The organism is Novosphingobium sp. PP1Y (assembly GCF_000253255.1).
GTDB lineage: Bacteria > Pseudomonadota > Alphaproteobacteria > Sphingomonadales > Sphingomonadaceae > Novosphingobium.
The window spans coordinates 888202-941620 of the sequence record NC_015580.1 but is presented as its reverse complement, the minus strand read 5'-3'; the positions used below and the strand labels follow the sequence as shown (position 1 = coordinate 941620).

Below are 53419 nucleotides of genomic sequence, written 5' to 3'. Positions count from 1 at the left end.
TCCACAGGAACACCACCTTGGATGGCCCGATGGCGGAGTGGTGACGCAGCGGACTGCAAATCCGTATACGCCGGTTCGATTCCGGCTCGGGCCTCCAACCTTTTCATTTTTCTTCTTAATTTCAAATATTTGCGAAGAAAAATGTCTAACTTGATGTCTAACTCCCTCCAAGGTTAGACATTTTCCACGCCGATAGAGCCGATTTTGCGGCCTCTGCGAGCGCATCTTCCTTTTCTGTTTCAGGCAATTTTTCCCAGTCGGAGACTCGGGCGATAGCGGCTGCGGCAAGACGTCTCTGCTCAGCGCCACGGACATAGATTGCCACCTCTTCATCGCGGCTGTGACCTGATACCGACTTGAGGCCTTGCTGGCTCGTCTCAACGTCCGCCAAGCGCCGCATCATCGCCTTTCGCAGGCCGTGTGCAGTGCACTTATGCAATCCGGCCTCGTCGCATCGATCTCGAAACCAATTCCCAAATCCGGCATTGGTGAACGGGCGGCCCAGTTCGTTCAGAAGGAAACATTCCGCACCCTCCGGTAATGGAGGCATGGCGACAATTGCTTCGAGAAGCTGAGGTGCGACGGGTAAACCCAGGACCTTCCCCCCCTTGGATTGGCTGAGTTCAATACGCCCGGTCGCTACGTGCCTGGGACCAAGGTGGATTGCATCAATCCGACGCTGCCCAGTCCACAACATCAATTCCATCGCAAGCCGAGCGCGAGATCCCAGAGGATGGCATTCGCGATACTGGTCTATGTCGCTCTCAGTCCAACTGTAATAGCCTTTGGAACGTTCGCCCGGAGCGATCTTGATACGGTCGGCCAAAGCTGCGGGATTGCGATCTATCATCCGGGATTTGACGGCGAAATCGAACAGGCGGACCAATTCCTTTCGGAGCTTGCGAGCGGCCTCAACGCCGCCTTCGATTCGCGAGCCGACCTTCCGCCGTTCCATTTTGCGCTGCAAGATGGCCTCAACATGTTCAAATTCCAGATCCGCAACAGTGCGATGCCCATGCACCTTTCTGAATTTCTCTAGGATGCCGCGAATTTTTCGCTGGGTCATTTCAGTCGGACCTAGCCGTGACGGCAAAGAGCAATATCGTGCCACGAGGTCATCAATAGTCCCCGGAGCGCTGCGCTTGACCTTCACTGGTGCGGCAACTTCCCGACCATCCAGGCATGCCCGATATTCCTGACGGAACGCCTCGGTTCCCAGCTCGGATTTGAAATAGTGGCTTTCGAATCCGGTGCGCCGAAAGCGCAAACGCTCCTTGCCGTGGCGGTCGATAAACGCCGTTACGTATTTGGGCAAAAATCGGCGTCTCATCGCAATAGATCGTCCCAGCTTGTAGCGCGACAAACTGGATGAGGATTGCGCGTCAATCAGGATGAGAATGTGATTGTCGCGGCGCGTCGATCAGTGCCTGTTTTGATTGTCGCTGGCAAGGTCGTCGTTCTCATCCTGATTGTCGCGGATGGTCTCGAGGACCTTTGGCGTGGTGTAGGCGGCGGGGCGCCCGGCACCGGTGCGCCTGGCCTGTGCGGTGCGCCGCCGGTAACTTTCGACGTTCATCTCGAAGATGGTGGCATGGTGCACGAGCCTGTCCACGGCGGCGAGCGTCATCGCGGGATCGGGGAAGACCCTGTTCCATTCGCCGAAGGGCTGGTTGGCGGTGATCAGCAACGACCGTCGCTCGTAGCGTGCGCTGATCAGCTCGAAGAGCACCGACGTCTCGGCCTGATCGCGCGAGACGTAGGCGAAGTCGTCGAGAATGAGCAGGTGGTATTTGTCGAGCCTGGCCATGGCGGATTCAAGTGCGAGTTCGCGCCGCGCGACCTGCAGGCGTTGCACGAGGTCGGAAGTTCGGGTGAACAGAACCCTCCAGCCCCGTTCCACCAGTGCGAGGCCGATTGCCGCGGCAAGATGGGTTTTGCCGCCGCCGGGCGGACCGAACAGGATGAGGTTGGCGCCTTGCTCGAGCCAGCCATCGCCGGCGCACAGGGCCATGACCTGAGCCTTGGAGATCATCGGCACGGCATCGAAGGCGAAGCAGTCCAGGGTCTTGCCCGCGGGCAGATGGGCCTCTGCCAGATGACGCTCGATCCGGCGGCGATCTCGTTCGGCGAGTTCGTGTTCGGCGAGCGCGGCGAGGAACCTGCTGGCCGGCCACCCTTCCTTGTCCGCCTGGGCGGCAAAGTCCCCCCAGATGTGCTTGATGGTGGGCAGGCGCAGCTCGTTGAGCATGAGGCTGAGGCGCTGTGCATCGATCATGGGAGCTGCGTTCATGCGGCTTCTCCCTGTTCGATCAGTCCGTCGTAGATCGAGAGCGGCACCAGTTGGACCACGACTTCGGGCAGATCGGCAGGGTCCGGACTAAACCGGGCCCGCAAGGTTGTCAGGCACGGTGTTCGGCGCGCGGTCAGATCCTCGGTCAGGAGCGCGGCGAGCTCGGCCTCGCAGGCGCGTTCGTGGGCCATGGCCAGAAGTGCGACGGTAGTGCGGCATGCCTCCCGCTCGCCTTGAACTTCCAGCAAGTGGTCGAACATCAGGCGATAGGCATCTCGCGGGAACAGGCTGTCGCGATAGACCAGGCCCAGCAGCGCCATGGGTTTGCGGCGCAGGGAATGGATCACGTGGCGGTAATCGACGACGTGGCCGTGCTTCCCGTTCATGCCCGCGCGGCCGCGCGGCAGGGTCATGAGCCTCGTGCCGCCGATGAAGACGTCGAGGCGGTCATCATACAGGCGGACCCGCAAACGGTGCCCGATCAGGCGGGATGGGACCGTGTAGAACACCTTGCGCAGCGTGAAGCCGCCCGAGGACGTGACCGTCACGAGGATCTCCTCGTAGTCGGTGGTGCGCACGTCCGGCAGCGGCTGCAGGAACTTGCGTTCGGCATCGATCCCGGGGCCGTGCCGCCGGTTGCGCGCATTTACGACCTCGTCGATGAAGCGGCGATAGTCGGCAAGGTCGGCGAAGTCGCCGCTACCGCGCAGCAGCAGCGCATCCTTCACGGCAGCCTTGATATGGCCATGGGCACTCTCGATCGCGCCGTTCTCATGGGCAATGCCCCGGTTGTTCCTCGTGGGCTCCATTCCATAATGGGCACAGAGCGCGTCATAGCGCCTGGTCAGGTCGATCTTGGCATCGGCGTCCAGATTGCGGAAGGCGGCTGACAGGCTATCGGTGCGATGAAGCTTCGGCGCACCGCCTGCGGACCAGAGCGCGTTCTGCAGCCCTTCGGCCAAGGCAACGAAACTCTCGCCGCCCAGGATGACGTGTCCGTGCTCGAAGCCGCCGCAAGGCAGCCGGAAGTGATAGAGCAGGTGGTCCAGCGGCTGTCCGGCGATCGAAACTGCCAGATCGTCCATGCACGTAAAATCGGACAGGCCGAGCCGCCCCGCCTCGTGCACTTGCCGGAAAATGACTTCGCGATCTTGCCCGTTCATGGCGCGCCAGTCGCGAATGCGCCGCTCCAGGGTTCGCCGGGAGCCGAACACGGTCTCGGGATATCGGCGCCGCAGTTCCTCGAAGATCGCTATGGGCCGAAGGCCGGGAGCAGCCTCCAGCATCGGCACCACCACTTCATCGAAGATACCGGCAAGGGGATCGGGCCGGCGCCGGCTGCGCGGTGTTTGCCGCTGTGATGGCAACCGGGCGTCCTGCAAAACCCGATAGCCCGTCGCCGGGCTGAACCCGGCCTTCGCCGCCGCCAGAGCGACGGGGTTATTACGTCTGTTGGTCATGAAAAGTCTCACCTGATGATCGTTGATGTGTCGGCCGGCCACACGCCAGGTCCTCCTCCCCGGAAAACCCGATGCATAGCGGCCACCACGACCATCACAGGCACCCCGCAAAGAGCGCCTCCGGTGTGTCGGGACCGGCTACGGGCTACGCCCTCCGCCGATCCCGACACACCGGATTCTCATCTTGATTGTCGCGCTTTCTCACCCTGATCGTCGCGCGACATCCCAGCTGCTCTCACGCCGAGGCATCGCCGTTCCGGAGGCCGTAACTGCATGGAGAACGATACGCCCGTTGGGATCAATTTCGATCCGGCCGACGTGCATGCCAGCGGCCTCGACCGCCTTGATGGCGCGAGTAAGGTCTGACTGTTTGAAACGGGATGGCTGCGTCATCGCCGAACCAGTCTCAGTTCCGCGATTGGCACTTTCCGTCCGCTCAGACCTCTGAGACTCCCTCCCCTTCCTCCCTCGTCCTTTTGCACGACATAGAACCAAGTGCTTTGCGTGAGGTTGATGTGCGACAAGCGGAAGCGTCCGGCAAAACGCGCCCGGCATTTCGCCAATGTCGCGCCTACCAAGCGGGCCAATGCCGACAAACTTAATGTTACGACTGCTCGTTTAAAGGGAAATGGATCGGCTTGTACCGGAGCGATCCCTACACTTCGCAGCGCGTAGCAGCACGGCCAACGATCACGTCTGCGGCTGCACAGGCCAGAAATCTCTAGAGAATGGATGACATCCAAGTTGCGGGTTCCTCACGGATTGCCCGACACGGTGTCATGAAGCACCCTAATGCTATACGAATTACGATAGCGATGGAATGAGGAATGAGTATTCTCTACCATTTTGGATGGCTTCGATCCAAACTTTGAGGACAAAGGGCAATTATGGAGAATGCGAATTTAACGATTCCCCTTTAGTCTCTTTTTCCGCCTCGTAGCCGCAGTATTTTGCCCACGCCTCCATCAGCTTTCTACGCTTATTGAAGAGATCGCCTCGCCGGTAGGCAGCCTCGGCTTTGCCTGGAATTGTATGGGCAAGAGCCATCTCGCACACTTCACTCGGAAAATTGGTTGTCTCCGATGCCCAGTCTCGAAACGTGGAGCGAAATCCGTGCACAGTCTCTACGATGTTCATCCGGCGCAATAGCATCGGCATCGCCATAATGCTGAGCGGAACGCCTTTGCTGTTGCGCTCAAAGATCAAACCGGTCCGAAACTTTGGGGGTGTCGCCTTCAAGATAGCAATTGCCGGCTCGGTCAGAGGTACCCGATGCTCGCGCTCAGCCTTCATCCGATCAGCTGGAATAATCCAGATACGTTGGCGAAGATCAATCTCTTCCCAATCCGCATTGAGAACCTCTCCAGTGCGCGCGGCGGTGAGAATCAGGAATTCAAGTGCCCGCGCAGCAACAGCGGGACGGTTCCTGAGCGCCCGGATGAACCGCTTGATGCGGTTGAAGGGCAGCGCTGCATGATGGCTCTGCGAGGACTTGCGCCTACGCGGGAGGAGTTGGTCAAGGTGACCACGCCATCGCGCAGGGTTCTCACCTTCCCGAAGTCCGTTTGCTTTGGCAGCATCCAACACATTCTCGATTCGACCGCGAAGCCGATCGGCAGTCTCGGGAACCCGGCTCCAATGTGGTCGCAGCACTTGTAGGACATCATCAGTTTCAATCTCATGCAACAACAGTGGGCGGATCGGTGCGGCATAGACTGTCAGCGTCATCTTCCACTGAGCGATGTGCTTCGCGTTTTTCCACGATGGCGACATAGTCTCGACAAAGCTGTCCGCGTACTCGCCGAAAGTGACGGATCGGTTTGCCTTAGCTCGTTCAACCTTAGGATTTTTGCCTTCGCTAAGCATGGCGCGATACTCTGCTGCCTTCTCCCGAGCCTTGGCCAAGGAGAGGGACCGGGCACTGCCGAGGCCAAGCTCTTTCTTGGCACCGCGCCAGGTGTATCGGAACAGCCAGCGACGGCGAGTGGCGTCGACAAACAGGAACAGGCCGCCACCGTCCGCGTAGCGGCCTGGTTCTTTGATACCGGCAACGCGAGTGGCGGTGAGGCGGTTAAGGGCATGACTGGTCACGATCTCGAACTCCTGTTCAAGACCCCTTCCCGCCATGGGTCAAAGGTTGCTGTGGTATGTCGGCCCCGGATCGGGACCCTCTTTGGGACCCTCTTTTGCGGCGCGCTCAAAGGATCCGGCGCAAGATTACCTGAGACGCCGAAATCTCGCAACCAACAGATTTTAAATGATTTTATGGACGTCTTGAGACGTTGTGAGCCTGCTTGAAAAAGCGTGGCTGGCGGAGCGGGAGGGATTCGAACCCTCGATACGGGGTTACCGTATACACACTTTCCAGGCGTGCGCCTTCGACCACTCGGCCACCGCTCCGCATCGCTGGTGAGCGGGCGCCCTAGCGTGGGATCGCGGGTTTCGCAAGACATCTGGTGATGGCATGAGACACTTCATGTGCAAATACTTGCTGGCCGGCATCGCGGCCCTCGTCCTGCCCGCTTCCGCATTCGGCCAAGATGCCGAAGTTCCGGCCACGCCCAATGGGATCGTCGATGCGGCGCCCGCCGCGGAGTGGCTTCCGATCGAGCAGCGCGATCTGCTGGTAATGGACCTTGCGCCCGGCCCGTCAGGCAAGGTCCGGCGGGTCGTGATCCAGCTCATTGCGGCGCCTTACGTGCAAGGATGGGTGAGCAATATCCGGACGCTTGCGGCGCGGCACTGGTACGACGGCCTCGCCATCGTCCGCACCCAGGACAACTACGTCGTGCAATGGGGCGATCCCGATGGGGAGGACCCGAAGAAGGCAAAGCCCTTGCCCGAGGGGCTGCGAATCATGACCGAGGACGACTATGTAGTGCCAGCTGCCGGCATGGACATCGGCGCCAGCACGAAGCTGCTCCGCGATGCCTATGCCAGCCTGGCCGGCTTCGATCATGGTTGGCCGGTCGCGACCGACGGCAAGAGCGTGTGGCCGGTGCATTGCTATGGCTCGGTCGGCGTCGGGCGCGGCCTTTCGCCCGATACCGGCACCGGCGGCGAGCTCTACGCCGTCATCGGACAGGCCCCGCGCCAGCTCGACCGCAACATCGCCGTCGTCGGCCGGGTGATCGAGGGGATGGAGAACCTTTCCGCCCTGCCCCGCGGCACCGGGCCCATCGGCTTTTATGCCACGCCGCAGGAGCGCACGCCCATCGTCTCCTTGCGCACCGGCGAATCGCTTACCGACCTGCCGCGCTACGAATATCTTTCCACTTCCAGCGCCAGCTTTGCCGCCTATCTCGACAAACGCGCCAATCGCAGCGACGCCTTCTACATCCACCCGGCCGGCGGCGTGGACGTCTGCAACGTGCCCGTCCCCGTAAGACGCGCAGCACAATGAAGGAACGAAGCGTCAACCCGATCGTCGAAACCCTGACCCATACCGGGCCGCTCTGGCGCTGGACCGGCGCATCGGGTAGCGGCACCTGGCACTTCCTGACAATCGACGGCGAGGCCGGCGAAGCGCTTTCCGGCACTGCCGTCATGCGCAAGCTGGAAGGGACGGCGCGCGGGTTCGGCTCCCTCAAGGTCAAGGCCCGGATCGGCGCAAGCGCGTTTGCGACCTCGGTCTTTCCATCCAGAAGCGACAACGGCTGGCTGCTGCCGATCAAGGCCGCCGTGCGCAAGGCAGAGGGCCTTGCCGAAGGTGACTGGGTCGAAGTGGTACTGGAGTTCTAGGCGCAGGACCGCATCTTTGGCGGCGCTCTAGATGCGCTCTGCTTCGGCGACCGCCTGACTGGCGCGCAATGTACCCAAGATGCGGGTCAGGTGCGCAAGGTCGGCCACTTCCAGATCGACCTCGTAAGTGCCGAAAGGCTCATCGCGATGGATCACCTGGATATTGACGACGTTGGCGCGGTTGGTGGCGAAGGTCTGGGTCACATCGGCCAGCGTGCCCGGCCGGTTGTACAGCACGAGCCGCAGGCGGCCGACAGCGCCGGTGGTTCGCGATCCCCACGAGAGGTCGAGCCAGTCCGCATCGACGCCGTTGGCGAGCGTGAGGCAATCGATGGTGTGGACTTCGACCTTGTGGTCGGGACGGCGCAGGCCGACGATGCGGTCCCCGGGAACCGGGTGACAGCAGTCGGCCAGTTCGAAGCCCATGCCCGGCGTCAGGCCCTTGATCGAGATGGAGACCTCGCTGCGGGTCCAATCCGGATCGTCGGGCAGTTCGGCAGTGCTGCCGGGCACGAGCGCTTCCATGACCTCGCGGTCGGACAGGCGCGCCGAGCCGATCGCGAACATCAGGTCTTCCTCGTCGCGCAGCTCCAGCCGCCGCACGGCCGCCTCGATGGCCTTCTTGCCGATGCGCGTAGGTAGTTGCCCGGCAATCGCATCGAACAGCTTGGAGCCGATCGTGGCGATTTCCTGGTGTTCCTTTGCACGCACCGCACGGCGAATCGCGGCCCGGGCCTTGCCGGTGACGACGAAGCCCAGCCAGGACAGCTGCGGTTCGGACGAGGTGCTCTTGATCACTTCGACAACATCGCCATTGGCCAGCTGCGTGCGCAGCGGCACATGGCGGCCGTTGATCTTGGCGCCGACCGCGGCATTGCCGAGATCGGTATGGACGGCATAGGCGAAGTCGACCGCGGTCGATCCCTTGGGCAGCTGGTGCAGTCGTCCCTTGGGGGTAAAGGCGAAGATGCGGTCCTGATAGATCGCCAGCTTGGTATGCTCGAGCAGTTCCTCGGCATCGTGGCTGGCATCGACGATTTCGATCAGGTCGCGCAGCCAGCCGACCTGCCCGTCCGGCCGCGTGCCGCCCTGCTTGTAGGCCCAGTGCGCGGCCAGGCCGAACTCGTTGAGGCGGTGCATCTCGCGGGTGCGGATCTGCACTTCCATGCGCATCGAGTTTTCATAGATCAGCGCGGTGTGCAGCGACTGGTAGCCGTTCGACTTGGGCGTCGAGATGTAGTCCTTGAAGCGACCCGGGATCATCTGCCAGTGCTGATGCAGCACGCCGAGCGCGCGGTAGCAGTCGTCCGGCGTCTCGGTCAGGACGCGGAAGGCCATGATGTCGGTGATCTGCTCGAAGGTGACGTGACGCTCGGCCATCTTGCGCCAGATCGAGTAGGGATGCTTTTCGCGGCCGGTTACTTCGACCTGGATGTCCGCTTCGGCAAGCGCCTGCTTGATGGCCAGGGCGATGGCGTCGACCTGCCCGCCTTCCTGGCTGCGGATCTGCGCGAGGCGTCCGGTGATCGTGGCATAGCCTTCGGGCTCGAGCTGCTCGAAGGCCAGCAGCTGCATCTCGCGCATGTACTCGTACATGCCCACGCGCTCGGCGAGCGGGGCATAGATGTCCATCGTCTCGCGGGCGATGCGCTTGCGCTTGTCCGGGTTCTTGATGAAGTGGAGCGTGCGCATGTTGTGCAGCCGATCGGCCAGCTTGACGAGCAGGACGCGCAAGTCCTCGCTCATCGCCAGCAGGAACTTGCGCAGGTTCTCGGCCGCGCGCTCGTTCTCGGTCATCACCTCGATCTTGGAGAGCTTGGTGACGCCATCGACCAGTCGGGCGATGTCCGCTCCGAACAGCTTCTCGATCTCTTCGATCGTGGCCAGCGTGTCCTCTACCGTGTCGTGCAGGAGCGCGGTGATGATTGCCTGCTGGTCGAGCTTGAGCTCGGTCATCAGGCCCGCGACTTCGACCGGGTGGCTGAAATAGGGATCGCCGCTCGCGCGCTTCTGCGTGCCGTGCTTCTGCACGGTATAGACATAGGCGCGGTTGAGCAGGGCCTCGTCGGCCTCCGGTGCGTATTCCTTTACGCGTTCAACGAGTTCATACTGACGCAACATGCTGGGAGATCCTTGTCAGGATTTTGTGTGCTGCGGCAAGAGCCTCGTTAAATTCATGCAATCTTTGCAAGTGATAACCGCGCGTAAACCATGGCAGACCCGCCGCTCCGTCATGCCGCGCACGGCGATTGCCCGGCCATCGCCTGCAGATGCCAGGCGCCGTGGCCTGATGTAGCGGTCATTAATTCAAATAAACGTTCATAACCAGAGGATTAGAGTATGCCCTGTGCGCATTGGGGAAGGGCCCCGCGCGCACGATCCAGCCAATAATCCACGCCCGATGCAGGCCCGATGCAAGGAGTGGAATTCAATCGATTGGATGTGGCTACCCACGGGCCGCACGTTAAGATCTCGGAAACTTCGCCACCGCACAATCCCTGATACCGTACCTCGGCCTACCGGGAGGCGACTTTCGATGAGCATGCATACCCCCCTGCACGGCGCGGAATTTGCGCCTCGCTCGCAAACAGAACGCGAACCGCGCCTGCGCACACTGATAGGTGCCAGCATGGACTGCGCCGGCCTGCCCGATCAGGATGTCTTCGTGCGCAATGTCTCCGAACATGGCATGGGCCTCATATCCCACGCGATGACCCCCCGCTGCGGCGAAGTGGTGCACCTCAGGCTGCGCGGCAGTCATGTCTTGCGCGCGCAAGTGCGCTGGGCCCGGGGCGACGACTTCGGCGTCCTTCTGGCCGATCCGCTCGACATGGCCACGCTGGGGCTGTCCGGAGAACCTCAGTAGGCCGCCGCGCAGAGGCTCTCTAGCCCTGCAGCCTGCGGTCGATGGGGCCCACGTCCAGCAAGGGCGCGGCGTCGATGTCCGCTGCGTCCAGCAGAAGGCAGAGCCGCTCAAGTCCTGCGAGGATCATCGCCTGTTCCCAGGTCGGCAACTGCGAGTAGCGGTCGCGGAAGCGTTCCTGCAGCATATCGGGCGCACGCGACAGGACGAGGCGCCCATCATCGGTGATCCGCAGGAGCACCTGACGCTTGTCGCGATCGCTGCGCTGGCGCGTCACGAGACCCAGCACGACAAGGCGGTCGACCAGCGTCGTGATCGTCGCCTGGCTGAATTGCAGGGCGCTGGCAACGGCACTGGGGATCGCTTCGCCGCGCCGCTCGATCTCCTGGAGGACGAGCAACTGCGACGTCGTCAGGCCGGTCGCGGCGGCAAGCTGCCTGCCGCCCTGTTCGGTAGCGCGTTGAAGGCGCCGCAGCGCACGCAGGGTTGGATGCAAGAAATCGGTGTCCACGGCCATTTCCTACTTTTTGATGACGGCCGCGACAATGGATTTTCGCTTCGCATATCGAAGTATATCACCGACCGCGTCTGACGGGCTGCGCTGCCGAATAGTGCCCTTCGGGTTGATAAACCGGCGATAATGCGCAAGTACCCTGCGCTCAAACTCTGGCGCGCCCGCAAGTCCGGCGGAAACTTTCCTTTGGGAGGCGAATTATTTCCAATCAGGCGACCGAAGCGATCTTCCGGGCGCAACCGCAAACCCCGGCAGTCTGCCCGCAGCGCTGCGCGGCAGCCTGACGACAAGGCTGGAGAAGCGTCATGCTAACCGCGATCCTTCCGGTCCGCAGCCTGTTGGCCGCCATCTTCGTCCTGATGGCCGGAAGCGGGTTCCTGTCCACCCTAATCAGCATCCGGCTGGAACGCGCCGGGGAAAGCACATTGCTGATCGGCCTCGTCGCCACCGCCTATTTCGCGGGGCTGGCGATCGGTGCGCTGCGTGCGGGTCCGCTGGTGCGCCGCGTTGGCCACATCCGCGCCTTCGCAGCCTTCGTGTCGGTCTTTTCCGCCAGCACGCTGGCCTATGCCTTCTGGCAACAACCGCTGTTCTGGGCCTTCCTGCGCCTTGCCGACGGCTTCTGCGTCGCGGGCGTCTATGTCTGCATCGAAAGCTGGCTCAACGAACGGGCCGAACCGCAGACGCGCGGCAGCGTCCTGGCCGGGTACATGATCTGCCTCTACCTCGGGCAGGCCGCCGGGCAGTACCTGCTCAACCTCGACGATACCCGCCCCTCGATCCCGTTCCTGGCATCCTCGGTGCTGGTCTCGCTGGCCTCGATACCGGTCCTGCTGACCCATATCTCCGCACCCGAATCAGGCGATGCCCCGCCCTTCTCGCTTCGCCGCCTCTACGACACGTCGCCGCTGGGCGTGATCGGCTCGATCCTGACCGGCATGATGCTGGGCGCGTTCTACGGCCTTGCCGCGGTGAGCGTGCGGCGCATCGGGCTCGACATGGGCGCAACCGCGATGTTCATGTCCGCCGTCATCCTGGGCGGCGTGGCGCTGCAATGGCCGCTTGGCCAGCTATCCGACCGTTATGACCGGCGCCGCGTGATCGTCCTGACGTTTGCCGGGGCAACGCTGGTCTGTGCCGGACTGACCGTCACCCAGCACAACGGCATCCAGCTCCTCGGCCTGGGCGCCCTGTTCGGCGGCTTGACCTTCGCGCTCTATCCGCTGTGCGTGGCCCATACCAACGACCGCCTGGAAGCCGACGAGCGCGTCGGCGCGACCGGCGGACTGGTGCTGCTCTATTCGGCAGGCGCCGCGCTCGGCCCGATCCTCGGCTCGGCGGCCATGACCCTGCCCTTCGAAAGCGGCCTCTTTGCCTACATCACGCTTTGCGCCGCCAGTGCGCTCGCCTTCGGCCTGTGGCGCCAGACCGCGACCCCGCCCGTTCCTTCAGATACGCAGCACGCCTACCAGATCCTGCCACGCACCACGCCTGTGGCCGCGATGCTCGATCCGCTTGGCCCCGATGACATTCCAGCCACGGAAGATTCCTGATGCAGACAGATCCCGCCACCCTGCGCCGGGCGATTGCCGCCTCGGCGATCGGCAATGCCACCGAATGGTTCGACTACGGAATCTATTCCTACGGCGTCACTTATATCTCCGCCGCCCTGTTCCCCGGCAACACCGAGGAAGCCGTGCTCTTCGCGCTGGCGACTTTCGCCATCTCGTTCCTCGTGCGTCCCTTGGGCGGCATCTTCTGGGGGCCGCTGGGAGACCGGCTGGGCCGCAAGTCGGTGCTGGCGATCACCATCGTCGTCATGTCGGGGGCGACCTTCTGCGTCGGCCTGCTGCCATCCTATGCCAGCGTCGGCTTCTGGGCGCCGCTGCTGCTGATCGTGCTGCGCATGATCCAGGGCTTCTCGACCGGCGGCGAATATGGCGGCGCGGCGACTTTCATGGCCGAGTACGCGCCGGACGAGAAGCGCGGCTTTTGCGGCAGCTTTCTCGAATTCGGCACGCTGGCCGGCTTTTCGCTGGGCGCGCTGCTGATGCTGGGCTTCTCGCTGCTGCTGGGAGAGGCGGCGATGCACGACTGGGGCTGGCGCATTCCCTTCCTCGTCGCCGGGCCGCTCGGCGCCGTGGGCGTCTATCTGCGCTCCCACATGGAGGACACCCCGGTCTTTCGCGAAGAACACGAAAAGGCCGAGCGCGTCTCGCACGGCCTGCCCTATCTCATGGCCAATTACTGGCGCCCGATGCTGGTGATGGGCGGCATGGTGATCGCGCTCAACGTCGTGAACTACACGCTGCTCAGCTACATGCCCACTTACCTGCAGCGCCGCCTCGGCCTGACTGCGGACGAGGCGCTGGTCGTGCCGATCCTGGGCATGCTGTTCATGATGCTGCTGCTGCCGATGACCGGCGCGCTGTCCGACCGGATCGGCCGCAAGCCGCTCTGGTGGTTTTCGCTGATCGGGCTCTTCATCGGCGTGGTGCCGCTCTACATGCTGATGGGCATGGGCCTTTCGGGAGCCGTCATCGGCTTCATGGTCCTCGGCCTGCTCTACGTCCCCCAGCTGGCGACGATTTCCGCCACCTTCCCGGCCCTGTTCCCGACCCCGGTGCGCTTCGCCGGCTTCGCGATCTCCTACAACGTGGCGACCTCGATCTTCGGCGGCACGGCTCCTGCCATCGGCAGCGGACTGATCTCGGCCACCGGCGATCCGCTGATGCCCGCCTACTACATGATGGCCGCCTGCGCAGTGGGCGCAGTGGCGCTGCACTTCATGAAGGAAACCGCCGGCAAACCCCTGTCCGACGCCCCGCCGATCAAGGGCGCAAAGCCGATAGAGGAAGACTACGTCATCTGACGCACCGGAAAGCCCGGCCGCACGGCGGCCGACCTGACTGCCCACCACTTCGCCATTCCCGCGCAAGCGGGAATGGACAAGCGAAGGCAAGGCAGCCTTTCAGGTTTTTAATCTGAAAGCTGACTTTACGGACGCGCCAACATTGCAGACGTCGAACGGTTGTACAAGAACGGCATGAGGAGAAAGCCATGCCGAAAGTTGAAGTTTACGAGAAGGACGAGATGAAGCCCTTTTTTGAAGGAGAGTTCACGTTCTTACCGCGCGTCGGCGAGACCGTTTCCAAGGAAATGGGAGGATATTTCAACTACTACAGCGTAGTCGAGATTTGGCATCGCGAGGAAGGCGACACGGGCATCTTTCAAGCCTGCATGCGTCTAGAAATTGACGACTAGCAATGTCCATTTGCCCCAACTTTGCCGCCATCCAGCCAAGCTGGGCCGTCGCCAGGAGTGGTCGGTCGTTCACTCAAACGGCAGCATTTCAACATTTTAACCTGAAACCGGTCTAACCGGACCCGTCGACTTTGCGGACATTGCTGACATTGACTGGTGAGAGGCGACTGGGCAACCTTATCGAATGAAGGTACCTCCGTCAGCGCGGGTAATCACTTTGCTCTTGTTAGGCGCAGTTGGTGGCTGGCAAGCTCACAATCTTTGGGCAACTGACCGTTGCTTGGACGCCGGTGGTGCTTGGAACGATGCTCTCGGCGTCTGCAATTTGCGAAACGCTTCCAACACGCAAGTGCTTGCGAAAATTCCCTTTGTTCATGACGCAATGAGGCGTTGGGCAGCCAAAAGCGACACCTCAGTTGAAAAAGCGATGACCGGCCGGACCATCAAGCTTTCTATGTTCCCCGAGAAAGAATGCGTGAAGTTCGTGGTAGATACACCCGGCTTGGGAGAGGCCCCGACATACTGTTATCAGCATCGTTCCGTTGAGCTTGTCGAGGAACATAGCAACATGGAATGATGACCGCTTCCCCCAACTTTCCAGTCACTGCCCCCGCCCGAGCACTGCCTCGATAGCAGTCGATCTTGCAGGCGGGGATCAGCTCCAGGTCGCCTCGGGCGGCAGGCTCATCAGGATCGCGTCGATGTTGCCGCCGGTCTTGAGGCCGAACAGCGTGCCGCGGTCATAGACGAGGTTGAATTCGGCATAGCGGCCGCGCCATTCGAGTTGCTGCGCCTTGTCGGCGGGCGTGAATTCCATGCCCATGCGACGGCGCACGAGGCGCGGAAACACGGCCAGGAACGCCTCGCCCACGGCCATGGTGTAGGCGAAGTTCGCTTCCCACGCAGCCTCGTCCGCGCACTCCAGGTGGTCGTAGAAGATCCCGCCGACACCGCGGTGGACATTGCGGTGGGGGATGAAGAAGTACTCGTCCGCCCAGGCCTTGTAGCGCTCGTAATAGTCAGCGCCGTGGGCATCGCAGGCGGCCTTGAGTTCCGCATGGAATTCCGCGGTATCCTCGTCGTAGGGCAGCGGGGGATTGAGGTCCGCGCCGCCGCCGAACCATGCCTTGGTCGTCGTGAGGAAGCGGGTGTTCATGTGCACGGCCGGCACGTGCGGGTTGGCCATGTGCGCGACGAGGCTGATGCCGGTCGCGGAAAAGGCGTTCTGTTCGGCCGAGGCTCCGTTGATGGTGGCCGCGAAATCCCTGGACAGCGAACCGACCACGGTCGAGACGTTCACGCCGACCTTCTCGAAGACCTTGCCTTTCATCAGGCCGCGCGTGCCGCCGCCCGTCTCGCCCTCGGCCCCGCCTTCGACTGCCGAGCGTTTCCACGGGGTATAGTCGAAGGCAGCCGCTGAACCGGCCTCTCGCTCGATCGCCTCGAATTCGGCGCAGATCCTGTCGCGCAGCGTCTCGAACCAGGTGCGGGCGCGCAGGGTGTAAGGGGTCCAGTCGGTCATGCCTAATCCTTGTTTGCCCGCCGCTTGCCAAATCGGGCCGCCTGCGGCAAGGAAAAGCCATGGTTCCCTTTTCGTTCCAGTCAGAGGAAATGCACCTTGTCGGCGCTGCCGGATCGCGGGGCTGCGCGATCTACTGGCCGCGCGAACAGGCCCTGCTGGTGGCCGACCTCCACCTCGAGAAAGCCAGCTACTACGCGAAGGGCGGGCAGATGCTCCCGCCCTACGACAGCCGCGAGACGCTGGAACGGCTGGCGCATGCGGTGCGGCAGACAGGGGCGCGGCGCGTCTTCGCGCTGGGCGACAATTTCCACGACAGCGAGGGCACCGGACGGCTCGATCCCCATGCCCGCGGCATGCTCGATGCGCTGACTCGCGCGCTGGACTGGGTGTGGATCATCGGGAATCACGATCCGGACCTTGGCGCAGAGGCCGGGGGCACGCGGGTTGCGCAAATCGTAGTGGCAGGCCTCGTCCTGCGTCACAAGGCGGAGAAAGCGACCGGACTTCCCGAGCTTTCCGGGCACTATCATCCCCGCCTGATCGTTTCCGCCCGGGGCCGCAGGATCGCCCGCCCTTGCGCGGTGCGCAGCGACAACCGCTTGATTCTGCCTGCTTTCGGTGCGCTGACCGGCGGCATGGACGCGGCCGATCCGGCGATACTTTCGGCAATGCAACCGGCCTGCGCGATCGACGCGCTGGTACCGGCAACGGGACGCCTGATTGCCTATCCCCTCTGGCGCGCGGACGCCTGAAGGCCCATATAGACGTGCATAAGCCGTGCATTCGGCTGGGGCTCTATGGTAATCTTGCGAATTCCCGCTTTGCTTGGCGGATGAAATCGCACTATTGAGCGCCCATTCGCACGTAAATCGAAGACGACTCAGGAGAACGCTTATAGCACCCCCACCCCGGCGCATGATGACGCCACCGGTCAAGAGCGGACCGCGCTACAACAATTTCATCCAAGCCGACAAGGTCCGCGTGATCGACGAGAACGGCGAGAACATTGGCGTCATGTACACCCGTGAGGCTATCGAACAGGCGGCCGACGTCGGCCTGGACCTGGTAGAAGTCTCGCCCAACGCAGACCCGCCGGTGTGCAAGTTCCTCGACGTCGGCAAGTATCGCTACGAGGCCCAGAAGAAGGCCAACGCAGCGCGCAAGACGCAGAAGACGCAGGAGATCAAGGAGATCAAGATGCGTCCGAACATCGACGATCACGACTACGACGTGAAGATGCGCAACGTTCAGCGCTTCATCGGCGATGGCGACAAGGTGAAGGTCACCCTGCGTTTCCGCGGGCGCGAGCTTTCGCACCAGCAGCTGGGCATGGACCTGCTGCGCCGCGTGCAGGCCGACGTGGAAGAGATCGCGAAGATCGAGGCCTATCCGCGCATGGAAGGCCGCCAGATGCTGATGGTGCTGGCGCCCAAATAAGCGCCGCCCGGCATTGCCGAAGAAAAAGGGCGTACCCGCCGGGTGCGCCCTTTTTCTATGGCGGGAGAGCCGAAGAGGACCTGCGGCAACGATCCAAGGGAAATGCGCCAGCATCTCGGCCAGCTAGTGGGCGCCCTGCTTCTCCCCCCTCGCATCATCCTGAGATTTGTGGCTTAAGTCCCTCAAAGGGAAATGGGGGATGACATCGGCATGAATGCCAAGCGGATCGGATTCATCGCGGGTCTTGTGCTGTTCGGGGCGACGCTGGTCCTGCCCGAACCGGCGGGCATGCCGCCGCAGGCATGGACCGTCGCGGGGCTGGTCGCCCTGATGGCCTGCTGGTGGATGACCGAGGCCCTGCCGCTGACCGCGACCGCGCTGGCCCCTTTCCTCGTCCTGCCCTTCGCCGGCGTGATGACGGCGGGCGAGACGGCTTCCAGCTATTATTCCCCCACCCTGTTCCTGATCCTGGGCGGCGCCTTCATTGCCCTGGCCATCGAGCGCACCGGGCTGCACCGGCGACTGGCGCTCGCCCTGCTCGACGGGCTCGGCTCCAGGGGCGGCGCAGGGCGGTTGCTGTTCGCCTTCATGATGGCTGCCGCGATCCTGTCGATGGCGATTTCCAATACCTCGACATCGCTGATCATGATGCCCATGGCCCTTGCCGTGATCGAGGCAGGCGGCATCGCCGACGATGAACGCCAGGGGCTTGCCGGCGCCCTGCCCATGGGCATTGCCTTCGCTGCCTCGATCGGCGGCCTGGGCACGATCGTCGGATCGCCGACCAATGCGATCGCCGTTGCCCTGCTCGATTCGATGATCGGCCTGCACATCAGTTTCGCGCACTGGAGCCTGATCGGCATTCCCGTGGTGCTGGTAGGCATCCCGCTCGCCGCCTTCATCATCGCACGCATGCAGGCGGTCGCGACTCACCCCTTCGACGTTGGCGGGGCGCGGCGGGCCATCGCCGTGCATCACACCTGGACCGAGCCGGAACGCCGCCTCGTGCCGCTGGTCGCGGTGGCTTTCGCGCTATGGATGCTGACACCGCTGATCGCCCCGGTCCTGCCCAAGGGATCGCTGACCGACGGGACGATCGCGGTTGGCGTGGGCCTGCTGCTTTTCGTGGTGCCGGACGGAACCGGGCGCCCCCTGCTCAACTGGGACGAGGCCAATCGCGCGCCCTGGGGCGTCATCATGATGTTCGGCGGCGGCCTCGCGCTGGCAGAGGGCATGGGCGCCTCGGGGCTCGCCGACTGGCTGGGCCGTTCGCTGCTGCCGCTCTCCGCGGTTCCCCTGCCCCTCGTCGCCCTTGCCATCACCGCCATGGTCATCGTCATCACCGAATTTGCCAGCAACGTGGCAACGGCCAGCGGCATCATGCCGGTCGTTGCGAGCCTGGCGGTCGCGCTGGGGGCAGATCCGATCCTGCTGGCGATGCCTGCCGCACTTGCCGCAAGCTGGGGCTTCATGCTCCCGGCCGGAACCGGACCCAACGCCATCGCCTGGGCAACCGGGCGCATCGAACTGCCGCGAATGATCAAGTCGGGCCTGCTGCTCGACCTTGCCGGCGCGCCGCTGATCGTCGGCATGGTCTGGCTGGTTTCGCTGCTGATCGGGACGTAATTCACCGCAGGAGGGCATTCGCCCTGCGGCAGTTCCACTACGTCGTCATCCCCGCGCAGGCGGGGATCCCGCTCTCTATCCGCAATTCCGCACGGAAATGCTCAGCCGTGCCATTCGCGCCGTTCTTCGGCCGCGCGCAGGACTTCATAGGCGAGCTGGTAAGTCTGGAAGGCCTTGGCCGCTTCGGCATCGCCGGGCCGGACGTCCGGGTGGACTTCCTTGGCTTTCGTGCGCCATGCCTTGCGCACCGCGTCGAAGTCCGCATCGGGTTCGAGGCCCAATGCTTCGAGCGCGCGCAGTTCATCGCCGCTGCGGCTGCCGTCACCCGAACCGGCCCAGCCATAGTGAGAGGATTCCTGGTAGCCCTCGTGGGTCTGGCGTTCCTTCTTTTCGCGCGCTGCGGCCTCTTCCTTGGTGAGACCGGCGAAATAGTCCCAGCCGGCATTGTACTCGGCCGCGTGCTTCTGACAGAAGTACCAGCGATCCGGGCTGCTGGGGCTCTTCGGCGCGGGGCAATCGCCCGGCTCCGAGCAGCCGTGGCGATCGCACAGGCGGATCTGCGCGGCCTCGCGCGCGGACTCGTAGCCGCGCCAGCGCGGGAATCCCCAGTCCATGGATCTGCGTGCGCGGCTCATCCCCTGAGCGATACGCTGCGACTCGATGGCGATGCAAGTCTTGTAAATCGCAGGAAACCGCCTACTGCTCCCGCCCTTGCTGCATTGCAGACGTCGCTCGGAATAAGTATACTAACCTGGCTTAGTATTATGAGGCACCCATGAGCAAACGGCTGGCCATATCCGCATTCTTTTCCATCCTGATGATGGCGATCTATGTGCTGTTCGGCGAAAATGTCGCGCGTGAGCCCTTGGGCCCGGTCCAGTTCATGACCGGTCAAAAGATCGGTGCCAGCGTGAAAACGCCCGAGCTGCTGGACAGCCCGGGCGATCTACTCAATCTTGGAAAGTAAGCCGATCAGTCGATCGTGACAGTGACCGCGCGGCGGTTCTGCGCCCACGCCTGCTCGTTCGAACCGAGCGCGACCGGGCGTTCCTTGCCATAGCTGATGGTCGAAAGACGCGCGGCATCCACGCCCAGGCTGACGAGGTAGTTCATCGCGGCATTGGCGCGGCGTTCGCCCAGGGCCAGGTTGTACTCGCGCGTGCCGCGCTCGTCACAGTGCCCTTCGATGGTCGCACGCTTGTTGGGATACTGCAGCAGCCACTGCGCCTGCCTGGCGAGCGCTTCCTGGTCCATCGCGTCGATGTCGTACTTGTCGGTGTCGAAGTAGATCGTGTCCGAACCGCTCATCTTGGCGAGGAAGTCGGCCTGGCTGCCCGGAGTCGGGCCGAGATCGGCGGGCGGAGCCTGCGTCGTGGTGGCCGGGCCGGGCTCGGGCGGAAGTTCCTTGGGCGCCTTGGAAGCGCAAGCCGAAATGGCCAATGCCCCGGCAAAGAGAAGCATCGTCGAAGCGGGCTTCGAGAAGCGAGACGTCTGTTGGGTAGAAGACATGGGGCAATCTCCTGTGCTGCACAGCCAAATGAAATGGCTGGCATCGGCTAAAGTTCCGTTCACTATTTAACAAAGGTTTCCTGAATGCGCACCCGTATAAGTACAGAGCGCGCTCAGGGACGAACCGGACCCCATGCGGGGTCCGACGCGCCCACCGGAGTGGGCAGCTTACGTTCGTTCCGGCCGGTCAGGTCGACTTGCCAGATCGAGGTAATTCCGGAGTTCTTCTCGGTACGGAAGAACTGGACGATGCGCCCGTTGGGAGACCAGGTCGGCGCCTCGTCCTGCCACGAATTGGTCAGGTAGCGCATCCCCCGCCCGTCCGGACTCATCACGGCTATACGCAGGTTGCCGGCAATGTGGGTGAAGGCGATCTGGTCGCCGCGCGGGCTCCATTCCGGCGTTGCCGCACGGCCGCCGAAGAAGCTGATGCGGTGCTGGTTGGAACCGTCGGCATTCATCACGTAGATCTGCTGGCTGCCCGAACGGTCGCTTTCGAACACGATCCGGCTGCCGTCGGGCGAGTAGCTGCCACCGATGTTGATGCCGGGGCCATTGGTCAGGCGCTGCGGCGTGCCGCCCCCTGCCGAGGAAATGCGGTAGATGTCGGTGCGGCCACCCATCGACATCGAATAGAGCACCCACTTGCCGTCGGGCGACCAGCGCGGCGCCATCGTGGGATTGCCGGTGCGCACGATCAGCTTCTGGCTGTTGGACGCCAGGTCGTAGGAATAGATGCTCGGCTGTCCGTTGAGGTAGGACAGATAGAGGATCCTGGAATAGTCGGGCGAATAGCGCGGGGTCAGCGCCGTTGCCTGCCCGCTGGTCAGGTAGCGGTGGTTGGCGCCGTCCGAATCCATCACCGCCAGCCGCTTGATGCGGTGGTCCTTGGGGCCGGTCTCGGCGATGTAGGCGATCTTCGAGTCGAAGAACGGGCTTTCGCCGGAAAGGCGCGAATAGACCATGTCGGCGCACTTGTGCGCAGCGCGGCGCCAGTCGGCCGGGCCGACCTGCCAGCCGCCCTTGGCCAGTTGCTGCTTGAGCGCGACGTCGTAGAGATAGCAGCCCACGGTAAGTTGCCCGTTCGCGGCGGCGCGGACATAGCCCTGCACCAGCATGTCGGTGCTACGGACCGACCAGATCGGGAAGTTGGGCGTCTGGACTTCCGAGAAGGCCGGCTGCGGCAGGCCGGCCGGGCCCGAGGGCTTGAACAAGCCGTTGTTCTTGAGGTCGGCGGCAACTACCTGCGACAGGGCACGGCCAAGCGCCGATGTAGAGCCCGCGTTGGTCTGCGTGGGCACGTCAGCGTCAGTCGCGAACGTGGTGATCGCAATGCCCAGGTCCTGCCAGTCGCTTTCGTCGGAGACCGAACCGGTCAGGCCGCCATCGTCCGAGACGAGCCCACCCCCCGCATCCGGGGCAGGCGCGGTGTCCTGCGCGGCGAGAGGGGCTGCCGCGCAAAGCGCAAGAACCGAGACGAGCGAAAGTATCCGGGGGGTCATTGCGATAGCCTCTTGTCGAACTTGAACGACGATACGCGTTTCCACGCATCGTAGTATTCCGCGGGAAGATTGAAAGGCGCAGCAAGCTGGACCGCCCTGATCGCCTGTTCGGCGTGGCGCGGAGCCTGGTTGCGGTTGACGTCGGTAATGCCGGTCTGGCGCACCACACTGGGCCGTCCGTCGAGCGTGCCGTCCTTGTTGAGGTTGAAGGCGAGATAAGTCACGAGATCCTCGGCCTCCGGTCCCTGCGGCGCCTGCCAGTGGGGCTTGAGCTGGCGTGTGATCGCTGCGGACAGCGCGGAACGCACCGCCGGACCGATCTCGGCCGCTGGCGCGCCCTTGCCCTGCGTCGCTTGCGCGCCGCTCACGCCTTCGAGGAAGTCCGAACCGACGCGGCTGCCGCCGGTCTTCTTCGTCGTGGTCGCGCTGGACTTCGACGAGGAACTGCTCGGACTGGAAACGATCTTGTCGATCGCGCTGCTCTTGCGGCTGGGCGGGGACTTGGTTTCGGTTTTCTTCTTTTCCGGTGCCTTCTTGGTCTCGACCGGCTTGGCCTTGGGTTCAGGCGGCAGCGGCGATGGCGAAGGCTTTATGTCCGGAACCGGCGCAGGAGCTGGCGCGGGAGCCGCCTCGCCGATGGTCGGCGCGACGTCGGCGCCAGCCTCGCTGTTGGGATCGGGCGAGGTCGAAGTCAGGCCATAATCGTCGCTGATGTTGACTTCGATCCGCTCGGGCGGATGGACGACCCGGTCGGTGTGCGGGTCGAGAAACATCGCGCCCAGAACCGCGGCATGAAGCGCGATTGCCAGTGCAAGTCCGTATTTCTCATCCCTGCGCAGCCCGAGGATTGCCATGATGCGAACCCTAGCTCAGCCGCCTGAACGGCTGCTGACGCCGGTCACCAGCGAGATCGAGGTGAAACCGGCATGGTTGAGTTCGCCCATCACGCCCATGACGGTGCCGTAATCCAGTGCCTTGTCGGCCCGCAGCGTCACGAGCGGCTTCTTGCCGTCGGGCCCCGGCGTCACGGCGGCAAGCCGTTCGGCCAGCTCTCCGGCAGCGAGCGCCTCTTCCTCGAAGTAGATCACGCCGTCACGCTTGATGCTCAGCGTGATCTGCGCGGCTTCCTCCGACATCGCCTTGGCCCGGCTGTCGGGCAGCTCGATCGGTACGGCGGCCTTGAGCAAGGGCGCCGTCACCATGAAGATGATAAGCAGGACGAGCATGACGTCGACCAGCGGGGTGACGTTGATCTCCGCCATCGGCGCGCGGGTCCCACGTCCCCGGCGCCGTCCGCGTCCTGCACCTCCTGACAGTCCCATTGCCATGGCCGGGCTCCGTCAGCGCTGTTCGAGCTGGCGCGTGAGCGCCGCGTGGAGCTGGTCGGCAAAGCGCTGCATGCGCGCTTCGAACGAGTTCACCCGGTGCGAGAAGCGATTGTAGGCGATAACTGCCGGGATCGCCGCGAACAGGCCGATGGCGGTGGCGAACAGCGCTTCGGAAATGCCGGGCGCGACGACCGCCAGCGAGGAGTTCTGCTGCTGGCCGATCTGGAAGAAGCTGTTCATGATGCCCCAGACGGTGCCGAACAAACCGACGAAGGGTGCGACCGAACCCACGGTGGCAAGGAAGTTGAGGCGGTCCGACAGCGCATCCGCTTCTTCACCCAGCGACGAGGTCATGGCCAGGGCGATGCGCTGGCGTGCGCCTTCGTGATCGACGGTGCGGGACTGGGCGTTGCGGCGCCATTCGGCCAGTCCGGCCCCGGCCACCTTGCCGAGCGGCACGTTGCGGCGCGCGCGCTCCTTCTGGAACGATTCGAAGTTCTCGGCCTCCCAGAAGCCGTCCTCGTACTCGTCGCAGCGGCGCTGGACCCCGCCCATGCGCATCGTGAAGGTGATGATGATCATCCAGACCCAGATGCTCGCCAGCAGCAGGCCGAACATGATGGCCTGAACGACGATGTCCGCGTCAAGGAACAGCTTGATCGGGTTCAGCCGATCGGTTTCGCCGCTGATCGCTACGGCAGAAGCAAGCAGGTCGAGAGTCATTCTAGTCCTTCCGGGCCGGATTCAAGGCCAGAAACAGGGCCTGTGGCGGGAGATTGAGAGAGCATGCGTCCGTCGACGAGCGAATCGAATGCATGTTGCCAAGCGGCAGGTTGTTTGCGCGGTCGTCCATCAGGACCGATGAACCCGACCTTGACGACGGCTTCGCACAGCCGCGTTTCGCCGCGCCAGGCCACCTGCCTCAGCGTGCAGGCGACGCGGCCGACCGTCTCGGGAAAGGTCTCGATGACGACGGTATCGCCAAGGCGCGCCGGGGCGCGGTAGCGCAGCGTGGCCTCGGCAACGGTATAGAGCCCCTCGCCCGCTTCCAGCGCAGCACGCTGGTCGATGCCGAGCAAGTCGAGCAGGTCGGAACGGGCGCGCTCGAACCAGCGCAGGTAATTGGCATGATAGACGACCCCGCCCGCGTCGGTGTCTTCATAGTACACGCGCAGGGCATAGCGATGGACACCGAGGTCGATCGTGCCGCAACTGGGTTCTGGAATGGCCATCATGCAGCGCGGATGTGTAGCGGGGCCTTCCCTCACTGCAAAGGGACAGGCGGCAGCTTACCGCCTGTCAGCAACGCCACATCGGCCCTATGGGTGTGGATATCTCTCCGACCGGCGCCGGTTTACTCGCAGATCATCTGAAAGAACTGCCGGCCGCCGAAAATGTGGACATGCAGGTGCGGCACTTCCTGGTGGCCGTTGGTGCCCATGTTGACCATCAGGCGATACCCCGGCCCGTCCAGCTCGAGCTGGCGCGTGACATTGCCGACCGCACGCATGAAGGCGGCGATCTCGGCGTCGTCGGCCTTGGCGGTGAAGTCGTCCCAGGAGACGTAGGCGCCCTTGGGGATCACCAGAACATGGACCGGCGCCTGCGGACGGATGTCGTTGAAGGCGAGCGCGTGGTCATCCTCGTAGACTTTCGTGCAGGGCAGCTCGCCGCGCAGGATCTTCGCGAAGATGTTGTTCTCGTCGTAGGGCTGCTTGGGGTCGATGGGCATTCTCAGGGCTCCCGCGTAAGGCGTTGATCGTCTTGAGGGAAAATTCAGTCCTTGGGGCGCGATGCCTTTTCGGCAATGCCCGAGACGCCTTCGCGGCGGTCAAGCTCTGCCAGGACATCGGCAAGGGGCACGCCCCTGGCGCCGAGCAGGACCATGAGGTGGAACAGCAGGTCCGCGGCTTCGCCGATCAGTTCCCTGGGGCCCTGCGCCAGCGCGGCGATGATCGTTTCGGTCGCCTCTTCGCCCAGCTTCTGGGACATCTTGCCCAGGCCACTGGCGTTGAGCTTGGCGACATAGCTGGTTTCGGGATCGGCCGCGCGGCGCGCCGCGATCGTGGCTTCGAGGCGGGACAGGGTGTCCCCGCTCTGGGATTGCGGACTCATCATGATGCGCCAAGCCATGCGGCGAGGCGCCTTCGCGGTCAAGCCGCTGCGAAAGTCCCGGGCGAATTCAGTCCTTGGACCGGCGCGACGACAGCCGCCGCCCCAGGGCCAGACCGGCCAGGCCGATGCCCAGCAGGGCAAGTCCGCTCGGCTCGGGCAACGGCACGCTGGCCGCGGCGAAGGCGGGGACCGGCAGGGCGATCAATGTGGCAAGCGAAATGCAGTGACCGGTGTAACGCACGGGGGGAAGAGCCTCACGGAGTCGAAGTGTCCTGCGCCCATCCGATCATCCGGAGGGGGCAGCAAGCACCTATCGGCGCCTGTCCCGATGTGGATCACTGCCGGCGCGAAAGCTCAACGCGCGAAGGCCGGTGTCAGGCCCGTGCCGGAAGTCCCGCAGAGCGCAGGGCAGCGTGCGCCTCGGCGATCGAATGCTTGCCGAAGTGGAAGATCGAGGCGGCCAGGACCGCGCTTGCATGACCGCGCGTCACGCCCTGAACAAGGTGATCGAGCGTGCCCACGCCGCCGCTGGCAATGACCGGGACCGAAACCGAATCGGCAATCGTGCGCGTCAGTTCGAGGTCATAGCCGCTCTGGGTTCCGTCCCCGTCCATCGAGGTGACCAGCAGTTCGCCCGAACCCAGCTCGGCCAGCTTCAGGGCGTGCTCCAGCGCATCGATGCCGGTCGGACGGCGGCCGCCATGGGTGAAGATCTCCCAGCGCCCCTCGCCCACCTTGCGCGCATCGACAGAGGCGACGATGCATTGCGAGCCGAACTTGTGGGCGATGTCGGCGACCACCTCGGGGCGCGAAACGGCGGCGGAGTTGACCGCGACCTTGTCAGCCCCCGCCAGCAACAGCGCCCGCGCGTCCTCGGCAGTGCGTACGCCGCCGCCCACGGTCAGCGGCATGAAGCAGACTTCCGCGGTGCGCTGGACGATGTCGAGCAGCGTTCCGCGCCCTTCGTGGCTGGCCGAAATGTCGAGGAAACACAGCTCGTCCGCACCGGCCGCGTCATAGGCGCGCGCCTGCTCGACCGGATCGCCCGCGTCCTTCAGGTCGACGAAGTTGACGCCCTTGACCACGCGGCCGTCGGCAACGTCGAGGCAGGGAATGACACGGACGCGGACAGTCATGGCTTCAGCCCCTCTGCGCCATCTGGATGGCGGTCGCGAGGTCGAGGCGGCCGTCGTAAAGCGCGCGTCCGGTAATGACGCCCTCGATGCCGTCGTTCTCGTGCAGGGTCAGCATGCGGATGTCGTCGAGGCCTTTCACGCCGCCCGAAGCGATTACCGGCAGGTCGGTCTGGCGGGCCAGATCGACGGTCGCCTGCACATTGCAGCCCTTGAGCAGGCCGTCGCGGCCAATGTCGGTGAACAGCAGCGAGGCGACGCCCGCATCCTCGAAGCGGCGGGCCATGTCGACGATCGAAACGTCGGACACTTCGGCCCAGCCCTCGGTCGCGACCATGCCGTCGCGCGCGTCGACGGCGACGACGATGCCGCCCGGGTATTCCTGCGCCATGTCCTTGACGAACTGCGGGTCCTTGAGCGCGGCCGTGCCCATGACGACGCGGCTGACGCCCAGCTCGAACCAGCCCGCGACCGCCTCAGGCGTGCGGATGCCGCCGCCGAGCTGCACATGGCCGGGGAACACCTCGAGGATCGCCTCGACCGCTTCGCGGTTCTCGGCCTTGCCCGCAAAGGACCCGTCGAGATCGACGACATGAAGGAACTGCGAGCCTGCATCGGCAAAGAGCATCGCCTGCGCGGCCGGGTTGTCGCCGTAAACGGTGGCGCGCGCCATGTCGCCTTCGGCGAGGCGGACGACCTGACCCTGCTTGAGGTCGATGGCGGGAAATACGATCATTTCAAGGCTTCCAATCGAGGAAACGGGAAAGCAGCGCGAGGCCGAAGGCCTGGCTCTTTTCGGGGTGGAACTGCACGCCAACGACATTGTCGCGGGCCACGGCAGCGACAAGTCCGCCGCCATGGTCGGTCATCGCCGCAATGTCATGCCCCTCTTCGGGCACGAAATGATAGGAGTGCAGGAAATAGGCCTCGCCCGCCTCGACCAGCCCGTGCGCCGGGTCCTTGCGGCCGAGCGAAACGTCGTTCCAGCCCATGTGCGGGATCTTGATCGCCGGATCGGTACGCTCGATCAGGCGCACTTCACCCGGAATCCAGCCAAGGCCCATGGTGGAGCCATGTTCCAGGCCCCGGGTGGCAAGAAGCTGCATGCCCACGCAGATGCCCAGAAACGGCGCACCGCCCACGTGGACCCGCTCGGTCATTGCATCGACCATGCCGGGGATCGCCCAGAGCCCCTTGGCGCAGGCCTTGAACGAGCCGACGCCGGGCAGAACGATACGGTCCGCCGCGCGAACGACGGCGGGATCGGCGGTAACCTTGACGTCCTGCGCCCCCGCCGCGCGCAGGGCATTGGCTACAGAGTGGAGATTGCCCGCACCGTAATCGATCAGGGCCAGCGTCATTCGGCGAGCCCTTCGATCCCGGTCGACAGGAACGTGGGCGCCCATTCGATCACGTCGACTTCGGCGACCCCGCCCTTGACGAACGGATCGTTCCCGGCGAGCGCGGCGACGGCTTCGCGGCTCTCGCCCCTGGCAAAGACGATGCCGCCCTCGCGCGGGACCTTGCGGCCCCAGCCGATGAGGTGGCCGGCTTCATGCCCCGCCTTGAGCCAGTCGACATGCTCGGCCAGCAGCGCATCCACGGCTTCGATTGGGGCGATGTAGCGCAGCGAGAGAATGAAGCTCGCCATCACAGCGTGTCCTGTCCGAGGATCCCCTTGGTCGACGGAATCGCCCCGCCCTTGCGCGGGTCGAGTTCCACCGCCGTGCGCATGGCCCGGGCGAAGCCCTTGAACAGCCCCTCGCAGATGTGGTGGTTGTTGGTGCCGTAGAGCAGTTCCATGTGCAGGGTGATGCCCACCGCCTGGGAGATCGAGTGGAACCAGTGTTCGACCAGCTCGGTATCGAACTCACCCAGCTTTTCCTGCGTGAAGGCGGCCTTCCACACGAAATAGGGCCGCCCGGATATGTCGAGCGAAACGCGGCACAGTGCCTCGTCCATCGGCGAGTGAACGTCGCCGTAGCGGCCGATCCCGGCCTTGTCGCCCATCGCCTTGGCGATCGCCTGGCCGATCGCGATGGCGCTGTCCTCGGTGGTGTGGTGCTGATCGACGTGCAGATCGCCTGCGATCCTGCAGGTAATATCGATCAGCGAATGGCGCGAGAACTGCTCGATCATGTGATCGAGAAAGCCAATCCCGGTCGAAACGTCATAGGAGCCCGTACCGTCGAGGTTCACTTCGACGGCGATGTCGGTCTCGTGGGTCTTGCGATTGATCGAAGCTGTGCGCATGCCGTGCGCCTATAGACCTGTATCTGCGGGAATCAATCACGCGCGAACGCTCAGGGGCGAGTACGCGGCATTTCCCTGTATCACGGACGGTTTACCTTGGAATAAGTGCGCGGAACAGTTAAAAAGGCGTGTCAACAAGCTTGACCGCAACATGAACGATGCGCACGTAGGGCGCGATGAACGATACGCCACCAGACAGCATGATCCCATACGACGAGATCGTACAGGAAGCCCTGCGCGCCGTAGTCGGACGCGTTCTTGGCCAAGTGGAAGCCGCCAACGGCATCCTGCCGGGCAGCCATCATTTCTACATCACGTTCAAGACGACGGCCCCCGGCGTCAGCATTCCCGACGATCTGCGTGCCCGTTTCCCCGACGAGATGACGATCGTCCTCCAGAACAAGTTCTGGGACCTTGGCGTGCGCGAAGACGGTTTCACGGTGAGCCTGAGCTTCAACCAGCTTCCCGCGAAACTGGACATCCCCTTCTCGGCGATCACCGCCTTCGTCGACCCGGCGGTCGATTTCGGCCTGCAGTTCCAGGCCATGGCCGAGGACGATGAAGAGGACATGCCCGGCATGGCCGGGAACGACGGTTCGGAACGCGATGTCGCCTCGCGCATTACTCCCAGCGAGGATGGATCGAACGTCGTTTCGGTCGATTTCGGCAAGAAGAAGTAGGCGGGGCCAGCGGCCCCGGGAAGGCAGTCTCGATGGCCACGATGACAGGGCAGGACGAAAGCGACGCGGCTGTTGAAGCCGCGACCGCTGCCGAAACCCCGGCAATGGTTCAGACCGACTCTACCTCCGAAACCGTGGCACCGGGCAAATCCAGCAGGAAGAGCAAGCGCAAGCCGCGGCCCTCCCCGCGCGAACTCGTCGGCCCCAGCCCCAACGACCACACCAACCTGGCGATTGCCGACATCGCCCTTCGCGGCGGCTCCTTCCTTGCGCGCCGCGCGGTGGAAAAGGCCCTGCTCGGCAAGAAGTTCACCCCCAGCAAGGCCAGTGCGATCCTCAAGGGCCGCACGATGGGCGAGACGATGCTTCACCGCACCCTCGCAAGGGTTGCCATGACCTCGATCCCCGGCGCCATCGTCGTGGGCGGCGGGCTGATCGCCAAGACGCTTTACGACCGCAGCAAGGCGCGCACTGCGCAGGCCGCAGGCGAAGAAAAGCTCGCCGACATGGCCGAGGACGGCGAAGAGTCCTGACAGCGCCTAAGTCGCTACCGGCGTGAGCAACCGCACCGCGATTGCGCAGCCCTCTTGATTTGCAGCGTCCCGCCCGCCATCGGGGGGCATGGACAGCGCATCCCACCCCATCCAAGACGCAGCCGCCGGCGGCTCGCTGGCCCGGCGCGGCCTCATGTTCATCATGTCCTCGCCCTCGGGCGCCGGCAAGACGACGATTTCGCGCATGCTGCTCGAACGTGACGAGCACATCTGCATGTCGGTTTCGTGCACCACCCGCCCGCCGCGCCCGGGCGAAGTCGATGGCAAGGACTACCATTTCGTCAGTCAGGCAGAGTTCGACCGCATGGTCGCCGACGAGGAATTCCTCGAATGGGCCACGGTGTTCGGCAACAGCTACGGCACCCCCAAGGCACAAGTGAAGGCGGGGCTGAAGGAAGGACAGGACTACCTGTTCGACATCGACTGGCAAGGCACGCAGCAGCTTTACCAGAAGCTGGAGCGCGACGTCGTGCGCGTATTCCTGCTGCCGCCCAGCATCGACGAACTGCGCCGTCGACTGACCGGGCGCGGCACCGACAGCGAGGACGTGATCGCCGCGCGCATGGAACGCGCCCGTTCCGAGATCAGCCACTGGGACGGCTACGACTACGTCGTCGTCAACGACGATATCGACGCCTGCTTCGACAAGGTGCGCGAGATCCTGGCCGCCGAACGGATGCGCCGCGCCCGCCAGACCGGCCTGATCGGCTTCGTTCGCGAACTGATGACGCCCTGAGCGTTCGGGCCGGAACCCTCAATCGACTTGTCCTGCGCGCGCCCACGCTCTAGGCGCGCCACGAACGTACCCTTGCCGGAGAATACCAAGATGTCCGAACTCGAAACCGCGATCGAAGCCGCCTGGGAAGCGCGCGACACCGTCACCCCCAAGAGCGACGACGTTCGCAAGATCGTCGACGAAGCGCTCGGCCTTATCGAATCGGGCGCCGCGCGCGTGGCCGAACCCGACGGCCAGGGTGGCTGGAAGGTAAACCAGTGGCTGAAGAAGGCCGTTCTCCTGAGCTTCCGCCTCAATGACAATGCCCCGGTCCCCGGCGCCGCGGGCGGCTCGCCCGCGTTCGACAAGGTACCGGTGAAGTTCGACGGCTGGGATGAGGCGAAGTTCCGCGAAGCCGGCTTCCGCGTCGTACCCGGCGCCGTCGCCCGCCGCGGCACCTTCATCTCGAAGAACGTCGTGCTCATGCCCAGCTTCGTCAACATCGGCGCCTACGTCGGTGAAGGCACGATGGTCGACACCTGGGCGACCGTCGGCTCGTGCGCCCAGATCGGCAAGAACGTCCACATCTCGGGCGGCGTCGGCATCGGCGGCGTGCTCGAACCGCTGCAGGCCGGCCCGGTCATCATCGAGGACAATGCCTTCATCGGCGCGCGTTCGGAAGTGGCCGAAGGCGTCATCGTCGGCGAAGGCGCGGTGATCTCGATGGGCGTGTTCCTGGGCGCATCGACCAAGATCATCGACCGTGCGACCGGCGAAGTTCACATCGGCAAGGTTCCGCCCTACGCGGTTGTCGTCCCCGGCTCGCTGCCCGGCAAGCCGCTGCCCGACGGCACCCCCGGACCGTCGCTTTACTGCGCCGTGATCGTCAAGACGGTCGATGCCCAGACCCGCTCGAAGACCGGAATCAACGAGTTGCTGCGCGACTGATCCACTTTCCCGGCGCGGGCAATCGCGCCGGAACGGTGTTCGCCATGGTGCGTTGCCTAGGGAAAGGGCCACGAGAAAGGTCCCGACCCGATAAAGGAGACGCACCATGGAAACCCGTGGCGAAGAAATACATATCGACAAGGACGAAGCCCGCGCCGGCAACACGCCGAATATCGTGCGCTACGTCCTTGTCATCAGCCTGGCGCTGGCGATCGTCGCACTCTCGGCGATCTGGATCACCGGCGCGCTGACCGACGACAATCCCGAAGGCAGCAACAGCGCGACTGCAGCAGCTTCCGTGCAGGGCGACAGCATGAGCTGACATCGCCCGCGACAGCTCGGCTGCGAATCACTATCATCCTTCCCGGCTCCCGCACCCTTTGCAAGAGGCGGGGCCATGATGGGGAGGTTCGCGTGGCCGATCTTGAACGCTTCGTCGATGCTCAGCGGGCGTTTTATGCCCAGGCGCTCAGCGAACTGCAGGACGGCGCCAAGATGAGCCACTGGATGTGGTTCATCTTTCCCCAGATCGACGGCCTTGGCACCAGCCAGACCGCCCGCCTTTACGCCATATCCGGCCTTACCGAAGCCCGGGAATATCTGGCGCACGAGGTACTCGCCCCGCGGCTCACCGCCTGCACCGAAGCGATGCTGATCTGGGCCGGGAAACGCAGTGCGACTTCAATTCTCGGCGAAGTCGACGCGATGAAATTCTGCAGTTGCATGACCCTGTTCGAAGCGGCCGGCGGCGGCGAATGCTTCGCCCATGCTCTCGACGCCTTCTGCCAAGGGCGCCGCGACGAACGCACGCTGGAACTGCTCAACCTGCGCTAGGCGCCCCGCCTCTGAGGCCACCCGATTCGCGCCTTGCGGGAACCGGTCAGCGGGCTTACATTCCAAGGGTAGGCCCGATTTTCAAAAGCGGCGCCAGACAGTCGCCGGGCCTGCGGGAGAGAGCGACTATGCAACGCATTGGCGAAGAAGTTCATCTGGACACCGAGGAAGCGCGGGGCGGTTCCACGCCCCATATCGTGCGCTACATCCTGATCGGCAGTCTGGCCCTGGCGATCCTGGCCATGTCGGCGATCTGGATCACCCGCGCCGTATCCGAACGCCCCGCACAGGGCTGGCCGGTCACGGCAGAACAGCACGCGCTGGGCGGATAAGACCCGGCTCGTGTCCGGCGGACGAGACTTCGGCCGCCGGATTGCAGGCGCAGTCAGAACGTCGTCGGCGATTCGATGGCCGGATCACCGCGGTGGGCTGACGCGTAGGCTTCGGCCGCTTTCATTACCCGCATCATGTTGCCGCTGGCAATTTTCTCCAGATCCGCTTTCACCATGCCCCGGCGCGCCAGTTCGGTGAACAGCGCGGGATAAGTCGACACGTCTTCCATCCCCGCAACCGTGACATCGACGCCGTCGAAATCGCCGCCCAGCCCGACATGGTCGATCCCGGCGACCCTGACGACATGTTCGATGTGGTCGGCGACGTCGCTTATCGAGCCGCGCGGCATCGGGTTGGCCTTTTCCCAGGCCTTCAGGGCCGCCTCCGCGCCCTCGGGATCGCCCGGATGCAGGGATGCCTGCCGCGCCTTTTCCCCGGCCTGCGCCGCCAGCCACTGGCGGGTCGGCTCGACCACGTAAGTCGGGAAAACATTGACCATGACGATCCCTCCGTTCTTCGCCAGCAGTTCAAGAACGTCGTCGGGGACATTGCGCGTATGGCCGTTGATCGCCCGCGCGTTGGAATGGCTGAACATCACCGGCGCGCGCGCGACCTCCAACGCATCGCGCATGGTCGCCGCGCTTACATGGCTGAGATCCACGAGCATTCCCATGCGCTGCATCTCGCGCACAACATCGCGGCCGAACTCGGTGAGCCCGTCATGCTCGGGCGTGTCGGTGGCGCTGTCGGCCCAGGCAGTGTTCCTGAAATGCGTGAGCGTCATGTAGCGCGCGCCGAGCGCATACATCTGCCGCAGTACGCCCAGCGATCCGCCGATCGAATGGCCGCCCTCCATCCCCAGCAGCGGAGCCACCTTGCCCGCCTTCATGGCCCGCGCCACATCGGCGCTGCTTGTCGCGAACATCAGGTCCTTGGGATAGGCGGCGATCAGGCGCTTTGCGACGTCGATCTGCTCCAGCGTCGCCTGCACGGCATGCTGGTCGTCCAGCTTGGCCGAAACATAGACCGACCAGAACTGTGCGCCCACATGCCCCTTGCGCAGGCGCGCAATGTCCGTCTGCATCGCCTGCAGATCGTGCCCCGGATCGGCGGTTCCGCTCGTGTCGGTAAAGTCGAAGCCTGCAAGGATGTCCTTGCGCCTTTCGCGCAGCTGCTCGGGCACATCGTTGTGTCCGTCCCACACGGGGGCTTCGCGCAGGGCCGACAAGGCGACCTGCTGCGGATCGGGCGCGGCGATGGCAACAGCGGGGGACGCGGCCAGGGCAAGGAGCAGGCTTGTGCGCAAGGCTTTGTATCGCATGGCTTCCCTCATTCGACCGAAGAATGCCGCGAACAGACGCGATCGCGCCGCAAAGCACAAGCCCCGGCAAATATTGGAGTCTGTTCGATTGAAGCCTACAGGGGAAGAAGCCGCCGGCGGAGGCGGATGCCGAACGCGATCTCAGCGATCGCGATCCCCCCGGACCGAAGCTTTACCCCCCGACAAAGCTTCGTCCCCGAGCGCCAGCGGCTTCTGTCAAAAATGGCGACATGGCCGCCATCCCCCTGCACGCCGAAGGATTAGGTACAATCCCTTGCAGAAGTGTTAACAGGAACGGAAGCAGCTGGAATACGCAAGGTTTGCGCTTAACATCACCTGCATACTGTTAGCTTTCCGTCACCGTAAAGAAATCCGACAATACCGGAACGGCCAAGATCGCCCGGATCGCAGCCAGCTACACACTTTGCCGGTAGATCGCAGCGGTCGAACAGCTTAACTGCGAGGCCATGGGAGAGTTCGACTACATCATCGTCGGTGGCGGCAGCGCCGGTTGCGTGCTTGCCAATCGCCTGAGTACGGACCCGGGAAACCGCGTCCTCCTGCTCGAAGCAGGCGGCAAGGACGACTACATCTGGATCCGCGTCCCGGTGGGCTACCTCTATTGCATCGGCAACCCGCGAACCGACTGGTGCATGTCGACGCAAGCCGAGGCGGGCCTCAACGGACGCATGCTGAAGTATCCGCGCGGGCGCGTCCTAGGCGGCTGCTCCTCGATCAATGGCATGATCTACATGCGCGGACAGGCAGCCGACTATGACGGTTGGCGGCAGGCCGGCAACTCCGGCTGGGGGTGGGACGAGGTACTGCCCTACTTCAAGCAGGCCGAGGACCACTTCGAAGGGCCCAGCGCATACCACGGCAGCGGCGGGGAACTCCGCGTGGAGAAGCAACGCCTGCGCTGGAAGATCCTCGAGGCGTTCCAACAGGCGTGCAGCGAATACGGGATCGCCGCCGTGGACGACTTCAATCGCGGCGACAATGAAGGCGCGGGCTTCTTCCAGGTTACCCAGCGCAAGGGCTGGCGCTGGAGCGCTGCCGACGCCTTCCTGCGTCCGGTACGCTCACGCGCGAACCTCAAGATCGAGACCGGTGCCCTCGTCGACAAGGTGATCGTCGAGGACGGACGCGCGGTCGGTATCGCCTATTGCGTCGGCGGCGAGCAGCGCACGGCCAGGGCGCGCGGCGAAGTCGTGCTGGCGGCAGGCGCAATCGGCTCACCCGCGATACTCGAGCGCAGCGGCATCGGCGATGCAGCCCACCTGTCTGCGCTGGGCATCGCCCCGCTCGTCGACCGCCCGGAAGTCGGCGGCAACCTGCAGGACCACCTGCAACTGCGCTGCGCCTGGAAAGTCTCGGGCGTGGCCACGCTCAACCAGCGCGCCGCCAATCTGTTCGGCAAGGCGCTGATCGGGCTGGAATATGTCCTGCGCCGCACCGGCCCCATGGCGATGGCTCCCAGCCAGTTGGGCGCCTTCGCGAAAAGCGACGCGCGCTACGCCACGGCCAACCTGGAATATCACGTCCAGCCGCTCAGCCTCGAAGCCTTCGGCGGCGCGCTGGACCCCTTCCCCGCCTTCACCGCCAGCGTATGCAACCTGCGCCCCGAGAGCCGCGGAACAACCCGGATCGCCAGCGCCGATCCGGCCGAGGCGCCGGGTATCCGCCCCAACTACCTGTCAACCGAGGAAGACCGCCGCGTCGCAGCCCAGGCCATCCGCGTGACCCGCGGCATCGTCGCGCAGCCCGCCCTTGCCCGCTACAACCCCGAGGAAGTGCGCCCCGGCGCCGCCTACCAGAGCGAGGAAGACCTGCAGCGCGCGGCAGGCGACATCGGCACGACCATCTTCCACCCGGTCGGTACCGCGGCGATGGGCTCGGTCGTCGATGCCGAGCTGCGCGTTATCGGACTTGATCGCCTGCGGGTCATCGATGCATCGGTCATGCCCACGATCACGTCTGGCAACACCAATGCGCCCACGATGATGATCGCCGAAAAGGGCGCCGCGATGATCCTCGCCGCCGCGCGGGCCTGAAGAAGGGGAAGCACGACAGATGAGCGACGCCGATACGACCGCTGGGCAGATCGTCGCGCGCCTCGGCCTTGAACCGCACCCGGAGGGCGGCTGGTACCGCGAGACCTGGCGCGCCGACGCCCCGCCTGGAACGCGCGCTGGTGCCACGGCCATCCATTTCCTGCTCGAGGCAGGCCAGCGCTCCCACTGGCACCGCGTCGATGCCGCCGAACTGTGGCTGTGGCATGCCGGACATCCGCTCACGCTGGAGATGGCGCCCGATGAAGCCGGCCCTGTCAGCCGGACCGTGCTGGGCGGCAATGTCCTGTCGGGCGAGGCGCCTCAGGTCCTCGTGCCGCCGGGCCTCTGGCAGGCGGCGGCGCCGATCGGCGGCTGGACGCTGGCAAGCTGCGTGGTCGCGCCCGGATTCGAGTTCTCGGGCTTCGAACTGGCCCCGCCCGACTGGTCGCCACGCAGCTGACGGACGCTGGACAAGTCCGGCCCGCTCGCGCAGTCTCCTTGTCGGGGAATTTCGGGGGTCCGGCCGCATGGCAGGCGAGTATGACAGCATAGACGTGGCCGCCCGCCGCGTACTCGGTTCGCCGCTGCAGAACCTCGTGCGCGCGGCGATCTTCGTCCTCGCCGTCTTCGTGCTCGCCACCGCAGGCTTCGTCGCATCCGGCTGGAGTTTCGGCGACGCCGCCTACATGGTCATCCTCACGATCTTCTCGGTGGGTTACGGCGAAGTCCACCCGATCGACACCGCCTGGCTGCGCACGCTCGACATCGCGACGATCGTGCTGGGCTGCACCGGCATGATCGTGCTGACCGGTGCCCTCGTCCAGGTCTTCGCGCATTACCAGATACGCAACATTCTCGGGATCGACCGCATGCAAAGCCAGATCGACCGCCTCACCAACCACGCCATCGTCTGCGGCTACGGCCGCATCGGCAAGCAGCTTGCCATAGAGCTGCAACGCGCACGAACCCCGTTCATCATCGTCGACCGCAACCCGGCCAAGATAGCCGAGGCCGAAGCGGCAGGACACCTGACGCTCAAGGCCGATGCCACCGATGAAGCCTCGCTCAAGTCAGCGGGGATCGAACGCGCCCGGGTCCTGGCGACAGTCTTGCCCGACGATGCGCTCAATGTTTTCATCACTCTCTCGGCCCGCAACCTCAATCCGCGGATGGAAATCATCGCCCGCGGCGAATATCCCACGACCGAAGGCAAGCTGATCCACGCCGGGGCCGACAAGGTGGTGCTGCCCACCCATATCGGGGCCGAACGGATCGCCGAGATGATCGTCTATCCCACGACGTCGCGATTCCTGGGCGAAGCCCCGCAAGTGCGCGATCTCAAGCGCGGCCTGCACGAATTCGGGCTGGAGATCGAGGCGGTGACGGTTCCGGAAAAGTCGGCGCTGGCAGGGGCAACGGTCGGGGAAGCCGAGCGCCGGGCCTGCGGCGCGTTCTTCCTCGTCCAGATCGACCGGCCCAATGGCCAGAGCTACGTCCACCCTGCCGAGGATACGCGCATCGAGGCGGGCGATACGGTCGTGCTCGTCCTGCGCGGCACGCGGATGACGGCGGGCTCGATCTTCACCGAACCACGCCAGCCTTTCAAGATGGGGCGCGGTTACGTCTGACCGGAAGCCGCGCGGCTAGGCGTGGTGCAATTCGCAGGTGAGCGTGCCGCGTTCCAACCTGCCGCGACAGACCCCGAAGCCAAGATGCGGACATTTGCGCTGCGCGTCGAAGCGACTGCCCCGCGACTTCGCCACGGCCAGGCCAAGGCCCTGCACTCCCATGGCTGCAACAACCGGGCGGCCCTGCCGAGTCGCATTTTCCAACATCGTCACGAATGCCATTGCCATCCCCTGATGGGCTACCGACCGATGCGTCCGGCCCGGCCCGATGAAAGCAACATAAAGGCATCGGCGCAGGAAAACTTTGCGCCAGCGCAACAAGGCGCGGCAGTTTCCTGCCACGCCTTGCGCTTCTCCCCGTTCCCTCGGCCTACGGCGCGACCCGAATGGCTCTGCGGGTTTTCGATCGAACCAGCGTTACCTGCTTGTATCCGACCTATGCATCTGGACTCACGGTATTCCGACGCCATGCACGCGCCGGAACTTCCCGATAGACGATCTGCCCTGCACCCGGCACAAGCGCCAACCGCTGCCCGCCGGTCTGCAATCCGGCCGGTGCGCACAGTGGCAATGCCGAGAGCAGGACCAGATCGTCTGCTCGGGGAACCGATATGTCGCTGGTAGAAATGGTGCCTGTCATCGCTGCAGGCTCACGGGCCCGGTGATCCAGCCGGACACGATAGCCCGAGCGCCAACACCAGGAGCGAAGCCTTGTCTTTGGTCTGCCATGAATTGCTTCAAGACGACATCCTCTTCCCTGGCAATTCCGTCTTAGCAGACTGCCTTATTGGTAAAGGTGAACATAACATTGCCATAAGCAATGCAAAAGTCCCCAATGGGATTATCGCCGATCCGATCCCTTTTTGCATCGCAAAAACAACGGGACAGAACTCTTGCGCACGTTTTCGCGCGAGGCGCAGGGCCTTTCGGTCGCAGTTGTAGCGAGGTCCCGCACATGCGATTCCCGGATATGCGGGGCTTGCGGCAACGGCCATACTTGCACTCGCTCACTGGGCCCGCTCCGCTGCCGCTGAGGATCGAAACCGCCACCGTCTTGCGGATGCTGCATTGCGCAATGGATTGCAGCGCCCCATTTTGCGGTTTTACACGGGAACATCCACAGGTTTGTCTACGTTACGTGCCCGTACTGTCCACTCGGCAAGAAAGGCCCGGCCATGACCACCAATTCCGCTTCCGCGCGCTACGAAGGCTTCGGCAAGAACGGCAAGGGCGCGATCAGCACCCGCTCCGGCGTCCTGAGCGACCAGCCTTACGGTTTCGGAACGCGATTCGAAGGCCAGCCGGGGACAAATCCCGAGGAACTCATCGCCGCAGCCCATGCCGCCTGCTTCACAATGGCAACCAGCTTTGCGCTCGCATCGGCGGGCCACGATGGCGGCACACTTGAGACGAATTGCGTGGTGACGCTCGACAAGGACGGTGCGGGCTTCAAGGTGACAAAGTCCGAACTCTCGCTAAGCGCCACGATCCCCGGCATCAGCCAGGAGGACTTCGCGAGCATCGCCGACGATGCCAAGGCCAACTGCCCGATCTCCAAGCTGCTCAATTGCGAAGTCACGCTGGAGAAGTCGCTGGCCGGCTGAGCCCGCAGGCCAGTGGCCGGAACGCTCCGGCCACTGGCGCGTTACCGATTTTCGAGGGGGGCAACCGGAGACGGCGAGTTGCCTGGTACGACACAGATCCTTGGCGCCCTGCTCGGCGCCGTCACCTTGGGAACGCTGGCAGGCGCGACGATCCCCACGGCGATGAAGCCGGCCTTCGGGCCCGACTGGCGCGATCGCTACGGCGTGCGCTTCAATCCTTCCGCAGCGACGTACTACGTCGAGGCTGGACCCGAGGACCTCAGCCCCCCGTCCGACACGACGCCGCGCTGGGCCGTTTCCTATTACCCGCCAATCCGCCAGTCGATGGATGAAGATCGCGACTGGCTGGAAGGCGCCAGCGCCGATGCCATGCAATATACCGCATACACCCGCGATCCGGACGCAGATTACCGCGATGCCGTGTCGTACGATGACAAAGCGACGACGCAGGGCGAGCCGGCCCTGACTGGCATCGCCGGGCACCGCGTCATCGAGCCGGTGCGCGCCGCCATGCGCGAAGTCAAGGTGGACACCAGGGCTGAAGCCGCCGTCGCTGCTGCCGCGCGTACCGCAAGCGCCGCGGCAATCTCGATACCGCGCCTGAGCGAGGGGCTCTAACCCCGCTCCCCACCCGTCCTGGGATTGTTCCTGGTCCATGCGCAACCCTGACGGACCTCATCGCCAATGCGCAAGGTTACGCCAAAAGGATAGTCTGCGCTGGACATACCGTCGCTGCATTCGCCCGGCGTGATTGCCAGCGTCATTTCGCCGCCCGAGAGGCTACCGCTGAGAGAGAGCCCCCCGCGACCGGCAAAGCGTGCAACGGCGATCGTTTCACCTTCCGGATTTTCCGGTGTCGTATAGGTCAGGCTCGTTCCTTCGGCCTTCCCGCCCCAGAACGGTTCCGTACCGATGAAGTGGACGACCTCATCCTTGGCTATTCCATTCCATGGCCGGTGATCGTTGCTGTCACCCGGAACGTCGGATGCGCCCGGCTGGCAAGCGGCGAGCGTCAGCGATGCGGCAAGCAGGCCCCGGCGGGCAACGAACAGGGCTCGTGATCCGATCATGACCGGGGCCTACGCTGCCGCACGCGGTCTAGCAAGCATCTGCAGCACGAGGGATTCGCAACGGGCATCTCGCCCATGCAGCATATCCTTGTTCACCTGCCGAACATCGAATTCCGCCGCAGAGAGGCAAAAATCGGCGAAGATCTGCGAAAAATCACGTTTATCAGGTCATTGTGCAGATAGTTGCAAATACTGCAACAATGGCTGCAGCAATCGAATTTGCCAATCGCTGCTCAGCTCGACATGCTGCAATGCAACAAGACACAAGGGTGCCCGAGGCAAACTCCTGCACTCCGACGAAAGGACTTTGCCATGTTCAAGACCGTTCTCACCGCCGCTGCCGTCCTCGTTGCCGTTCCGGCTGCCGCTCAGGCCGAAGATGCCCGCAACTTCTCGCACGAAGGCGTCGACTACGCCTACACCACCGAGCAGAAGGGCGACGTTACCGTGATCAAGGGAACCGCTTCGGGCGGCGTGCCGTTCCGCCTCTATGTTTCGGGCGAACGCGTGACCGGCACCTACAACTACCGCACCGTGAACTTCAAGGTCACCGATGCCGACCAGGCTCTCGCCAAGCTCAAGTAAGCCTTCACGGCTGGCCGCAAGGCCCGCACGGCAAGCATGAAAAGGGCGCCATCCCCCGGGATTGGCGCCCTTTCTATTGGTATATGCACATGCGCGTCGCGGTATCGGGCCCCGCGGGGTCAGTGCAGCCGGCGCGTACCGCCCTGCCCTTGCACCAGGCGCACTTCGATCGCGCCCGCAGCGTCCTCGACCCCATGCTTCTCGCAGATGTTTGCCAAGAGCTCCGCGACATCCTCGTCGCTGGCCTCGCGGTCGATGGGATAACGGGCAATTACCATGTCATCGATCACGTCCACGACGCTGAAGTGCCGGTTGCGGCCGGCCTCGGCGAGGGCATCGAGGTCGAAACCCTCGGCAAGATCCCAGATCTTACCCCCGCGCGACTTGATCGGGCGCTGGCAATAGCGGCAGGTGCAGTGCAGCACCCCGTCGTCCTCGCGGTGCCTGCGGCCCGCCGGCACATGTTTGCGCAAGTACCAGCACTGGGCGAGTGGGACCGAAGCGTTCATCTTGCTGAGCATTGCCGTACCTGTTTTCGCGATCTTCAACCTGACGGCCCGGCCCTGCAGAGCCGCCGTCCTGAAGATGAAAACGGTCGTTAGCTGTCGAAGTTAAGCGACTGCGCCCGCCGATTCACGCGAGGGTGACGTAGATCTCCGCCACGATGACCCACTCGCCCAGCACTTCGCGCCATTTCGCGGTGTAGTTACCGCTGCCCAGCGACTTGCCCGAACGGTCCTCCAGGCCTTGCCAGCGCCCATACTCCAGCGCGATCGGCTCGACTGCGGAAACGACCACCCGGTCCGGCGTGCGCGTGTAGATCGCCCGGGCCGGGCTCGCGAACTCGCGCTTCCAGACCTTGAGCTGGGCGTTGCGGCCCGAAATCACGGCACTGTCCGATCCAGTCACCATCACGCAGTCGCGCCCGAGGATGGGCGCAATGGCAGCCAGGTCGCCATTTTCGATCGCATGATTGAAGGCAGCACGTCGTGTGCGCACGGCAAGTTCGGCGGCGGAATTGGCAAACTGGTTCATGACATCCCTTTGCGGCCCGCTGCGATGCATAACGCTTTACGCGCCGCGCGCAATTTGCCGGGCGCTGCCTATCCGCGCCTTTTTGCGAAGGGATTGCGGGTAGCTCCAGGCTTTCACCGGCCTGCGGCCGGGTCCGCCGACAGCCCTAGTCTTCGCGCTCGAGCAGATCGTCGGTGACCTCCATCAGCAACAGCGGCTCCTCCGCCCAATCACCGATGGCATCGACGAACGCGGCGCGGGTATCCGGCTCGTCATAGACCATCCGCGCATCGAAGGCCCGCTGCCAGGTCTCGCGGTCGGGCCACTCGGCAACGCCGATAAAGCGGCCCGTTTCGGCTTCGTAGTGGAGGCGCGAACCGAGCGAGCCGTACTTTTCGCGGATGAGCGCCGTTCCGCGGCGCCAGGCTGCCCGGAACTGCTCTTCCTTGCCGGGATGGACTTTCCACCAGTAGGCGGCGACGAACATGGCGGGCTCCTCTCTTCCTGCTGCCGCGCGGCACATTCATCAAGGCAACGCAGGCAGGCCCGCATGGGTTGCCAGCCCTACATGAACTGCGAAAGGTTGAGTTCCTCGGAGGGGCCGAACCAGACGACGTGGCTGGTATGGTCGATCAGGTCGTTGCCGGTTTCTGCGTGGCCGAAAATCGTCAACGCCCCGCGGTTTACGGCGGCCCAGGTGGTGAAGTCGCCAAAGACCTCACCCGGAACGGTCAACTGGCAGCTGCCGCGAGGATGCGGCCCGACCGGACGCTGGTGGAAGCGGCCGACTTTCACGCCGAAGCGCACACGGACCCGCTCGGCAAGCGCCTGGGCCTGCTCCAGTTCGGCAGGGTCGAAATAAATATGGGCGTGAAAGACATCGGGCCGGTTCATCGCGCGTAGCTGGGCACTGTCCGTCCGCCGGTCAAGAGCCATGGGCGGGACTTTCCCGCCCATGGCTCCTGGTCATCATGCAATCCCGGCCCCTTCGTCACGCCCAGAATAGACGCTGGAAACCGGCGACGGTTACTCGGCCTCGTCAGCGGGCAGGTACAGTTCGTTGCCCTTTTCCTTGTAGACCTTGGACATCTCTTCCATGCCCTTTTCCGCTTCGTCAGCGGCAAGGAACCCGGTGCTCGGCTGGTTCTGCTTGGCGGCGAAGTCGCGCACTTCCTGGCTGATCTTCATCGAGCAGAACTTGGGCCCGCACATCGAGCAGAAGTGCGCGGTCTTGGCGCCTTCGGCCGGAAGCGTCTGGTCGTGGTATTGCTCTGCCGTGTCCGGATCGAGGCTGAGGTTGAACTGGTCGCGCCAGCGGAACTCGAAACGGGCCTTCGACAGGGCATCGTCGCGCACCTGCGCAGCAGGGTGGCCCTTGGCAAGGTCCGCCGCGTGGGCCGCCAGCTTGTAGGTGACCACGCCGACCTTCACGTCGTCGCGGTCGGGCAGGCCGAGGTGCTCCTTGGGCGTGACGTAGCAGAGCATCGCCGTGCCGTACCAACCGATCTGGGCCGCGCCGATGCCGCTGGTGATGTGGTCGTAGCCCGGCGCGATGTCGGTCGTGAGCGGCCCAAGCGTGTAGAACGGGGCTTCGCCGCAGCCTTCCAGCTGCTTTTCCATGTTCTCCTTGATCTTGTGCATCGGCACGTGGCCGGGGCCTTCGATCATGACCTGGACGTCCTGCTCCCAGGCCTTCTTGGTCAGTTCACCCAGCGTATAGAGCTCGGCGAACTGCGCCTCGTCGTTGGCGTCGTAGATCGAGCCGGGACGCAGGCCATCACCGAGCGAGTAGGCGATGTCGTAGGCCTTCATGATCTCGGTGATCTCGTCGAAGTTCTCGTAGAGGAACGACTCCTTGTGGTGGGCAAGGCACCACTTGGCCATGATCGAACCGCCACGGCTGACGATGCCGGTCATGCGCTTGGCTGCCAGCGGGATGTAGGGCAGGCGCACGCCGGCGTGGATCGTGAAGTAGTCGACGCCCTGCTCTGCCTGTTCGATCAGGGTGTCGCGGAAGATCTCCCAGGTCAGTTCCTCGGCAATGCCCCCGACCTTTTCCAGCGCCTGGTAGATCGGCACGGTGCCGATCGGAACCGGGCTGTTGCGGATAATCCATTCGCGCGTGTCGTGGATGTTGCGCCCGGTCGAAAGGTCCATGACGGTATCCGCGCCCCAGCGGATCGACCAGACCATCTTGTCGACTTCGCTGGCAACGTCCGAGGCGACCGCCGAATTGCCGATGTTGGCGTTGATCTTGACCAAGAAGTTGCGACCGATGGCCATCGGCTCGCTTTCCGGGTGATTGACGTTCGAAGGGATGATCGCACGGCCGCGCGCCACTTCGTCCCGCACGAACTCGGGCGTCACATAGTCGGGGATCGAGGCGCCGAAGCTCTCGCCCGAGCGGTTGTACTCGGCAAGGCGCGCCCGGCCCAGATTCTCGCGCTCGGCGACATATTCCATCTCGGGCGTGATGATGCCCTGGCGGGCGTAATGCATCTGCGAGAGGTTCTTGCCGGCCTTGGCGCGCAGGGGCTTGCGCAGCGCGGTCGGGAACGGGGGCACGCCGCCCGAACGATCCGGACCGAGCTGGCCGTTGTCTTCCGGCTTCACTTCGCGCGGCGCGTATTCCTCCACGTCGCCGCGGGCGAGCTGCCACTCGCGGCGCAGCGCAGGCAGGCCGGCGGCAATGTCGATTGCCGCGTCGGGATCGGTGTAGGGGCCCGAGGTATCATAGACGCGCACCGGCGGCTCGCCGCTCGAGGGTTCGAAATAAATCTCGCGCATGGCGACCTTGACCGAGGGGTTCGACTGGGCCGGGACGTAGATCTTCTTCGAGCCGCGGATGGGCCCGGTGGTTACGCCGATTTCCAGCTTGGAATTGATGTCGGCCATAAGCGCTTCTCTCCAGTGAGCGGATAGGGCGCGGATGTGCCGATGCGGCTGTCCACTCCCTCCGCCCGTGCTAACGGGTTCAGGTTCAACGGGTCTTGTGGAGCATACCCACAACTCTCAGCCTTGCTGGCTCCCCGGGGGTGGGCGGACAATAGACGGGTGCGGTGCGTCCGTCTAGGGACCCTGCAAGACATGCCCATGCTTTATCGCCTCGACGCGCCTGCACAGGCGGTTGCACGCCAGTTCGGCGCCCGCGCGAACGACGACCCCTGGGCCGGTGGCCATGTCGCGCCGGGCCAGTTTGCACCGGTCATCACCGCCGGGCGGGAAATGATCGCGGGGCCGCGCCCTTCAGGCAGGCAGCCGCGCCGCATGGTGCCGCGCCTGTGGGGCGTGCCGCCGCCGCCCTCGGTCCACGACGCCCCGCGCCACGGCATCCTCTCGGTGCGCAATCTCGAAAGCCCGTTCTGGATCGGCAATCTCAGGAACAGCGAGTTTCGTTGCGTGGTACCCTGCACTGCCTTCATGGAATGGGGCGCCACCCGCGACCGGGAAGGCAAGCGTCGCCAGTGCTGGTTCGCACTGGAAGATCAGCCGATCTTCGCAATGGCCGCGGTTTGGAAGGACAGCGAAATCCCGGGCTTCGCGCTGCTGACATGCGAGCCCAACGCCGCCCTGCGCTTCGCCGGACGCGATTCGATGCCGGTAATCCTGCCACCGGGCCCGGAAGCCCTCGACCTGTGGCTCAACGGCGGATGGGACCGGGCGAAGGCGCTGGTCGCCCCCTATTCGTCATCGCTCATGCGTGAGCGCGGCTAGCCGCGCTCAGAAGTGCGGAATGGCAACCGCGATCCCTGTTATGCCGATCAGGATCGAAAGCCAGGCCCAGAGTTTCGACATGGGCCCGAACCGGCGCAGCCAGAAGGCCATGTAGACGTCCGAGAAGGCCAGCACGACCAGCGCCTCGATGATCATCAGCCCGCCCAGCACGCTCATCGCACCCGACAGCCAGTCAGTCGAAGCCCAGGGATTGACGATGTAGATGGCCGCGCCAAGGAACAGCTCCAGCACCGCCGCGATCAGCTGGAGTGCGGGCGAAGCGCCGATTTCCTCCAGCATTTTCTGCCAGTGGCCGGCCTGCCGCAGCTCACCGATCCCAGCGAAGAGCGCAAACAGGCCCAGGAACAGCGCGGTCCAGGCCGGCGCAAGCGATAGATCGGGCATTCAAATCCTCCATCCCAAAAGCCGATCCCGCCAGTACGATGGACCTCGACCGGAGCACAGTAAAGGCATCAATGACTTGGCATGATCCGAAGGCCCTTGAGCCGGGTGTCCGCTGGGCCGCAACGGAAGCCGGACAGGAGGGCGTTACAGCCCCTTGCGGCCGAAACCGCCGGGCACCCGGCGCGGCGCGGCGAAGCCGATCGGTGGCTGGCGGCTGTGCAGGATCGTGGCGGGCCATGTGCCGGGCACCGGGTCGGGATGAGGCACGCTCGAACCCGGCGGGCCTGCCAGTTCCATCAGCAGCACCGGCACCGGATTCTGGCGCGAAGGCTCCGCCCTTTCATCGTGCCAGATCCGCACCGACAGGTCGCCCGCATCGTCGCCGAAGGTATCGCCGTGGCGGATCACCGGCCCCTCGGTCAGCAGGTAGCGCATGACGTCATTCAGCTTTTCGGCGACGAAATCGAGAGTTCCCGGCGCGTTCCAGGCCTCCACCTCGCGGCCGACGAAAGGCAGCATTCCCGCGGTGGACAGGGATACCGCGTCCGCCTCGGTCGAATGGAACGCTGTCCAGAGGAACAGGCGCATCGGCACTTCGTCATTGGCAAGGGGACTGACAAGGGCAGGCAGGTCCCCGGCAGTGTAGGCGCACGAATGGGCCGGGAGATAGACACCGCAAAAGGCCTCCTGCGCCAATGCCCCTTGCGCCACCACGGCCAGCACCATCGCCATGACCTTGGCGCTTTGCCGGATGTCCACGAACTCGCCGACCTCGGTGTCGAGGTCGCAGGCGATGACGGCATGTCCGGCATGACGGCGCAGGTTCCGCAGTCCCTCGCCCGGTTCGCACCAGAAGCTGCGATAGAGCGCGCGCTCCACCATCCACGCGGGCAGAGGCGCGGGCGAATGCGATATCGAAATCGCGCAGCCGCGGCCGGTGATCCGGCCACGGTCGGGTCCTTGGGCAGCAACCTGCCACTCGCCTTCGTCATCGATCGAGGCGAGGCTCTCGGCCAGCATATCCCAGTCTATGTCGAGACCATGCGTCGCGAAGAGCGGGACGATCGTCGGCAGGCGATCGCGCCGAGGCAGTTCTCGGAAGAAGGGAGGAGGCAGCGACTGGTCCAGCAGGCGCGCGAGGTGCTCGGACGGGTCATCTGACATGGCCTCGGCAATTCCGGCCTCGATCTCGGCCAGCCCGACGATGTCGAAGCCCAGTCGCTCCGAGCGCTGGTGGGGCAGAAGGTCATCGTATGGCAATTCGGCCAGATCGACGCTCCCGGCTGCGGCGTGCGCATCGCCCGGGCAAGCCGGCTGACACGGCATGGCCGGTGCACCCAGCGCCGCGGCGATGGTTTGCCCGTCATGCACCTTCTGGTCGAGCCAGGCGATTTCTTCGGCGTCGAGCCAGGGCATGCCCTCGCCAAAGCGGGCGACGGCGGTCTCGGGCTCGGTCTCTGCAAGGGCCAGGGCCACCGCACAGGCGATTTGATCGCACAGCGCCTGATCCTCGCTCGTCGGTGTCCCGATCACGATGGCGCAACCCTGTCGCGGGGCGCCGGGAATCGACTCGTCGTTCAGCTGGCGCAGCGGCACGATCACGACTTCACCGGCGCTGCGGCCGATCAGCAGGACCTCGCGCCCAAATGACGTGGAGCAGTGGGCGCTGCCATCGTCATGATCGCCGCAGGTCCAGCCGAACCTGGGCGCGGCCCGCATGAGCTGCGTGCGCAACTCGCCCGCGGGAAGGCTGGGCCGGGCGCTGAGGATGACCGTGACCATCATGCCTCTCCCTTTCTTCCTGAGCTGTCCAGACGGCGAGTCCTACGCCGCATTGGTTAAGACCGGGTACCGCAAATTGACGGGGAAAAATATTGCGCAGCTGCAGTGCGAACCCCATCCATGCAGGGAATGTCGCAAGCGCTCGAAGATCTCCTGTCCGAAATCGCGGCCTGCCGCGTCTGTGAAAAGGCGCTGGGCCACGAGCCGCGTCCTGTCGTGCAGGCCGGGGAAAGTGCGCGCATCGTGGTGATCGGGCAGGCACCGGGCAGCAAGGTCCACGCCAGCGGCCGCCCCTGGGACGACGAGAGCGGCGATCGCCTGCGCGACTGGACGGGGATGACGCGCGATGTCTTCTACGATCCCGCACGGGTCGCGCACATGCCTTCGGGGTTCTGCTATCCGGGCAAGGCCAGCGGCGGCGACAAGCCCCCGCGCCCGGAATGCGCGCCTCTCTGGCATGACCGCCTGCTTGCCCGATTGCCGCAGGTTCGCCTCATGCTCTTGGTGGGACAATATGCCCAGAAGCTTTATCTGCCGCGCGGCTTCGCGCCCAACCTGACCGAGGCGGTGCGGCGCTGGCAGGATGCGCCCCAAGGCCGGTTTCCCCTCCCCCACCCGGCCTGGCGCAGCAGGCTGTGGATGGCGAAGAACCCCTGGTTCGAGGAGGTGGTCCTGCCGGACCTGCGCCGCCGGGTCAACGATGCCCTGGCCGATTGATCGTCAGAACCCGATTGATCGTCAGAAGCTGTAGGCGACACCCAGCCCGGCCAGCCACTGATCGGCATCGCCGCGCAGCGAGGTGTAGGGCGTATCCTTGGAATCGCCCAGCATGCGCGAGTAGCTGGCGATCGAGAACAGCGCGAAGCCGCCATCGCGCAAGTCGCCGGACAGATCGTAGCCGACGAGCATCGTCGCGCTCACGCTTTCCCAGCCGCCCTTCGCCTGGAACTGCGGCAGGCCGCTCGCATTGGACTGGGCCGGGCTGACCGAATAGTAGTAATCGGCATAGTCGTCGTCGATGTGCTTGGCGCTGAGCGCCAGGGTCACCAGCGCCGCCTTGCTCACCGGCGTTATATAAGTGATCGATGGCGCCCAGGTCATGCCGCCATAGGCTCCGGCCACGTCCCACTTCACATCGGCACCCAAGGTGAGCGAATCGTAAGGGTTGAGCAGGCGATAGGCGGAAACGCCCCCGCTGGCCCCAAGTTCGACCGCAGTATCGAGCTTTCCGGCGGCGCGCACGACCGGGTCCTTGATCTGGTTGGCGCGATTGCGCGAGATCGTCGCCACCGGGCCGAGCGCGAAGCCGATCTTGGCATCGGGCGCATCGGGAATGACGTCGAGGGCAAGACCGGCCGGGCGCGGCGAGATGGTGATGCCCTTCACCCGCCCCTGCACGATCGGGATCGGCGAGATGACATAATCGTCCGAACCGTCGTAGCTCGGCCCATATATGGCGCCGACGCCGACCGTGATGCGATCCCGCATCATGGCTTCCCGGTCCTGCGCCTCGTCGGCAAGAGCAGGCGTCGCAGGAATAACGGCGGCCGTAACCAGAAGCGCGAGGCTTCGCGAAATATTCATGGGTTTCCCTCCAATTTCGCTTTCGCAACGCATAGTTACGCCCGATGTTTCATGGGGGCGTCAATATTACATCCGAAACCGATGCTACTCTGGCGGGACCTCACCGGGGAGGCTGTCCGCCCCCTCGCCAAGCTGTCGCTGCATCACGAAGACATCGAGCCACTGCCCATGCTTCCAGCCGGCGCCCGCCAGTGTTCCCACCGGCCGATAGCCTGCCCGGGCATGAAGGACAACCGAAGCCGGCTCGCTGGCGGCGATAACCGCGAACGCCTGCCGGAACCCGCGTCTTTCGCATTCCTCGACAAGCGCGGTCAGCATCCGCCCGCCGATGCCGCGGCCCAGACTGTCAGGGCGCACGAAGATGGTGGTCTCCACGCTGTAGCGATAACCCACGCGCGGCCCGTAGCGATGGGCATAGCCGACACCCAGCACCCGCCCGCCCGCATCGCGGGTGACCAGAACGGGATAGCCGGCATCGACGATGTCGGAGAGACGACGCGCGATCTCGGCCTCATCGGGAGGCTCGGTTTCGAAGGTCGCGGTGCTTTCCAGCACATAATGCGCATAGATCTCTGCTATGCCCCCGGCATCGGCCGGCGTCGCTTCGCAGACGTTCAGTTCATCGTCCATCATCCTGAACATGCCGCAAAGCAGCAATCATGCCAAGTTGCGGTAAAGTCACGCTGTCCCTAAACGTGACATCGATGAAGCAGACTTCCAGCCCACCGAACGACTGCGATCTGGCAATTCTGGGCGGTGGCCTCGCCGGGAGCCTGATCGCCATGGCCATGGCCGCAAGGCGCCCGGACTTGCGCGTGACTTTGGTCGAGCAAGGTGAAAGGCTGGGAGGCGATCACGTCTGGTCGTTCTTTTCCAGTGATATAGCCGCCGAACACGGCTTCCTCGTTGAACCTCTGATCGCTGCGGCCTGGCAAGGCTACGCGGTCCATTTTCCGAACCGGTCGCGCGATCTGGGCACGCCGTACAACAGCATCACCAGCGAGAAGCTCGATGCCGCGGTCCGCGCAAGACTTCCCGCCGGGGCCATCGTCACCGGCGCACGCGTGCGCACGGCGGCGCCCGAATCGGTCGAACTGGAAGATGGCCGCACCATCGCCGCAGGCGCCGTCATCGACGCACGCGGCGCCTCGGGCATGGCGCACCTGGCCGGCGGCTGGCAGAAATTCATGGGCCGTCGCCTGCGCCTCCGCCGTCCGCACGGACTGCACCGACCGATCGTGATGGACGCGCGGGTAGAGCAGCTCGACGGCTATCGCTTCGTCTACTGCCTGCCCTTTTCCGATACCGAGGTCTTCATCGAGGACACATATTATTCGGACAGCCCGGACCTCGACCTGCCCTTGCTCCGCACGCGCATTGCCGACTATGCGGCTGCCAATGACTGGGATACGGCTAACGTCATCTACGAGGAAACCGGCGTCCTGCCGGTCATCGCAAAGGGAAGTTTCGAGGCGTTCTGGCGCGAAAACGAGCGCGGAACGGCTCCCGGCCTGGCCCGTGCCGGCGCCCGCGCCGCCCTTGTCCACCCGCTCACTTCGTATTCCATTCCCCATGCTGTAGACTTCGCCATGTATCTTACGACACTCGACAATCTCTCCGGCCAGCGCCTAGGAAGGGTCAGTCATGCATGGGCAGCACAGCACTGGCGCAAAGGACGCTTTTACCGGATGTTGACACGCATGCTTTTCGGCGCGGCCCGGCCGCATGAGCGCTGGCGAATGCTGGAACGCTTCTACGGCCTGCCCGAAAGCCTGATCGAGCGATTCTATGCCGGGCGCTCGACGCCCGCCGACATGGTCCGCGTGCTGGCCGGCAAGCCGCCGGTGCCCATCGGCGCCGCGATCGCCAGCCTTGCCGGCGCCGGTCGCGAACTGGCCGACCTTTCCCCTCGCATCGGAGCGCAAGCATGAAGAAGGCCTGCGTCATCGGCGCCGGGTTCGGCGGCCTTGCCCTTGCCGTCCGCCTCCAGAGCGCGGGGATCGAGACGACGCTGGTCGAAGGCCGCGACAAGGTAGGCGGGCGCGCCTACGTCTGGGAACGCGAAGGCTTCACCTTCGATGCCGGCCCCACGGTCGTGACCGATCCCGACTGCCTGCGCGAACTGTGGGCCCTTTCGGGCAGCGACATGGCCGACGACGTCGAATTGATGCCGGTCATGCCGTTCTACCGGCTCAACTGGACCGACGGGACGGTATTCGACTACTCGAACGACGAAGTGGCCCTGCGCCGCGAGATCGCGCGTATATCGCCCCATGACCTGAGCGGCTACGAGGAATTCCTGCGCTACGCCGCGGGCGTCTATCAGGAAGGCTACGTCAGGCTCGGCCACGAGGCGTTCCTCGACTTTTCCAGCATGATCAAGGCCGCCCCGGCGCTGGCCCGCTACCAGGCATGGCGCTCGGTCTATTCGATGGTTTCGGCCTATGTGAAAGACGAACGCCTGCGTCAGGCGCTTTCGTTCCACACGCTGCTCGTCGGCGGCAACCCGATGACCACTTCGGCCATCTATGCCCTGATCCACAAGCTGGAGAAGGACGGCGGCGTGTGGTGGACGCGGGGCGGCACCAACAAGCTGGCACAGGGCATGACCCGGCTGTTCGAACGGCTGGGCGGCAAGGTGCGGCTGGGCGACAAGGTCGTGCAGGTCCTTACCGTGGGCGACCAGGCGACCGAAGTCGTCACCGAAAGCGGCTGGAAGGAGCACTTCGATGCGGTCGCCTCAAATGGCGACATCATGCACACCTACCGCGAGCTCCTTTCCGATTCGCCGCGCGGCACGGCCATGGCCAAGAAGCTGGCCACCAAGCGCTACTCGCCCAGCCTGTTCGTCGTCCACTTCGGGCTCGAGGGAACGTGGCCGGGCATTCCGCACCACACCATCCTGTTCGGGCCGCGTTACCGCGAACTCCTCTCCGACATCTACGAACACGGCGTGCTGCCTCGGGATTTCTCGATCTACCTGCACCACCCGACCGTGACCGACCCGTCGATGGCTCCGGCGGGCAAGAGCACGTTCTACGCGCTGGTCCCGGTCGCCCACATGGGCAAGCTGCCGATCGACTGGGACGAAGTGGGCCCGATCCTGGAGCGCCGCATCCTCGACGAGGTCGGCCGCCGCCTGATCCCGGACATCGACGACCGCATCGTGACCAAATTCCATTATGCGCCCAAGAACTTCGAGACCGACCTGTCCGCCTTCCACGGCAGCGCCTTCAGCCTCGAGCCGATCCTGACCCAGAGCGCGTGGTTCCGCGGCCACAACCGCGACGACCAGCTCAAGAACTTCTACCTCGTCGGCGCCGGCACCCATCCCGGCGCGGGCATTCCCGGCGTCGTCGGGTCTGCCAAGGCAACGGCAAAACTGATGATCGAGGACCTGCGATGAACCGCGTCATGAATGCCCTGCGCGGAGACTGGGGATGGACCGGCGTCGACTTCGCCGAGATCATCGCGGTCAGTCGCATGGGTCACCTGCTGCTTTCGGACACCGCGGGCACGATCCACTACCTCGACCCGGAAACCCGCGAGCTGATCTGCCTGGGCGGCGAGGAACAGGCGCGCCAGTACCTGGCCGACCCCGAAGTCTCGCTGGTCTGGCAGGCCGAAAAGCTGGTGCAGGCCGCGCAGGAACGCCTGGGCCCGCCGGAAGCCGAGGAAGTCTATACCCTCACGCCCGATGCGCTGCTCGCCGGAGACTACGGCGTCGAGAACCTGACGGTGATGCCGCTCGCCGAGCTGATCTCGTTCGCCGGACAGGTGGCGTGGCAGACCCGCAACATGGCGGACAACACCCCGATCAAGCTGAAGAGCAACGACTGACATGAAACGCCTTGCCGTTTACTGCGGCTCCGCTTCCCCGTCCGATCCGCGCTATCTTGCGCTCGCCCACAGCGTCGGCGCGGAACTCGCCCGCCGCGGCATCGGCGTCGTCTATGGCGGCGGCCGGCTTGGCCTGATGGGCGCAATCGCCTCCTCGGCGCTGGCTGCTGGCGGCGAAGTCATCGGCGTCATCCCCG

Annotated in this window: 64 protein-coding genes, 2 tRNA genes and 1 riboswitch (1 of these 67 cut by a window edge); of the genes, 31 read left to right on the top strand and 35 right to left on the bottom strand. The window is 64.4% G+C overall.

Annotated features, from left to right (window positions below; all coding sequences use genetic code 11):
* The first annotated feature begins 23 nt into the window (after positions 1-23).
* Positions 24-97 (top strand) — tRNA-Cys (locus tag PP1Y_RS10595).
* Positions 98-157: 60 nt separating this feature from the next.
* Here PP1Y_RS10595 and PP1Y_RS10590 read toward each other — a convergent pair.
* From PP1Y_RS10590 to PP1Y_RS10570, 5 genes are all read right to left on the bottom strand, one after another.
* Entirely contained in the window at positions 158-1330 is a 1173-nt protein-coding gene (locus PP1Y_RS10590; protein WP_013832222.1) for a tyrosine-type recombinase/integrase, read from the bottom strand.
* Between the two features lie 90 nt (positions 1331-1420).
* Positions 1421-2290 carry an IS21-like element helper ATPase IstB gene (gene istB / locus PP1Y_RS10585; protein ID WP_013832221.1) on the bottom strand — a complete coding sequence of 290 codons (870 nt, stop codon included), beginning with the start codon at positions 2288-2290 and terminating at the stop codon, positions 1421-1423.
* Entirely contained in the window at positions 2287-3792 is a 1506-nt protein-coding gene (gene istA, locus PP1Y_RS10580) for an IS21 family transposase (RefSeq protein WP_013832220.1), read from the bottom strand. Before istA ends, istB begins: the two co-directional genes overlap by 4 nt.
* A gap of 843 nt (positions 3793-4635) precedes the next feature.
* The gene (locus PP1Y_RS10575) at positions 4636-5841 is read right to left on the bottom strand and encodes a site-specific integrase (RefSeq protein ID WP_232512611.1); all 1206 of its coding nucleotides are present in this window, start codon (positions 5839-5841) and stop codon (positions 4636-4638) included.
* A gap of 218 nt (positions 5842-6059) precedes the next feature.
* Positions 6060-6150: transfer RNA gene (locus PP1Y_RS10570), tRNA-Ser, on the bottom strand.
* Between the two features lie 76 nt (positions 6151-6226).
* Between PP1Y_RS10570 and PP1Y_RS10565 the strand changes: the two genes are divergently transcribed.
* Together PP1Y_RS10565 and PP1Y_RS10560 are read left to right on the top strand one after the other, a co-directional pair.
* Positions 6227-7153 (top strand): peptidylprolyl isomerase, encoded by a 927-nt coding sequence (locus tag PP1Y_RS10565; RefSeq protein ID WP_013832218.1) that lies wholly within the window; start codon positions 6227-6229, stop codon positions 7151-7153.
* The gene (locus PP1Y_RS10560; RefSeq protein ID WP_013832217.1) at positions 7150-7491 is read left to right on the top strand and encodes a DUF1905 domain-containing protein; all 342 of its coding nucleotides are present in this window, start codon (positions 7150-7152) and stop codon (positions 7489-7491) included. The genes PP1Y_RS10565 and PP1Y_RS10560 overlap by 4 nt, the downstream gene beginning before the upstream one ends.
* A gap of 27 nt (positions 7492-7518) precedes the next feature.
* Here the strand turns inward: PP1Y_RS10560 and PP1Y_RS10555 are convergent, their stop codons facing one another.
* On the bottom strand, positions 7519-9612 hold the full coding sequence (locus PP1Y_RS10555; protein ID WP_013832216.1) for a bifunctional (p)ppGpp synthetase/guanosine-3',5'-bis(diphosphate) 3'-pyrophosphohydrolase: 2094 nt from the start codon (positions 9610-9612) through the stop codon (positions 7519-7521).
* 415 nt (positions 9613-10027) lie between these two features.
* On the opposite strand from PP1Y_RS10555, the gene PP1Y_RS10550 reads away from it, so the two are divergent.
* Positions 10028-10357 (top strand): PilZ domain-containing protein, encoded by a 330-nt coding sequence (locus PP1Y_RS10550; protein ID WP_041558762.1) that lies wholly within the window; start codon positions 10028-10030, stop codon positions 10355-10357.
* A gap of 19 nt (positions 10358-10376) precedes the next feature.
* On the opposite strand, the gene PP1Y_RS10545 is transcribed toward PP1Y_RS10550, so the two are convergent.
* Positions 10377-10871 (bottom strand): MarR family winged helix-turn-helix transcriptional regulator, encoded by a 495-nt coding sequence (locus PP1Y_RS10545; RefSeq protein WP_013832215.1) that lies wholly within the window; start codon positions 10869-10871, stop codon positions 10377-10379.
* A 302-nt stretch (positions 10872-11173) separates the two neighbouring features.
* Between PP1Y_RS10545 and PP1Y_RS10540 the strand changes: the two genes are divergently transcribed.
* The 4 genes from PP1Y_RS10540 (at position 11174) to PP1Y_RS25740 (ending at position 14709) form a co-directional block, all read left to right on the top strand.
* Positions 11174-12421, top strand: a complete 1248-nt coding sequence (locus PP1Y_RS10540; protein WP_013832214.1) for an MFS transporter — start codon at positions 11174-11176, stop codon at positions 12419-12421.
* Entirely contained in the window at positions 12421-13740 is a 1320-nt protein-coding gene (locus PP1Y_RS10535; protein WP_013832213.1) for an MFS transporter, read from the top strand. Before PP1Y_RS10540 ends, PP1Y_RS10535 begins: the two co-directional genes overlap by 1 nt.
* A 188-nt stretch (positions 13741-13928) precedes the next feature.
* Positions 13929-14132 carry a hypothetical protein gene (locus PP1Y_RS10530; RefSeq protein WP_013832212.1) on the top strand — a complete coding sequence of 68 codons (204 nt, stop codon included), beginning with the start codon at positions 13929-13931 and terminating at the stop codon, positions 14130-14132.
* Positions 14133-14316: 184 nt separating this feature from the next.
* Positions 14317-14709, top strand: coding sequence for a hypothetical protein (locus PP1Y_RS25740; RefSeq protein WP_013832211.1), 393 nt, complete (start codon positions 14317-14319; stop codon positions 14707-14709).
* A gap of 78 nt (positions 14710-14787) precedes the next feature.
* Here the strand turns inward: PP1Y_RS25740 and hemF are convergent, their stop codons facing one another.
* Positions 14788-15654 carry an oxygen-dependent coproporphyrinogen oxidase gene (gene hemF, locus PP1Y_RS10520; protein ID WP_013832210.1) on the bottom strand — a complete coding sequence of 289 codons (867 nt, stop codon included), beginning with the start codon at positions 15652-15654 and terminating at the stop codon, positions 14788-14790.
* A 59-nt stretch (positions 15655-15713) separates the two neighbouring features.
* Here hemF and pdeM point away from each other — a divergent pair, with 59 nt between their 5' ends.
* The 3 genes from pdeM (at position 15714) to PP1Y_RS10505 (ending at position 18717) form a co-directional block, all read left to right on the top strand.
* Positions 15714-16406 (top strand): ligase-associated DNA damage response endonuclease PdeM, encoded by a 693-nt coding sequence (gene pdeM, locus PP1Y_RS10515; protein WP_013832209.1) that lies wholly within the window; start codon positions 15714-15716, stop codon positions 16404-16406.
* A gap of 163 nt (positions 16407-16569) precedes the next feature.
* Positions 16570-17091 carry a translation initiation factor IF-3 gene (gene infC / locus PP1Y_RS10510; protein ID WP_007011929.1) on the top strand — a complete coding sequence of 174 codons (522 nt, stop codon included), beginning with the start codon at positions 16570-16572 and terminating at the stop codon, positions 17089-17091.
* A 192-nt stretch (positions 17092-17283) separates the two neighbouring features.
* Positions 17284-18717, top strand: a complete 1434-nt coding sequence (locus PP1Y_RS10505; protein ID WP_013832207.1) for a DASS family sodium-coupled anion symporter — start codon at positions 17284-17286, stop codon at positions 18715-18717.
* 101 nt (positions 18718-18818) lie between these two features.
* Here PP1Y_RS10505 and PP1Y_RS10500 read toward each other — a convergent pair whose 3' ends face one another.
* Positions 18819-19352 carry a J domain-containing protein gene (locus PP1Y_RS10500; RefSeq protein ID WP_013832206.1) on the bottom strand — a complete coding sequence of 178 codons (534 nt, stop codon included), beginning with the start codon at positions 19350-19352 and terminating at the stop codon, positions 18819-18821.
* A 140-nt stretch (positions 19353-19492) separates the two neighbouring features.
* Here PP1Y_RS10500 and PP1Y_RS10495 point away from each other — a divergent pair, with 140 nt between their 5' ends.
* A complete protein-coding gene (locus PP1Y_RS10495) occupies positions 19493-19684 on the top strand; it encodes a hypothetical protein (protein ID WP_013832205.1) in 192 nt (63 codons plus the stop codon).
* A 5-nt stretch (positions 19685-19689) separates the two neighbouring features.
* On the opposite strand, the gene pal is transcribed toward PP1Y_RS10495, so the two are convergent.
* From pal to hisB, 14 genes are all read right to left on the bottom strand, one after another.
* Positions 19690-20178 carry a peptidoglycan-associated lipoprotein Pal gene (gene pal, locus PP1Y_RS10490; RefSeq protein ID WP_007011933.1) on the bottom strand — a complete coding sequence of 163 codons (489 nt, stop codon included), beginning with the start codon at positions 20176-20178 and terminating at the stop codon, positions 19690-19692.
* Positions 20179-20339: 161 nt separating this feature from the next.
* Entirely contained in the window at positions 20340-21728 is a 1389-nt protein-coding gene (gene tolB / locus PP1Y_RS10485; RefSeq protein WP_013832204.1) for a Tol-Pal system beta propeller repeat protein TolB, read from the bottom strand.
* On the bottom strand, positions 21725-22582 hold the full coding sequence (locus PP1Y_RS10480; RefSeq protein ID WP_041558760.1) for a hypothetical protein: 858 nt from the start codon (positions 22580-22582) through the stop codon (positions 21725-21727). The genes tolB and PP1Y_RS10480 overlap by 4 nt, the downstream gene beginning before the upstream one ends.
* Positions 22583-22597: 15 nt before the next feature.
* Positions 22598-23056, bottom strand: a complete 459-nt coding sequence (locus PP1Y_RS10475; RefSeq protein WP_041558759.1) for a biopolymer transporter ExbD — start codon at positions 23054-23056, stop codon at positions 22598-22600.
* Between the two features lie 12 nt (positions 23057-23068).
* Positions 23069-23779: a protein TolQ gene (gene tolQ, locus PP1Y_RS10470; RefSeq protein WP_007011937.1), complete on the bottom strand. Its 711-nt coding sequence runs from the start codon at positions 23777-23779 to the stop codon at positions 23069-23071.
* Positions 23776-24288: a YbgC/FadM family acyl-CoA thioesterase gene (locus PP1Y_RS10465; RefSeq protein ID WP_013832201.1), complete on the bottom strand. Its 513-nt coding sequence runs from the start codon at positions 24286-24288 to the stop codon at positions 23776-23778. Before PP1Y_RS10465 ends, tolQ begins: the two co-directional genes overlap by 4 nt.
* Before the next feature lie 122 nt (positions 24289-24410).
* Entirely contained in the window at positions 24411-24788 is a 378-nt protein-coding gene (locus PP1Y_RS10460; RefSeq protein ID WP_013832200.1) for a histidine triad nucleotide-binding protein, read from the bottom strand.
* 44 nt (positions 24789-24832) lie between these two features.
* On the bottom strand, positions 24833-25189 hold the full coding sequence (locus tag PP1Y_RS10455) for a phosphoribosyl-ATP diphosphatase (RefSeq protein ID WP_148274945.1): 357 nt from the start codon (positions 25187-25189) through the stop codon (positions 24833-24835).
* 49 nt (positions 25190-25238) lie between these two features.
* A complete protein-coding gene (locus tag PP1Y_RS25320) occupies positions 25239-25412 on the bottom strand; it encodes a PEP-CTERM sorting domain-containing protein (protein ID WP_007011941.1) in 174 nt (57 codons plus the stop codon).
* 133 nt (positions 25413-25545) lie between these two features.
* A complete protein-coding gene (gene hisF / locus PP1Y_RS10450; RefSeq protein ID WP_013832198.1) occupies positions 25546-26307 on the bottom strand; it encodes an imidazole glycerol phosphate synthase subunit HisF in 762 nt (253 codons plus the stop codon).
* Positions 26308-26311: 4 nt separating this feature from the next.
* Positions 26312-27040, bottom strand: a complete 729-nt coding sequence (gene hisA / locus PP1Y_RS10445; RefSeq protein ID WP_007011943.1) for a 1-(5-phosphoribosyl)-5-[(5-phosphoribosylamino)methylideneamino]imidazole-4-carboxamide isomerase — start codon at positions 27038-27040, stop codon at positions 26312-26314.
* Position 27041: 1 nt separating this feature from the next.
* The gene (gene hisH / locus PP1Y_RS10440; RefSeq protein ID WP_007011944.1) at positions 27042-27665 is read right to left on the bottom strand and encodes an imidazole glycerol phosphate synthase subunit HisH; all 624 of its coding nucleotides are present in this window, start codon (positions 27663-27665) and stop codon (positions 27042-27044) included.
* Positions 27662-27955, bottom strand: a complete 294-nt coding sequence (locus PP1Y_RS10435; protein WP_013832197.1) for a YciI family protein — start codon at positions 27953-27955, stop codon at positions 27662-27664. Before PP1Y_RS10435 ends, hisH begins: the two co-directional genes overlap by 4 nt.
* Positions 27955-28557, bottom strand: a complete 603-nt coding sequence (gene hisB, locus PP1Y_RS10430; RefSeq protein ID WP_007011946.1) for an imidazoleglycerol-phosphate dehydratase HisB — start codon at positions 28555-28557, stop codon at positions 27955-27957. Before hisB ends, PP1Y_RS10435 begins: the two co-directional genes overlap by 1 nt.
* A gap of 176 nt (positions 28558-28733) precedes the next feature.
* On the opposite strand from hisB, the gene PP1Y_RS10425 reads away from it, so the two are divergent.
* From PP1Y_RS10425 to PP1Y_RS10395, 7 genes are all read left to right on the top strand, one after another.
* Positions 28734-29237: an SspB family protein gene (locus PP1Y_RS10425; protein ID WP_013832196.1), complete on the top strand. Its 504-nt coding sequence runs from the start codon at positions 28734-28736 to the stop codon at positions 29235-29237.
* A gap of 32 nt (positions 29238-29269) precedes the next feature.
* Complete coding sequence (locus tag PP1Y_RS10420) at positions 29270-29770, top strand: hypothetical protein (RefSeq protein WP_041558758.1); 501 nt, start codon at positions 29270-29272, stop codon at positions 29768-29770.
* Positions 29771-29858: 88 nt separating this feature from the next.
* Positions 29859-30527 (top strand): guanylate kinase, encoded by a 669-nt coding sequence (gmk, locus tag PP1Y_RS10415; protein WP_007011949.1) that lies wholly within the window; start codon positions 29859-29861, stop codon positions 30525-30527.
* 90 nt (positions 30528-30617) lie between these two features.
* A complete protein-coding gene (gene dapD / locus PP1Y_RS10410; protein WP_013832193.1) occupies positions 30618-31454 on the top strand; it encodes a 2,3,4,5-tetrahydropyridine-2,6-dicarboxylate N-succinyltransferase in 837 nt (278 codons plus the stop codon).
* A gap of 106 nt (positions 31455-31560) precedes the next feature.
* Positions 31561-31776 carry a hypothetical protein gene (locus tag PP1Y_RS10405; protein ID WP_013832192.1) on the top strand — a complete coding sequence of 72 codons (216 nt, stop codon included), beginning with the start codon at positions 31561-31563 and terminating at the stop codon, positions 31774-31776.
* Positions 31777-31868: 92 nt separating this feature from the next.
* Entirely contained in the window at positions 31869-32288 is a 420-nt protein-coding gene (locus PP1Y_RS10400; protein WP_013832191.1) for a DUF1810 domain-containing protein, read from the top strand.
* 128 nt (positions 32289-32416) lie between these two features.
* Positions 32417-32620 carry a hypothetical protein gene (locus PP1Y_RS10395; RefSeq protein ID WP_041558757.1) on the top strand — a complete coding sequence of 68 codons (204 nt, stop codon included), beginning with the start codon at positions 32417-32419 and terminating at the stop codon, positions 32618-32620.
* A gap of 53 nt (positions 32621-32673) precedes the next feature.
* Here PP1Y_RS10395 and PP1Y_RS10390 read toward each other — a convergent pair whose 3' ends face one another.
* On the bottom strand, positions 32674-33942 hold the full coding sequence (locus PP1Y_RS10390; protein ID WP_013832190.1) for a dipeptidase: 1269 nt from the start codon (positions 33940-33942) through the stop codon (positions 32674-32676).
* 467 nt (positions 33943-34409) lie between these two features.
* On the opposite strand from PP1Y_RS10390, the gene PP1Y_RS10385 reads away from it, so the two are divergent.
* The 3 genes from PP1Y_RS10385 (at position 34410) to PP1Y_RS10375 (ending at position 37624) form a co-directional block, all read left to right on the top strand.
* On the top strand, positions 34410-35996 hold the full coding sequence (locus tag PP1Y_RS10385) for a GMC family oxidoreductase (protein ID WP_013832189.1): 1587 nt from the start codon (positions 34410-34412) through the stop codon (positions 35994-35996).
* A gap of 19 nt (positions 35997-36015) precedes the next feature.
* Complete coding sequence (locus tag PP1Y_RS10380; protein WP_013832188.1) at positions 36016-36456, top strand: cupin domain-containing protein; 441 nt, start codon at positions 36016-36018, stop codon at positions 36454-36456.
* A gap of 67 nt (positions 36457-36523) precedes the next feature.
* A complete protein-coding gene (locus PP1Y_RS10375; RefSeq protein WP_013832187.1) occupies positions 36524-37624 on the top strand; it encodes a TrkA family potassium uptake protein in 1101 nt (366 codons plus the stop codon).
* 15 nt (positions 37625-37639) lie between these two features.
* Here the strand turns inward: PP1Y_RS10375 and PP1Y_RS10370 are convergent, their stop codons facing one another.
* On the bottom strand, positions 37640-37846 hold the full coding sequence (locus tag PP1Y_RS10370; protein ID WP_158511843.1) for a Rieske 2Fe-2S domain-containing protein: 207 nt from the start codon (positions 37844-37846) through the stop codon (positions 37640-37642).
* 953 nt (positions 37847-38799) lie between these two features.
* Here PP1Y_RS10370 and PP1Y_RS10365 point away from each other — a divergent pair.
* A complete protein-coding gene (locus PP1Y_RS10365; RefSeq protein WP_013832186.1) occupies positions 38800-39228 on the top strand; it encodes an OsmC family protein in 429 nt (142 codons plus the stop codon).
* A 78-nt stretch (positions 39229-39306) separates the two neighbouring features.
* A complete protein-coding gene (locus PP1Y_RS10360) occupies positions 39307-39846 on the top strand; it encodes a hypothetical protein (RefSeq protein ID WP_148274942.1) in 540 nt (179 codons plus the stop codon).
* On the opposite strand, the gene PP1Y_RS10355 is transcribed toward PP1Y_RS10360, so the two are convergent.
* Entirely contained in the window at positions 39843-40298 is a 456-nt protein-coding gene (locus PP1Y_RS10355; RefSeq protein ID WP_013832184.1) for a COG3650 family protein, read from the bottom strand. The two genes, PP1Y_RS10360 and PP1Y_RS10355, sit on opposite strands and share 4 nt — an antisense overlap.
* Positions 40299-40610: 312 nt before the next feature.
* Here PP1Y_RS10355 and PP1Y_RS10350 point away from each other — a divergent pair, with 312 nt between their 5' ends.
* Positions 40611-40883, top strand: a complete 273-nt coding sequence (locus tag PP1Y_RS10350; RefSeq protein ID WP_013832183.1) for a hypothetical protein — start codon at positions 40611-40613, stop codon at positions 40881-40883.
* Between the two features lie 119 nt (positions 40884-41002).
* On the opposite strand, the gene PP1Y_RS10345 is transcribed toward PP1Y_RS10350, so the two are convergent.
* The 5 genes from PP1Y_RS10345 to thiC all read right to left on the bottom strand — a co-directional run bounded on the left by PP1Y_RS10345 (position 41003) and on the right by thiC (position 44792).
* Positions 41003-41404 carry a hypothetical protein gene (locus PP1Y_RS10345; protein WP_013832182.1) on the bottom strand — a complete coding sequence of 134 codons (402 nt, stop codon included), beginning with the start codon at positions 41402-41404 and terminating at the stop codon, positions 41003-41005.
* Positions 41405-41516: 112 nt separating this feature from the next.
* Entirely contained in the window at positions 41517-41918 is a 402-nt protein-coding gene (locus tag PP1Y_RS10340; protein ID WP_013832181.1) for a DUF4440 domain-containing protein, read from the bottom strand.
* Positions 41919-42063: 145 nt separating this feature from the next.
* Entirely contained in the window at positions 42064-42384 is a 321-nt protein-coding gene (locus PP1Y_RS10335; protein WP_013832180.1) for an antibiotic biosynthesis monooxygenase, read from the bottom strand.
* 77 nt (positions 42385-42461) lie between these two features.
* Positions 42462-42833: a DOPA 4,5-dioxygenase family protein gene (locus PP1Y_RS10330; RefSeq protein WP_232512609.1), complete on the bottom strand. Its 372-nt coding sequence runs from the start codon at positions 42831-42833 to the stop codon at positions 42462-42464.
* A 90-nt stretch (positions 42834-42923) separates the two neighbouring features.
* Positions 42924-44792 carry a phosphomethylpyrimidine synthase ThiC gene (thiC, locus tag PP1Y_RS10325; RefSeq protein WP_013832178.1) on the bottom strand — a complete coding sequence of 623 codons (1869 nt, stop codon included), beginning with the start codon at positions 44790-44792 and terminating at the stop codon, positions 42924-42926.
* A 39-nt stretch (positions 44793-44831) separates the two neighbouring features.
* A riboswitch (TPP riboswitch) is annotated at positions 44832-44939 on the bottom strand.
* Between the two features lie 51 nt (positions 44940-44990).
* Between thiC and PP1Y_RS10320 the strand changes: the two genes are divergently transcribed.
* Positions 44991-45611 (top strand): SOS response-associated peptidase family protein, encoded by a 621-nt coding sequence (locus PP1Y_RS10320; RefSeq protein ID WP_041558755.1) that lies wholly within the window; start codon positions 44991-44993, stop codon positions 45609-45611.
* A 6-nt stretch (positions 45612-45617) separates the two neighbouring features.
* On the opposite strand, the gene PP1Y_RS10315 is transcribed toward PP1Y_RS10320, so the two are convergent.
* Both PP1Y_RS10315 and PP1Y_RS10310 read right to left on the bottom strand, forming a co-directional pair.
* Positions 45618-46016, bottom strand: a complete 399-nt coding sequence (locus PP1Y_RS10315) for a hypothetical protein (protein ID WP_013832177.1) — start codon at positions 46014-46016, stop codon at positions 45618-45620.
* 144 nt (positions 46017-46160) lie between these two features.
* Complete coding sequence (locus tag PP1Y_RS10310; RefSeq protein ID WP_013832176.1) at positions 46161-47801, bottom strand: DUF4261 domain-containing protein; 1641 nt, start codon at positions 47799-47801, stop codon at positions 46161-46163.
* Between the two features lie 126 nt (positions 47802-47927).
* On the opposite strand from PP1Y_RS10310, the gene PP1Y_RS10305 reads away from it, so the two are divergent.
* Positions 47928-48515: a uracil-DNA glycosylase family protein gene (locus PP1Y_RS10305; protein ID WP_013832175.1), complete on the top strand. Its 588-nt coding sequence runs from the start codon at positions 47928-47930 to the stop codon at positions 48513-48515.
* Positions 48516-48536: 21 nt separating this feature from the next.
* Here PP1Y_RS10305 and PP1Y_RS10300 read toward each other — a convergent pair whose 3' ends face one another.
* Together PP1Y_RS10300 and PP1Y_RS10295 are read right to left on the bottom strand one after the other, a co-directional pair.
* Positions 48537-49382 (bottom strand): MipA/OmpV family protein, encoded by an 846-nt coding sequence (locus PP1Y_RS10300; protein WP_013832174.1) that lies wholly within the window; start codon positions 49380-49382, stop codon positions 48537-48539.
* A gap of 84 nt (positions 49383-49466) precedes the next feature.
* Positions 49467-50015, bottom strand: coding sequence for a GNAT family N-acetyltransferase (locus PP1Y_RS10295; RefSeq protein ID WP_232512607.1), 549 nt, complete (start codon positions 50013-50015; stop codon positions 49467-49469).
* A gap of 71 nt (positions 50016-50086) precedes the next feature.
* Between PP1Y_RS10295 and crtY the strand changes: the two genes are divergently transcribed.
* The 4 genes in view from crtY to PP1Y_RS10275 are tightly spaced (at most 1 nt apart) and all read left to right on the top strand, a layout consistent with a single transcriptional unit that may run on beyond the window.
* Positions 50087-51313, top strand: coding sequence for a lycopene beta-cyclase CrtY (gene crtY / locus PP1Y_RS10290; RefSeq protein ID WP_041558754.1), 1227 nt, complete (start codon positions 50087-50089; stop codon positions 51311-51313).
* Entirely contained in the window at positions 51310-52788 is a 1479-nt protein-coding gene (locus PP1Y_RS10285) for a phytoene desaturase (protein ID WP_007011979.1), read from the top strand. The genes crtY and PP1Y_RS10285 overlap by 4 nt, the downstream gene beginning before the upstream one ends.
* Positions 52785-53222, top strand: a complete 438-nt coding sequence (locus PP1Y_RS10280) for a T6SS immunity protein Tdi1 domain-containing protein (RefSeq protein WP_041558753.1) — start codon at positions 52785-52787, stop codon at positions 53220-53222. The genes PP1Y_RS10285 and PP1Y_RS10280 overlap by 4 nt, the downstream gene beginning before the upstream one ends.
* 1 nt (position 53223) lies before the next feature.
* Positions 53224-53419, top strand: partial view of a TIGR00730 family Rossman fold protein gene (locus PP1Y_RS10275; RefSeq protein ID WP_013832170.1) — the start only. 386 nt of this gene lie beyond the right edge of the window; 196 of the gene's 582 nt are visible here — the first part of the coding sequence; the start codon lies at positions 53224-53226; the stop codon falls past the right edge of the window.

Coding starts and splice junctions, on each gene's coding strand:
- PP1Y_RS10590 (WP_013832222.1), bottom strand. CDS start 1,330: ATGAGACGCCGATTTTTGCCCAAATACGTAACGGCGTTTATCGACCGC.
- istB (WP_013832221.1), bottom strand. CDS start 2,290: ATGAACGCAGCTCCCATGATCGATGCACAGCGCCTCAGCCTCATGCTC.
- PP1Y_RS10565 (WP_013832218.1), top strand. CDS start 6,227: ATGTGCAAATACTTGCTGGCCGGCATCGCGGCCCTCGTCCTGCCCGCT.
- PP1Y_RS10560 (WP_013832217.1), top strand. CDS start 7,150: ATGAAGGAACGAAGCGTCAACCCGATCGTCGAAACCCTGACCCATACC.
- PP1Y_RS10555 (WP_013832216.1), bottom strand. CDS start 9,612: ATGTTGCGTCAGTATGAACTCGTTGAACGCGTAAAGGAATACGCACCG.
- PP1Y_RS10550 (WP_041558762.1), top strand. CDS start 10,028: ATGAGCATGCATACCCCCCTGCACGGCGCGGAATTTGCGCCTCGCTCG.
- PP1Y_RS10545 (WP_013832215.1), bottom strand. CDS start 10,871: ATGGCCGTGGACACCGATTTCTTGCATCCAACCCTGCGTGCGCTGCGG.
- PP1Y_RS10540 (WP_013832214.1), top strand. CDS start 11,174: ATGCTAACCGCGATCCTTCCGGTCCGCAGCCTGTTGGCCGCCATCTTC.
- PP1Y_RS10535 (WP_013832213.1), top strand. CDS start 12,421: ATGCAGACAGATCCCGCCACCCTGCGCCGGGCGATTGCCGCCTCGGCG.
- PP1Y_RS10530 (WP_013832212.1), top strand. CDS start 13,929: ATGCCGAAAGTTGAAGTTTACGAGAAGGACGAGATGAAGCCCTTTTTT.
- PP1Y_RS25740 (WP_013832211.1), top strand. CDS start 14,317: ATGAAGGTACCTCCGTCAGCGCGGGTAATCACTTTGCTCTTGTTAGGC.
- hemF (WP_013832210.1), bottom strand. CDS start 15,654: ATGACCGACTGGACCCCTTACACCCTGCGCGCCCGCACCTGGTTCGAG.
- pdeM (WP_013832209.1), top strand. CDS start 15,714: ATGGTTCCCTTTTCGTTCCAGTCAGAGGAAATGCACCTTGTCGGCGCT.
- infC (WP_007011929.1), top strand. CDS start 16,570: ATGATGACGCCACCGGTCAAGAGCGGACCGCGCTACAACAATTTCATC.
- PP1Y_RS10505 (WP_013832207.1), top strand. CDS start 17,284: ATGGGGGATGACATCGGCATGAATGCCAAGCGGATCGGATTCATCGCG.
- PP1Y_RS10500 (WP_013832206.1), bottom strand. CDS start 19,352: ATGAGCCGCGCACGCAGATCCATGGACTGGGGATTCCCGCGCTGGCGC.
- PP1Y_RS10495 (WP_013832205.1), top strand. CDS start 19,493: ATGAGCAAACGGCTGGCCATATCCGCATTCTTTTCCATCCTGATGATG.
- pal (WP_007011933.1), bottom strand. CDS start 20,178: ATGCTTCTCTTTGCCGGGGCATTGGCCATTTCGGCTTGCGCTTCCAAG.
- tolB (WP_013832204.1), bottom strand. CDS start 21,728: ATGACCCCCCGGATACTTTCGCTCGTCTCGGTTCTTGCGCTTTGCGCG.
- PP1Y_RS10480 (WP_041558760.1), bottom strand. CDS start 22,582: ATGGCAATCCTCGGGCTGCGCAGGGATGAGAAATACGGACTTGCACTG.
- PP1Y_RS10475 (WP_041558759.1), bottom strand. CDS start 23,056: ATGGCAATGGGACTGTCAGGAGGTGCAGGACGCGGACGGCGCCGGGGA.
- tolQ (WP_007011937.1), bottom strand. CDS start 23,779: ATGACTCTCGACCTGCTTGCTTCTGCCGTAGCGATCAGCGGCGAAACC.
- PP1Y_RS10465 (WP_013832201.1), bottom strand. CDS start 24,288: ATGGCCATTCCAGAACCCAGTTGCGGCACGATCGACCTCGGTGTCCAT.
- PP1Y_RS10460 (WP_013832200.1), bottom strand. CDS start 24,788: ATGCCCATCGACCCCAAGCAGCCCTACGACGAGAACAACATCTTCGCG.
- PP1Y_RS10455 (WP_148274945.1), bottom strand. CDS start 25,189: ATGGCTTGGCGCATCATGATGAGTCCGCAATCCCAGAGCGGGGACACC.
- hisF (WP_013832198.1), bottom strand. CDS start 26,307: ATGACTGTCCGCGTCCGTGTCATTCCCTGCCTCGACGTTGCCGACGGC.
- hisA (WP_007011943.1), bottom strand. CDS start 27,040: ATGATCGTATTTCCCGCCATCGACCTCAAGCAGGGTCAGGTCGTCCGC.
- hisH (WP_007011944.1), bottom strand. CDS start 27,665: ATGACGCTGGCCCTGATCGATTACGGTGCGGGCAATCTCCACTCTGTA.
- PP1Y_RS10435 (WP_013832197.1), bottom strand. CDS start 27,955: ATGGCGAGCTTCATTCTCTCGCTGCGCTACATCGCCCCAATCGAAGCC.
- hisB (WP_007011946.1), bottom strand. CDS start 28,557: ATGCGCACAGCTTCGATCAATCGCAAGACCCACGAGACCGACATCGCC.
- PP1Y_RS10425 (WP_013832196.1), top strand. CDS start 28,734: ATGAACGATACGCCACCAGACAGCATGATCCCATACGACGAGATCGTA.
- PP1Y_RS10420 (WP_041558758.1), top strand. CDS start 29,270: ATGGCCACGATGACAGGGCAGGACGAAAGCGACGCGGCTGTTGAAGCC.
- gmk (WP_007011949.1), top strand. CDS start 29,859: ATGGACAGCGCATCCCACCCCATCCAAGACGCAGCCGCCGGCGGCTCG.
- dapD (WP_013832193.1), top strand. CDS start 30,618: ATGTCCGAACTCGAAACCGCGATCGAAGCCGCCTGGGAAGCGCGCGAC.
- PP1Y_RS10405 (WP_013832192.1), top strand. CDS start 31,561: ATGGAAACCCGTGGCGAAGAAATACATATCGACAAGGACGAAGCCCGC.
- PP1Y_RS10395 (WP_041558757.1), top strand. CDS start 32,417: ATGCAACGCATTGGCGAAGAAGTTCATCTGGACACCGAGGAAGCGCGG.
- PP1Y_RS10390 (WP_013832190.1), bottom strand. CDS start 33,942: ATGCGATACAAAGCCTTGCGCACAAGCCTGCTCCTTGCCCTGGCCGCG.
- PP1Y_RS10385 (WP_013832189.1), top strand. CDS start 34,410: ATGGGAGAGTTCGACTACATCATCGTCGGTGGCGGCAGCGCCGGTTGC.
- PP1Y_RS10380 (WP_013832188.1), top strand. CDS start 36,016: ATGAGCGACGCCGATACGACCGCTGGGCAGATCGTCGCGCGCCTCGGC.
- PP1Y_RS10375 (WP_013832187.1), top strand. CDS start 36,524: ATGGCAGGCGAGTATGACAGCATAGACGTGGCCGCCCGCCGCGTACTC.
- PP1Y_RS10370 (WP_158511843.1), bottom strand. CDS start 37,846: ATGGCATTCGTGACGATGTTGGAAAATGCGACTCGGCAGGGCCGCCCG.
- PP1Y_RS10365 (WP_013832186.1), top strand. CDS start 38,800: ATGACCACCAATTCCGCTTCCGCGCGCTACGAAGGCTTCGGCAAGAAC.
- PP1Y_RS10355 (WP_013832184.1), bottom strand. CDS start 40,298: ATGATCGGATCACGAGCCCTGTTCGTTGCCCGCCGGGGCCTGCTTGCC.
- PP1Y_RS10350 (WP_013832183.1), top strand. CDS start 40,611: ATGTTCAAGACCGTTCTCACCGCCGCTGCCGTCCTCGTTGCCGTTCCG.
- PP1Y_RS10345 (WP_013832182.1), bottom strand. CDS start 41,404: ATGCTCAGCAAGATGAACGCTTCGGTCCCACTCGCCCAGTGCTGGTAC.
- PP1Y_RS10340 (WP_013832181.1), bottom strand. CDS start 41,918: ATGAACCAGTTTGCCAATTCCGCCGCCGAACTTGCCGTGCGCACACGA.
- PP1Y_RS10335 (WP_013832180.1), bottom strand. CDS start 42,384: ATGTTCGTCGCCGCCTACTGGTGGAAAGTCCATCCCGGCAAGGAAGAG.
- PP1Y_RS10330 (WP_232512609.1), bottom strand. CDS start 42,833: ATGGCTCTTGACCGGCGGACGGACAGTGCCCAGCTACGCGCGATGAAC.
- thiC (WP_013832178.1), bottom strand. CDS start 44,792: ATGGCCGACATCAATTCCAAGCTGGAAATCGGCGTAACCACCGGGCCC.
- PP1Y_RS10320 (WP_041558755.1), top strand. CDS start 44,991: ATGCTTTATCGCCTCGACGCGCCTGCACAGGCGGTTGCACGCCAGTTC.
- PP1Y_RS10315 (WP_013832177.1), bottom strand. CDS start 46,016: ATGCCCGATCTATCGCTTGCGCCGGCCTGGACCGCGCTGTTCCTGGGC.
- PP1Y_RS10310 (WP_013832176.1), bottom strand. CDS start 47,801: ATGATGGTCACGGTCATCCTCAGCGCCCGGCCCAGCCTTCCCGCGGGC.
- PP1Y_RS10305 (WP_013832175.1), top strand. CDS start 47,928: ATGTCGCAAGCGCTCGAAGATCTCCTGTCCGAAATCGCGGCCTGCCGC.
- PP1Y_RS10300 (WP_013832174.1), bottom strand. CDS start 49,382: ATGAATATTTCGCGAAGCCTCGCGCTTCTGGTTACGGCCGCCGTTATT.
- PP1Y_RS10295 (WP_232512607.1), bottom strand. CDS start 50,015: ATGATGGACGATGAACTGAACGTCTGCGAAGCGACGCCGGCCGATGCC.
- crtY (WP_041558754.1), top strand. CDS start 50,087: ATGAAGCAGACTTCCAGCCCACCGAACGACTGCGATCTGGCAATTCTG.
- PP1Y_RS10285 (WP_007011979.1), top strand. CDS start 51,310: ATGAAGAAGGCCTGCGTCATCGGCGCCGGGTTCGGCGGCCTTGCCCTT.
- PP1Y_RS10280 (WP_041558753.1), top strand. CDS start 52,785: ATGAACCGCGTCATGAATGCCCTGCGCGGAGACTGGGGATGGACCGGC.